This is a genomic window from uncultured Maribacter sp., assembly GCF_947500405.1.
Lineage (GTDB): Bacteria > Bacteroidota > Bacteroidia > Flavobacteriales > Flavobacteriaceae > Maribacter_B.
On the sequence record NZ_CANMRY010000006.1, the window covers coordinates 1 to 57,671 of the forward strand.

A 57,671-nucleotide genomic window follows, 5' to 3' on the forward strand; every position below is an offset into this window, starting at 1 on the left:
GTAATGAGTAATGAGTAATGAGTAATGAGTAATGAGTAATGAGTAATGAGTAATGAGTAATGAGTAATGAGTAATGAAAATATTATTCCGAATTGAAATAACAACCTCAATACTAACTACTTAATGCATTTTACCAACAATAATAAATAGAAACGAAAAGAAAATTTAAACCATCAAAAGTTGTACATTTTTAAGGCATTAAAAACTTAATACGTTGTACTAACCACTTAATACTAAAAGTATGAGAGTAGCTATCATAGGAACAGGAAATTTAGGATTAGCCATTGGTAAAGGAATATTAGATAGCAAAGGAGCTAGTTCTATGTACCTAACCAAAAGAAATCTAGAGGACATTAAAGAGTACACTAGTTATGACAATGTAGTTTTAACCAGTGATAACAGAGAAGCCGTTAAAAATTCTGACGTTCTAATTTTTGCTATTCAACCGCGCCATTTAGAAGCTATCCTAGAAGATGTAAAAGATTTACTAACGCCAAACCATATTATAATCTCTGTAATTACTGGGTTTAGTATTGCTCGTATAGAAAGTATTGTTGGTAGTGATAAAAATATTATCCGAAGCATGCCAAACACTGCTATTGCGGTAGGTAAGTCTATGACTTGTATGTGTAGTAATGATATTGGTAAAAGCAAAATTGCTATTGCGCAATCTATTTTTGATAAAGTGGGTGCATCTATGGTTATTCCAGAAGAGCAAATGCAAGCAGCTACGGTAATTTGTGCAAGTGGTATCGCTTTTTGGATGCGTTTAATACGTGCTACCACGCAAGGTGCCATACAACTAGGTTTTGAAGCTAAAGAAGCCCAAGAATTAGCAAAACACACTTGCGATGGTGCTGCTGGTTTATTATTAGCATCTGGAAATCACCCAGAAGAAGAAATAGACCGTGTAACCACTCCTGGAGGTTGTACTATTGAAGGGTTAAATGAAATGGAGCACCAAGGTTTAAGCTCTTCCTTAATTCAAGGAATTGTAGCATCCTTCGAAAAAATAAATCAAATTAAAAAAGGGTAAATCCAACCTATTCTTAAAAAATATAGTATGAAATTATTTGATGTATATCCGCTTTATAATGTAACTCCTGTTTCTGCAAAAGGAATGGTAGTTATAGATGATAAAGGGCAAAAATACTTAGATTTTTATGGCGGGCATGCTGTAATTTCTATCGGTCATGGGCACCCTCATTATGCAGAAAAACTAAAAAACCAATTAGATAAAATTGGTTTTTATAGTAATGCGGTGCAGAACCCTTTACAGGTAGAGCTTGCTACCAAGCTTGGTAAATCATCTAACTGTGAAGATTACAACTTATTTTTATGTAATTCTGGAGCCGAAGCCAATGAAAATGCTTTAAAATTAGCCTCTTTTAAAACTGGAAAATCTCGCGTAATTGCATTTAAAAATGGCTTCCACGGAAGAACATCTGCTGCAGTTGCCGCAACAGATAATGAAAAAATTAATGCCCCAATAAACAAACAACAAAAAGTAACTATTTTACCTTTTAATGATATTGCTGCCTTTACTGCAGAAATTAGTAAAGGAGATGTTTGCGGGGTTATTTTAGAAGCAATACAGGGTGTTGGTGGTTTAGATGAACCTAGTGCAGAATTTTTTCAAGCAATTACCAAATTAACCAAAGAAAATGGAGCGCTTCTTATTGCAGACGAAGTACAATGTGGCTTTGGTAGAAGTGGTAAATTCTTTGGATTTCAACATCATGATATTAAACCTGATATTATAAGTATTGCAAAAGGAATGGGTAACGGCTTTCCTGTTGGTGGCGTACTAATACACGAGAGTATAGAGGCTTCTTACGGAATGTTAGGAACCACTTTTGGTGGTAACCATTTAGCTTGTGCTGCTACAACAGCTGTTTTAGAAGTACTAGAAAATGAAAATCTTATTGAAAATGCTGCTGAAATTGGTGCTTATTTTAAAGAAAAAGCAAAGGAAATTCCGCAAATAAAAAACATCAAAGGAAAAGGATTAATGCTTGGAATTGAATTTGATTTTGAAGTAGGAGAGCTACGCAAAAAAATGATTTACAACCAACATATTTTTACTGGTGGTGCGATGAATAAAAAACTACTACGTTTTTTACCAGCCCTTAACTGCACCAAAGAACATATAGACTTATTTTTTAATGCCCTTAAAGAAGAATTGTAGTGAGCATTTTACTAAACATAAAAGAACGTAACGCGGTATTACTAACCATGGCCAATTTAATTATTGAAAATAAATTGACCATCCTTGCCGCAAACAAAAAAGATTTAGACGCCTATTCTGGTGAAGACTTAGCCATGGGTGACCGTTTAAAAGTAGACCAATCTAAAATAGATGGTATGGTATTATCTCTTAAACAATTAGCAAACGAGCAAGATCCATTAGGGATTGAGCGTTTTGCTTTTACTCATGATAATGGTATGCAAGTAAGTAATAAAACAGCGCCTTTTGGAACTATATTAATTATTTATGAATCTAGACCAGATGTTACCATAGAAGCTGCTGGTATTGCTTTTAAATCTGGTAATAAAATACTTTTAAAAGGTGGTAAAGAATCTTTAAATAGTAACTTAGTTTTGGTAGCTTTATGGCATAAAGCTTTAGAGTCTCATAACTGTACTAAAGATTGGGTTTCTTATTTGCAATTTGACAGAAAACAAACCCAAGAATTTTTAGAAAAGCCAACGCAAAAATTAGACTTAATTGTTCCTAGAGGTGGCGAAAAATTAATTGCTTTTGTAAAACAGCATGCAACCTGCCCGGTTATTGTAAGTGGTAGAGGAAACAATTTTGTGTATGTAGATGCGGAAGCCGATTTACAAATGGCTTTAGACATTATTATAAATGCAAAAACTACTAAAATATCGGCCTGTAATGCTTTAGATAAAGTTCTTATTGCTGCAGACATACCTAGAAAGCAACATTTTGTACAACACTTAATGGCTGAGCTTAAGAAAAGTAATGTGGAGATTATTACCGATGAAGCTTTTTCTTCTTTAGAAGGCACCTCTATGTTAGAAGATGAAAACATATGGTATGAAGAGTTTTTAGATTATAAAATTGTTTTTGGGCAAGTACCTTCTTTAGAAGAGGCTATTACAAAAATTAATAAATATGGAGGCGGACATTCTGCTGCAATTATAACAGCTAATAAAGAGAATGCAGATACCTTTATGCAATTAGTAGATACCGCTGCTGTGTACCATAACGCTTCCACAAGATTTACAGACGGAGGGCAATTTGGTCTTGGAGGAGAATTAGCAATTAGCACAGATAAATTACACCAACGAGGACCAATTGGGTTACAGCATTTAGTAACCAATAAATGGTATATTTTAGGAAACGGACAAACAAGATAATGCTCCCATCCCCAAAGGGAAATTTTACTTCTATAAACTTAGAAGTGTTAATATGAAAAAATAGTATAAAAAGATAAAGGCGAAGAGCCAAAAGTCAAGAGCTAACTAGAATATGAATAAAAAAAGAATCTTACTAAAAATTGGTTCTAATACGCTAACAAAAGAAACCAACCATATATCTAGAGGTAAAATTGAAGATATTGGAAGGCAAATTGCTAGTTTAAAAGAAGACTATGAGTTTATTATAGTTAGCTCTGGAGCTATTGCTGCTGCAAAACAGTTTGTAAAGCTAGAACACAACGGAGAAGAAATTAATGTAAAGCAGGCATTAGCTTCTATTGGGCAACCACATCTTATGCGCATTTTTCAAGAGAACTTTAGAGAACTTGGCCTTTTTACATCGCAATGTTTATTGTCATATTCTGACTTTGAAAAAAAAGAATCACAAATTAATATTAAAAACACTATTAATGTATTAGTATCTAACAACTTTATCCCTATCATTAATGAGAATGATACCGTTTCTACAGATGAAATAAAATTTGGGGATAATGATAAATTAGCAGCACTTACGGCAGGTCTTTTACAAGCCGATTTGCTCATAATTGCAACGAATACAGATGGTATTTATACTAAAGATTCTATAAGTAATAAAAAGCCAGAAACTATCCAATCCGTTAATAACCTATCTAATTTAGTAAAGGAAATAAGTAATGAAAAATCATCGCACGGAACAGGTGGTATGCAATCTAAAATTGAAGCTGCAACTATTGCTCAAAAAGCAAATATTGAAACTTGGATTGTAAACGGGTTAAAAGAAAATTTTATTCTAGACGCCATAAATAACAAAAGTAATTTTACAAAAGTAATCCAGTAACTGGCTACTTATTAATACCTTTTCAATGAAAAACTATCTTTCTATAAACGATATTGATTCCCTACCAAAACTAGTAGAAGAAGCTAAAAACCTTAAGAAAAACCCAAAAGCAAATGTTGCTCTTGGTACAAATAAAACTATAGGACTTCTATTCTTTAACAACTCTTTACGTACCCGTTTAAGTACCCAAAAAGCTGCAACAAACTTAGGCTTAGAAGTAATGGTTATGAATTTTGGTAACGAAGGTTGGGCGTTAGAATATGGGGATGGCACAATCATGAACAAAGGTACATCAGAACATATAAAAGAAGCGGCACAAGTAGTGTCCCAATATTGTGATATCATTGGTATTAGAGCTTTTGCAGGATTAAAAGACAAAGAAAAAGATAAAGCCGAAGTAGTTCTTAATGGTTTTAAAAAATATGCTTCTGTTCCTATTCTAAATATGGAAAGTTCTGTTGGTCACCCTTTACAAGCCCTAGCAGATGCTATAACCATAGACGAAAATAAAACAACTAAAAGACCAAAAGTAGTTTTATCATGGGCACCGCATCCAAAAGCTTTACCACATGCAGTTGCAAATTCTTTTGTAGAAATGATGCAATTACAGGATGCCGATTTTGTTTTAACTCACCCAAAAGGGTACGAACTGGATCCAAAAATTACTGATGGAGTAACTATAGAACATGACCAAGAAAAGGCTTTAAAAAATGCCGATTTTGTTTCGGTAAAAAACTGGAGTAATTATAAAGACTACGGTAAAGTTATAAATACCGATGCCAGTTGGATGATGACTAAAGAAAAATTAGGAAACGCTAAATTCATGCACTGCTTACCTGTTCGTAGGAATGTAGTAGTAAATGATGCTGTTTTAGATAGTGACCAATCTATAGTTATACAACAAGCAAATAATAGAACGTACGCTGCGCAAATAGTACTTAAGAAAATATTAGAAAACCTATAATGAAAGAGAAATTATCCATCGTAAAAATTGGAGGTAACGTAATAGAGAACAAAGTAGAGCTTGCTAAATTTTTAAACTTTTTCTCTGAATTAAAAGGCGCTAAAATATTAGTGCATGGTGGCGGTAAGCTTGCAACACAATTAGCAGCCAAATTAGGGATAGAATCCCAAATGGTAAACGGTCGTAGAGTTACAGATGCTAAAAGCCTAGAAATTATTACTATGGTTTATGGCGGATTAACCAATAAAAATATAGTTGCTAGCTTACAAGCAAATGGAACTAATGCTATAGGATTAAGTGGCGCAGATGGTAACGCAATACAAGCACATAAAAGACCTGTAAAAGAAGTAGATTTTGGTTTTGTTGGCGATATAGATGGTATAAATGCATCCTTTTTAAACACCCTTATTACAACTGGAGTAACTCCTGTTTTTTGTGCATTATCTCATGATGGCGAAGGAAACATCTTAAATACAAACGCAGATACTATAGCATCTGAAGTAGCTATTGGGATGAGTAAAATTTATGAAACAACTCTTTATTATTGTTTTGAAAAAAAAGGAGTTCTTTTAGACATTAAAAATGAAAACTCTGTAGTAACAGACATTAACACTAGTAAATACCAAGAGCTTTTAGAGCAAAAAATTATTGCAGATGGTATGCTTCCTAAATTGGAAAATTGTTTTCATGCGCTTCATAACAACGTAAATAAAGTTTGTTTGGGAGATATTGAAATGATACAGCCAAATGCTAAACTCTTTACATCAATTACTTTATAAATGGAACAAAAAGTACTTACAGAGAAAGCTATTGCGTTATTAAAGCAACTAATAAGTATACAATCTTTCTCTAAAGAAGAAGATAAAACAGCCAATGCTATTGAAGCTTGGTTTACTAGTTTTTCTATTCCTTTTACAAGAGATAATAATAACGTTTACGCAAAAAACAAACATTGGGACGCTAGTAAACCAACCTTACTATTAAACTCTCATCATGACACCGTAAAACCTAATAAAGCTTACACCAGAGACCCATATTTACCGGAAGTAATAGACGGAAAATTATACGGTTTAGGAAGTAATGATGCTGGTGGATGTTTGGTTTCTCTTTTAGCAACTTTCTCTCATTTTTATGCGCAAGAAAATTTAAACCATAATATTCTTATGGTAGCTTCGGCCGAAGAGGAAAATGCTGGAGTTAACAGTTTAAGAGGATTACTTCCTAGTCTTCCTAAAATAGATGTTGCTATTGTTGGCGAACCAACGTTAATGCAATTAGCAATCGCAGAAAAAGGTTTGGTAGTTTTTGATGCTATTGTAAAAGGAACTCCTTCTCACGCGGCACACCCAAACAATAATAATTCTATTTATAACACTATTGAAGTTTTAGATTGGTTTAAGAATTACAAATTTCCCAAAACCTCCGAAGCATTAGGCGATGTAAAACTCACAGTAACACAAATAAATGCTGGAAGCCAACACAATGTGGTACCCGCACAAGTAGAGCTAGTTATTGATGTTCGTGTTAATGACAGTTATACGAATAAAGAAATAGCAGATTTATTAAAGGCAGAAGCGCCATGCGAAATTCAAGAACGCGGACTTAAGCTAAACTCCTCAAAAATTGACCAAAACCATGCATTGGTTAAAAGTGGAATAGCTTTAGGAAGAGAAACCTATGGTTCGCCTACACTATCCGACCAAGCAGCATTAACTTGCCAATCTGTAAAATTAGGACCTGGAGACAGTACTCGCTCGCATTCAGCAGATGAATTTATCTACATAAATGAAATTGAAGAAGGAATAGATTTATATATTAAAATATTAAACGGATTTATAAAATAGATTTTAGTATTAAGTACAGAGTATTTAGATATACTCAACACTAAATACTAAATACTAAATACTAAAGATTATGAAACTCTGGGATAAAGGATTTAGCACCGATAAAAAAATTGACCATTTTACGGTTGGTAATGATAGGGAGCTCGATTTACAATTAGCAAAGTACGATGTAATTGCATCTACAGCGCATGCTAAAATGTTAGGAAAAATTGGTTTACTTACACAAAAAGAAACGGATGCTCTTGTGCAAGAGTTGGCATCTATTAAAAAAACTATTGAAAAAGGAACTTTTACTATTGAAGATTCTTTTGAAGATATGCACTCTAAAATAGAATTTCTTTTAATTGAAAAACTAGGAGACACTGGGAAAAAAATACATACGGCAAGATCTAGAAATGACCAAGTTTTAGTTGCTATGCATTTGTATTTAAAAAATGAATTAGAAGAAATTAAAGAGCAAACTAAATCTCTTTTTAGTCTTCTTATAAATCTTGCAGATAAATATAAAACAGTGCTACTTCCTGGTTACACGCATTTACAAATTGCGATGCCTTCTTCTTTTGGCTTATGGTTTTCTGCTTATGCAGAAAGTTTAGTAGACGATTTATATTTTATTGATGCTGCCTATAAAATTGCTGACCAAAACCCACTAGGAAGCGCTGCTGGTTACGGAAGTTCTTTTCCTATAGACCGAAGTTTTACTACCAAAGAAATGGATTTTGCTACACAAAAATACAATGTAGTTGCTGCGCAAATGGGGAGAGGAAAAGTAGAAAAGGCTACTGCTTTTGGTATGAGTAGTATTGCCGCTACTCTATCTAAAATGGCTATGGATATTTGCTTGTATATGAGCCAGAATTTTGATTTTATTTCTTTCCCAGATGAGCTTACTACGGGTAGTAGTATAATGCCACATAAAAAAAATCCAGATGTTTTTGAGTTGGTAAGAGGTAAGTGTAATAAAATACAAGCAGTACCTAACCAATTAATTCTTATTACTAATAACCTACCTAGTGGTTATCACAGAGATTTGCAATTGGTTAAAGAAGTTATTGTTCCTGCAATTCAAGAATTAAAATCTTGTTTAGACATTTTAACTTTTAGCTTAAAAGAAGTTAAAGTAAACACAGGAATTTTAGAAGACCCTAAGTATGATTATCTATTTAGTGTAGACACCCTTAATGAGCTAGTATTAAGCGGAATACCTTTTAGAGATGCTTACAAAAAAATGGGTGTAGAAATTAACGAAGGTACTTTTTCTCCTAAACGAGATATTAAACACACCCATGAAGGAAGTTTAGGCAACCTTTGTTTAAATGAAATTCGTGAGAAAATGAATAAGGTGTAAAAGCACCAACTCCATTTTTCTTATTTTTTTAAGTGGTATTTAAATAGTAGTTACTATTTAAATACCACTTTTTTTATGTATTAAAATGCAAAGGCTATTTACAGCCTAATAACTTTCCCTGTTTTCAGCCTACTACACCTATATATGAACCTCTAATTTTGTCTTGTTTACCTATAAAAACATAAGGTTCACAACAAAAAGACAAATTCAATTATACCATAAATCATAATAAAAAAAAAGTAACGTTACCATTCCATACATAAACCTACTATGATAAAACATATACTTACTACGCTCCTATTACTTTTTAGCTTTTGTGTTTTCGGGCAAGAATTTTCCTCTATCTGGAATACCAATAACACAGAAACAGGTTCTTCTGCTAACAACCAAATAACTATTCCTACCAACCCCGCATACACTACTTACAATTATGATGTAGATTGGGGAGATGGCTCTACAGATACTGGAGTAACAGGCAATATAACCCATGATTATGCAGCACCAGGGACCTATACAATTGAAATAAGCGGCACTTTCCCAGCTATCTATTTTAATGATGACCGGGCTAATGATAAACTAAAAATTATTGAAATATTGGCTTGGGGTGATATTCAATGGCAGACTATGGAGAATGCTTTCTTTGGTTGCTCTAATATGAATTTTGATTTAATTGATTCGCCAGATCTTTCTCAGGTTACTAGTTTAAAAAATATGTTTAGAGGAGGAACTTCATTCACCGGAATTGTGAATAATTGGGATGTTTCTACGATAACAGATATTTCAGGAGTCTTTGCTGAATGTTCAATATTTAATAGACCAGTAGATTCTTGGACTACTAATTCGGTTACCGATATGTCCGAAACATTTAAAAACACCTCATTTAATCAACCTTTGGATAACTGGAATACTTCATCTGTTACCAATATGAAAGAAATGCTTTATGCATGTGTAAACTTTAATCAAAATATCAATAATTGGAACGTTAGTCGAGTTACCGATATGTCTGGAATGTTCGTTGCGTGTAGGAGATTTAACCAACCGCTAAACAATTGGAATGTTAGCCAAGTAACCGATATGAATTTAATGTTCTTTAGAACCAACGATTTTAATCAGGATATAAGTACATGGCAAGTTGGCAATGTAACCAATATGTACCGGGCATTTCATGAGTCTGCTATTAGCTATCCAATGAATGATTGGGATGTTTCTGCTGTAACCAACATGCAACAAATGTTTGCCGACACACCAAATTTTAATCAGCCTCTAAACAATTGGAACGTTTCTTCTGTAACAAATATGTCGCAAATGTTCCGATCTGCCAGAGTGTTTAACCAACCTTTAAACGACTGGGATGTTTCTGCTGTAACCAACATGTCACAAATGTTTGCTGCATCTACAAGTCCAACTTCCTCTGCATTTAATCAACCTTTAAATAATTGGGACGTTTCATCAGTTACTGATATGTCTTCTATGTTTTTCAATAGCAGTACATTCAATCAAAATATAAATGATTGGAATGTATCGTCTGTTACGAACATGTCTGGAATGTTTAGAAATGCAGATGCATTTGACCAACCACTGAATAATTGGAATGTCACTAATGTAACTAACATGCAATCCATGTTTTTACAAAACGACAGTTTTAACCAACCCTTAAATAGCTGGATAACTAGTAGCCTTACTAATATTTCTTCAATATTTGCTAGCTGTTCAATGTTCAACCATTCACTTGATAGTTGGGATGTAAGTAGTGTCACCAATATGGGAAGTGCATTCAATAATGCCGCCGCGTTCGACCAAAATCTCGGTATTTGGGATATAAGTGCCGCAACAAATATGGGTAATATGTTGTCCAATAGTGGTATTTCACAAGAAAATTATGATGATATTTTAATAGCTTGGTCAGCTCAAGCTGTAAATACTGGAATAAATTTAGGTGCAACAAACCTACAATATTGTGATGCCCTAAACCAACGTCAAAGTTTAATAGACAATTATGGCTGGATAATCTCTGGAGATGCGGTCAACTGTTCGTATGTACTTTGTACCGATATTACCATGCCACATGCAAGTGACACGGCTACGCCTGCGAACAGTGATATTAGATGGGATCCAGCACCTAATGCTACGGGATACCGCATTTACTTGGAATTAGAAAGAAGTGGAGTAAGAAGTTTTGTTAACATTAATGGCTCTCCTGCGAACAACCTTGATGTAGGAAATACTGTTGGCATCAGCTTTACCAACGAATTTGACCCGGGAGATATCGTTTATGTAACTGTTGTACCCTATAATGACGAAGGACCAGCAACTGGGTGTCAAGAAACTAGCTTTACAGTTGTAGAAAGCTGGGCAAATAGAACAGATGTTTTTAAAATTACGATTGATACTAGAAATTTAGATACCAGTTCTTCTGCAGCAAATCAATATAGAATAGAACTAAACGATGGCTATCCTGACTATTTAACATACGACTTTAATATTGATTGGGGAGATGGACAATATGATAACAATGTATCTACCGACATAACCCACACCTATTTAAATCCTGGCATTTACACCATTGCAATTATTGGAGATTTCCCTTCGTTCCGTCAAGAATCAAGCAATAGAGATAATAAAAAACTTATTTCAATGGACCAATGGGGAGACCAGATATGGCAAAGTATGAATCAGGCCTTTTACTTCTGCGAAAATATGGAGTATAATGCTACAGATGTACCAAACCTAACCCAAGTAACAGATATGTCTCGAATGTTTAGGAGAACTTATCTATTCAATTCTAATATCGATAATTGGGATGTCAGTAATGTAACCAACATGTCCAATATGTTCTATCAAGCAAGTATTTACAATCAACCCATGGATAGCTGGGATGTAGGAAATGTCACCTCAATGCCAAATATGTTTAACAGTGCAGTAGCCTTTAATCAAAATATAGATAGCTGGGATGTAAGTAACGTTACAAACATGGAATATATGTTTGCTAATAATGATGCATATAACCAACCATTGAACTCTTGGAATGTAGGTAATGTAACCTCTATGAGGTCAATGTTTCAAAGAGCCGACGTATTTAATCAACCTTTGGACAACTGGAATGTTATCAATGTTACCAGTATGGAAGAAATGTTCAATTCAGCTGAACTTTTTAATCAAAATATAGATAATTGGGATGTAAGTAATGTGATTAACATGAGAGGCACATTCAATACTGCTAGGGCTTTTGACCAACCATTAAATTCATGGGTAGTCAATAATGTTACTAACATGGATTCTATGTTTAGTAATACATCTGTATTTAATCAGTCCTTGGATAATTGGGACGTAAGTAACGTAACTAATATGAGAAGTATGTTTAGTGGTTCTAGGCTCTTCAATCAAGATATTGATATTTGGAACGTAACAAATGTTTTAAACATGTCCTATATGTTCAGTTATGCATCTGCATTTAACCAGCCCTTAAACAATTGGGACGTTAATTCAGTAGTAGACATGTCTGCGATGTTTAGAGGCTCAGGTGCATTTAACCAACCTTTAAATAACTGGGATGTAAGTGCCGTAGCCAATATGATAAGTATGTTTGAAGATGCAACAATGTTCAACCAACCTATAAATACATGGAACGTTAGTTCGGTTACCTTAATGGAATCGATGTTCGAAGATGCTGCAGCATTTAATCAGCCCTTGAATAATTGGAATACAGCCGTGGTAACCAATTTTGAAGCCATGTTTAAAAACGCTCTAGCATTTAATGAACCAATATCCAATTGGAATACTGGTGAAGCATTAACCATGCAAGAAATGTTTATGGGAGCTTCTACTTTTAACCAAAACATTGACCCTTGGGATGTTTCTTTTGTAACTACAATGCAAGCTATGTTTAATGGAGCTACAGCCTATAACCAAACTATGAACTCTTGGAATGTAGCTTCTGTAGCTACTATGGAAGATATGTTTAAAGATGCCATAGCCTTTAATGAAAATATTAGCGATTGGAATGTACGAGGAGTAATTACTATGGAAGAAATGTTTAGCGGCGCAACCACCTTTAACCAAAATATAAACAACTGGCGTTTGTCTGGCGTAAACAATATGGACTATATGTTTAGCAATGCATCGGCATACAACCAACCTATGAATTTATGGAATTTAGGTACTGTAAGCATGCGTTCTGCTTTCTATAATGCCATTGCTTTAAACCAAAGTTTAGCAGAATGGGATGTAAGCAGCGTAACTGATATGCGAGATATGCTAGATAATACGGCATTGGTAAGAGAAAATTACGACAACACCCTAATAGCTTGGTCAGAACAAAATTTGACTCCAGGTATTACCCTTGGTGCAGAAGGCCTACCCTATTGCGATGCGCAAGAAGAAAGACAATCTATGATAGATAATTTTGGATGGACATTTAACCAAGATGTTCGCAATTGTCCCATACCAGATTGTACACTATTAACCTCTCCGCTTAATGGCGATACAGATGTACCGGTAAATACCAATATTACTTGGGAACACGCTTTATACGCAGAAGGATACCGCTTAACAGTAGGCACAAGCCCAGGAGGCAACGATATTGTAAATAATGCCACTATAACCAATGAAACCTCATACGAGTTTGCATCCGATTTCAATACTGGAGATGTAGTCTACGTAACCTTAATTCCTTTTAATACAGAAGGAGATGCTATTGGTCCATGTACCGAAGAAAGTTTTACTATATCTAACAGCCCAGCAACCATTCCTGAATGTACCAATTTAACAGATCCCTTACATGCCGCAACAAATGTTCCAGTAACCACAGATTTAAGTTGGAACCCAATTTCTAATGCAGATGGTTATAAAATAACTGTTGGCACTTCTACTGGCGCAAGCGATATTCTTAATGCTGAAGATGTTGGAAACATTACTACATATGACCTTACAACGGATTTACCTGAAGACAGTGATATTTTCGTGACTATTATTCCATACAACGATGAGGGTGATGCCACAAGTTGTACCGAAGAAAGCTTCCATACAGAAATAATTCCTGTACCTCCGGTTTGTACAAATTTAACAACTCCATTGAATGGTGCAACTGACGTACCTATTGATACGCAATTAAGTTGGACAGCGGTATCTAACGCTACTGGATATTTAGTAGTTGTTGGAACTACTTCTGGTGGAATTGAAGTAGTAAACAATATTGACGTTGGTAATTTTACCACATATAATATTCCTGGAGATTTACAAGAAGCTAGGATGCATTACGTAACTATTATTCCGTATAATGCAGAAGGTGATGCTACAGGTTGTATAGAAGAAACCTTTACTACAGGAGATTCTACGAGTCCACCGTCATGTACAAGTTTATCTGCGCCAATACATGGAGCAACTGCAGTTACCCCGGATATCAATTTAACATGGGCCGAAATAACTTCTGCTACGGGGTACAAATTATCCGTAGGTACGTCTTCAGGCAGTTCTGATATTTATTCTGGAGATGTTGGAGATGTTTTAATTCACGATCTAACTGCTGATTTACCTGAGAGCACTACTATTTATGTTACTGTAACCCCATATAATAGTAATGGGGATGCTATTAGTTGCTCTGAAGAAAGTTTTACAACAGACGGACTGCCTCTATGCACTACCTTATTAACACCCAATAATGGAGCTACAAATATACCTGTAGACACAAATATTGAGTGGAACGCTAGCGGTAATACAGATGGTTACAAACTAACTGTAAACGCAAGTAGCAGTACTGGAAATAATGTAACCAATTTTGATGTAACCTCTGGTACTACTTATACCTTTGTAAATGATTTTGAAAGAGGAGAAACTGTTACGGTTACCATTATTCCTTACAATGCTACAGGAGATGCTATTGGATGCACCTCGGAGAGCTTTACTATTATTCCTCCTCCAGTACCAACGTGTACTACTTTAATAACACCAACAGCAGGAGCTGTTGATATTGCTCCAAGCACTAATTTAGAATGGAACGCAAGCACAGATGCAGACGGTTATAAACTTACCGTTATGGCAAGTAATAGCACGTTAAACAATATAACAAATGTTGATATTACTTCGGGTACCACATATAATTTCGCTAATGATTTTGAACAAGGAGAAACTGTTACCGTAACCATTATACCATATAACTCCGTTGGAGATGCTATTGGGTGTACTTCGGAAAGTTTTACAATAAAACCTGTGCCTACTTGCACAACTCTAAGTTCACCAGCAAATGGTTCTATAGATATTGCAGTAGATTCTGATATTATCTGGAATACTGTAACAGATGCCACTGGTTATAAAGTATCTGTAACCGCTAGTAGTAGCACCGCAAACAACTTAACAGATTTTGATACTACAACTACATCTTATGATTTTGCTAATAATTTTGAACAAGGAGAAACAGTCACAGTAACCGTTATACCATATAATGAAGTTGGGGATGCTATTGGGTGTACTTCGGAGAGCTTTACAATTAAACCTGTACCATCATGCACAAACATAACTCTACCAGTTAATGGTGCTATAGATGTTGCTATAGATACTAATTTAGAATGGAATGCTATTGCTAATGCTACAGCATATAGGTTAAGTGTTTCTGCTAGTAGTAGTACAACTAACAATGTTACAAATTTTGATACTACCGCTACAAACTATAATTTTTCTAATGATTTTGAACAAGGAGAAACCGTTACGGTTACTATAATACCATATAATGAAGTTGGAGATGCTATTGGGTGCACTTCGGAAAGTTTTACCATTAAATCTGTACCACTATGTACTAATTTAATAACTCCAATGAATGATGATGTAGTTACTGAAGTAAATGAAATTAGCTGGAATGAAATTATAGATGCCGATGGATATAGAGTAACCATTTCTGGAAATAACACGACAACTAATAATGAAACCGATTTAGTAGTTACTGGAACCACACATACTTTCGCAAATGCATTTGGCCCAGGAGAAATAGTAACAGTTACAATAATACCATATAATGAAGTTGGCGATGCCATTGGGTGTACTAACGAAAGTTTTACGGTAAGACCAATTCCTCCTTGTACAAATTTAGTATCTCCAATAAACAACGCAACTGAAGTTTCGGTTATGACTGACATTTCTTGGAATACAAGTTTTGATGCAGATGGATATAGAATTTCTGTAGGTACTTCACTAGGAAGTAACGACATTGTTAATAATGAAGACGTAGCTTCTTTAACCAATTATACTTTTGCCGAGGATTTACCTTCCGAAAGTTTAATTTATGTTACCATTACACCATACAATACATCTGGAAGTGGTATTGGTTGTATTTCTGAAAGTTTTGAGACGGAAATAATAGTTCCTGAATGTTCTCCATTATCTAGCCCTTTTAATGGCGAAAATGATGTTCCTTTAGAGAGTACCATTTCTTGGGAAGAGGTAGAAAAAACAGATGGATATCGCTTATCCATTGGCACAACTCCAGGAGGAACAGATATAGTTAACAGCCAAGAAATGGGTAGTGAAACTAGTTACACACCTAATCAAGAATATCCTTATGATACACAAATATATGTGACAATTACTCCATACAATAGTAAAGGAGATGCCATACAATGTGAAGAACAATCTTTTACCACCATTATTCCTGAAGATGAAACTAAATATGGGTTTTCGCCAGATGATGATGGAATAAACGAATATTGGCATATAGATAATATTGAGTACTACCCAGAAAATGTAGTGATCATCTATAACAGATGGGGAGATGCTGTATTTGAAATAAATAATTATGATAATAATACAGCCGTTTTCCGAGGTCAAGCAAATTTAAAAACCAAAATGGGCGCTGGAAAATTACCAGCAGGCACCTATTTCTTTAATATTCAAATTGAAGGAGAATCAATTCTTAAAAAAACAAAAGGATTCTTAGTTCTAAAGCGTTAATCCAATGAAATTAAATAAAAATATTGGCACGCTAGCACTAGGTGTTATACTGTCACTTGTATCTTATAGTTCTATATTTGGGCAACAAACGCCCACTTTCACAGAATATAATTATAATCCTTTTATCCTAAATTCTGCCTACGCAGGTTTAACCGAAAACACAGAATTTTCTATGAGTAATTCTGGTTTTTTTAATCAGTTTGATGGTAGTCCTAGAACATTTTCATTAAGTGGTCATGGGTCTCTTAACCGCAATAAAGTAGGTATTGGAGCAGGAGTAATTAGAGATGAAATTGGGGTAACAACTTCAACAAGTTTTTTTGCCTCTTATTCTTATAAAATATTTTTCGACTTTAAAAGTAATAGACCCTATTGGCAGCTTTATGATGCAGGTGTACTTTCTTTTGGTATTACTGCAGGTTTACAACAGTACCAAGATAATTTAACACAATTAGGAATTATTGGCGACCAAAATTTTGCTCAAGATATTAATGGTTCTATACCTACTATTGGCTTAGGATTTCTTTTTAACCATGCCTCTTTTTATGTAGGAGTTTCTACTCCAAATATTTTAGGTGATGCATTAGCAACAGACGATAACATAAATTTAAATAGTCCGTATTATGGGTATTTTGGGTATCGCTTCTTTAATAATCGTTTTCAAGATTTAATGATAAAGCCAAACGTTTTATTAAAGTATGAAGATGGCGTTGCATTACAAGCAGATATTAATGTTGCGGTAAGTTTTAGAAATAAATTTGAAATTGGTACTGGATATAGAACCAATAACTCCATAAATATTTTAGCTGGTATTTATTTGTTTGATAATGTACGCGCTATTTATAATTACAATCTTGCAACTAATGACTCTCCTCTAGGAAATACGCATGGATTAATTATAAGTTATCAATTTGGAGATGGTTACGCTATAGATTAAAATTACTACTATGATTTTAAAAAAAATAATAATTGGATTACTAATACTTAGCGCAATTATTATTGTTGGCTCTTTTTTTTTAGTATTTAGGACAAAAACCAAAGACTTATCTACTAAATACCCCTATAATACTATTATTAATAAAAGTTTAAAAACCAAGCAAGAATGCTATATAACCATACATAAACACGCTTTAGAAAACCCTTATATTTTAGATTTGACTAATTCTAATTTTTATGAGACTTCGGATCCAATTTATAAAATCCCAATTGGAACAATTTTAAAAATAGAAAGTACTAAGGCATTTACAACACCTGTTAGTGGATCTACCCACTGTATGGTGCTAGGTAGTGTATACCTTAACGAAATTAAAGAAACTGTAAAATTTGAGTTTTTCTGGGGAAAAAATCCTACCTACGGTCTTTATGACCATGATGATAACTACGATATATACCCTCTTGCTCCGTGGCAAGAAAAACCATTGCCTTTTAAGTATTTTTGGGATGGTAAAAAAGAGCCTCATGATTGGGAAAAATGGAATGCTAATTAATAGACTTTTACATTGAAAAAATACATATTCTTGCTTTTAGTTACTTTTTTGTTAATCCAAGGTTGTAATACATCAAACAAAGAAAAAAATGGTGTTACCGTTTCCTATGAAAAAGAAACTATTGATGTAAAAGACTTTTTTGAAGATGGAAGTGTAAAATTCACTGGACAACTAATCAATAATAAAAAAAATGGAAAATGGGTTCGCTATTATAGCAATGGCAACATCTTTAAAATAGAAACTTTTAAAGAGGATATTTTAGACGGAGAGTGGAAAGCGTATCATAATAATGGACAATTGTATTTTGGTGGAAATCATTTAAATAATAATAAAGATGGTATCTGGAAACACTATGCAAAAGATGGCACACTAAAATATGTTAGAATTTACAATACCAAAGGAGCCACTGGAGAATGGAAAACCTATTATGATTCTGGAGAAATAGCAAACGTAGAGAATTACCAAAACGGAAAACCCAACGGCACATGGACTTCTTTTTACAAAAACGGTAAAATTCATGATCAAGGAAATTATCTAAATGGTAAAAAAAGTGGTCCTTGGAAAATATACGATGATAAAGGTTCTTTATTAAAGACTACTATTTTTTAAAAGTTCTCCTAATTCTTTCAAAGCCTTTTCGACTTTAGTATTCCACAGTAAACCATAACTCAGGCGCATACAATTTTGGTACTGGTTTTGTAAAGTAAATATAGTCCCCGGACTAAATACCATACCCTTCTCTTTTGCCATATTAAATACCTCTTTTACGTTTATTTTGGGGTTAAGTTCTACCCATAAAAGAAAACTACCTTTCGGTTTTGTTACTCTAGTATCTTTTGGAAAATATTTTGCTATGGTAGTAATATATTTTAAGCTATTAGCATGTAATGTTTGTCTTAATTTTCTTAAATGATAATCGTATCTTCCTTTCCTTAGAAAATTAGCAATTGCTTCTTGTGTAATTGTTGTTGTAGAAGAAGATAAACAAAGTTTTAATTGTAATATTTCTTTTAAAAACCTCCCTGGTGCTACCCACCCTACACGATAACCACCTGCTAAAGTTTTAGAAAAGGACCCCACCCATAGCACTAGCCCACTATCATCAAAAGATTTACATGTAGTTGGCCTATTTTTTCCGTAATAAATTTCTCCGCAAATATCATCTTCTATTAGTGGTATTTGGTGCGCTTTAATAATTTCTACTATTTCTTTTTTATGAGAATCGGGCATAATACTCCCAAGTGGGTTATTAAAATTAGATATTAAAACTATAGCCTTAACATCTTGCTTTTTCAATACTTCCTTTAAAGCACTCAAGTCCATCCCAGAAGAAGACTCTGTTGGTAACTCTATGACACGTAAACCCAAAGTATTTGCCAATTGCAGTATTCCAAAAAAAACTGGGCTTTCAACAACGATAGTATCTCCTGGGTTAGTTACTGCCATTAAAGATAAAGACAGCGCATTTGTACAACCGGCTGTAATAACTATATCTTCTTCTTTTAAATTTCCTCCCCATAATAGAGTTCTTTGCGCTATTTGTCTTCTTAAGTTTTCACTACCTTGTATTGTATCATAATAGGTTCCACCTGCTTTTAAATGTATTATTGTCTCATGCATCGTTTTACTCAGTTTGGCAACTGGTAAAAGCTCCGGAGCTGGTACTCCTAATGAAAAATTAATAATGTCTTTCTCATTTATAGTTTGATAAAAATCTATAATTATTTCTGCTTTACTTTTATGAGAAGCTTTAGAATTAGGGGTAGTCTTTTCAGGACTCTTTAATAATTTGTCTTTTGAAAAAAGAACATAATAACCGGAACGAGGTTTAGACTCTATAAGGCTTTTAGCTTCTAAATTATAGTAAGCCTGTAGAACTGTACTTATACTAACTCCATACTCTCTTTGCAGAATACGTACAGAAGGTAATTTATCTCCAAATTTTAAAACTCCGCTATTAATTTGTTCCTCTATTGCCGAAGCAATATTGGTATATAAAAAGGTTTTGGTTACATTTTTCATTTTAAAATAGTCATCTGTACTGGTTAAAATTACAAAAACTGAATCTGTTATGGTGTTTTTATTTAAAACATCTTTGATAAGAATTATTACAATCTTTTAGTATGGAAAAAAAAGTTACAATTCAGGATAAAATGTATTCTGATATCCAAGATGAAAGTATTTTTACCTCTGCCCAAACAAACGGATACAATTACCTAACAGAAATATTTGACCGAAATGTTTTTCCCACGGAAAAAGCATTAACAGATTTAGCAAATTTTGATGAAGAAATGCCAATAGCAACTTCAGAAGCAAATACTGTTTTAGAACACTTAAACACATATGGTTCTCCTGCAACCGTAGCGAATATGGGAGGCAGGTACTTTGGTTTTGTATGCGGTAGCTCTGTTCCTATAGGATTGGCTGCAAAAAATCTAGCTACTTATTGGGATCAATCGCCAACAATGAATGTGCTATCTCCTATTGGTTCAAAACTTGAAACTGTAGTAGAGAAATGGTTAAAACAACTATTTAACCTACCAGAGCAAACTGTTGCTGGTTTTGTAAGTGGTACATCTATGGCTACTTTTTGTGGACTGGCCGCTGCAAGATATCGTTTACTAGCCAACCAAGGTTGGAATATTAATGATCAGGGATTTTCTAATGCACCAAAAATTAGAGTAATAACCGGAAAACATGCGCATTCTACTGTGTTGAAAGCTGTTAGCCTGTTAGGTTTTGGAAAAAACAATATAGAGTGGGTAGATGTTGATGAGCAAGGGAGAATACTACCTGAATTAATACCAGAACTAGATAACTCCACTTTATTAATATTACAAGCGGGTAACGTAAATAGTGGCTCGTTTGATGATTTTGAAAGCATTTGCGAAAAAGCAAATAAAGCAGGCGCTTGGGTGCATATTGATGGCGCCTTTGGTTTTTGGGCTGGAGCCGTAAACCAACTTAAACACTTAACAAAAGGTGCAGAAAAAGCAAATTCTTGGGCTGTAGATGGGCACAAAACTTTAAACACGCCTTATGATAGCGGTGTTGTATTATGTGAAGACAAAGAAGCTCTAATGAGTGCTTTACATATGTCCGGAAGTTATATTATAACAAGCAAAGAGAGAGATGGCACGTTTTATACGCCAGAAATGTCTAGACGAGCCAGAATTGTGGAGCTTTGGGCAATTCTAAAATATTTAGGCAAAAGTGGTATAGATGAGATGATTCTAGGAATGCATAAAAGAGCACAGCAATTCGCCAACGAATTAAAAAACGAAAACGGGTTTACCATACTAAATGATGTTGTTTTTAATCAAGTAATGGTCTCTTGCGAAACAGACGACCTTACCGATAAAACTTTAGTTAGAATTCAAGAATTACGAGAATGCTGGGTTGGCGGTTCTATTTGGAAAAACAGAAAAATAATTCGTATTAGTGTTTGTTCTTGGGCAACAACAAAAGAAGATGTAACTAGATCTGTACATTCTTTTAAGCAGGCATTACGAGAAGTTCAAAAAAACACATTTATAGCCAAATAAACATGAAAACCTATATTGTTAATTCGTTTACAAATGAACCCTTTAAGGGCAACCCAGCTGGAGTATGTATTACAACCGAAGAACTAGAGGCTGATATAATGTTATCTATAGCTAAAGAGTTAGGACATTCAGAAACCACTTTTGTATTTCAGCAAAACGAAAACGAATTTTTAATTCGTTTTTTTTCTCCAAAAATGGAAATTCCATTATGCGGCCATGCCAGTTTAGCAGCATCAAAAGTTATTTTTGAACAAAACCAAAGTCTTAATATCATTCAGTTTACCAATATTCAAAATTTAAAGCTAAAAATTGAAAAAAACGACGACAATACTATCCAAATGGAATTTCCCAAGTATGCTACAATTCCATTTACGGTTTCTAACAATTTATTAAGTGCTTTAGGAATAAAAGAAGTAATTAATTGCGTTTATAATGAAGAAACTAAAATTATGTTGCTTCATATAAAAGATTGTATTGTTTTACAAAACTTAACTCCAAATTTTGAAGCTTTATACAAATCGCATGATTCCATAAATGGAGTTCTTGTTACCGCATTATCCAATAAAAGTGATTTTGATTTTGAATCGAGATATTTTTGGCCTTGGAGTGGTACCAATGAAGACCCTGTGACTGGAGCTACACATACTTTTTTAGCGCCATATTGGGGAGCTATTTTAGGAAAAACAAAAATGAAGTCTTTTCAATGCTCCAAAAGAACTGGATTTTTAGAAGTTAACCTCCTTGCTGAGGATAAAATGAGTATAAAAGGTTGTGCTAAAATCATTTTAGAAGGAAAATTAAAACTCTAGAAAAGACAAAACCGATAAAAATATCGGTCTTAAGGCTTGCTTTTTTATGCTCTTAACTAATTAAGTAGCACTGCAAATATCTTGATTTTATACTATTGTAAAGTTATCTTAATCTTACTTTTGGGTTATTTAATCATTCCCAAATTAATAACTTCTTGGTCTGTTAAATACCTCCAATGTCCTCTTGGTAAATCTTTTTTTGTTAAACCAGCATAAGCTACTCTATCTATCTTTTCTACTTTATAATCTAGTTCCTCAAAAATACGTTCTACAATACGGTTTCTAGAGCTAAATATTTCTATTCCAACTTCTCTTTTTGGAGCGTCATCTATAAAACTAATGTCTTGCACTCTAACAACCTTATCCTCAACAGTTAACCCCTCTTTAATGCGTTTTAAATCTACACTTCTTAAATCTCTATCTAAAACTATATGATAAATCTTACGAAGTCCGTTTATAGGGCTTTTTAATCTTTTCGTTAAATCTCCATCATTGGTAAAAAGCAAAAGTCCTGTAGCATTTTTATCCATTTTATCTATAGGTAATAGTTTGGCATCAGATGCAGCAGAAATAAGTCCGGCAACATTACGCCTACCTCTTTCATCTCTTACGGTAGTAGAAAAATCTTTGGGTTTATTTAAAAGTACATATTCTCTTTTAATTGGGTTTAGCAAACGGCCATCAAACTTAACCTCATCGGTTAGTTTTACTTTGTAACCCATTTCTGTTATAGGTTTTCCATTTACCGTAACATTCCCTGCAGAAATATAAATATCGGCATCTCTTCTAGAGCATACACCAGAATTTGCTACATATTTATTTAAACGAATAGAGTTTGGGTCCGATGGCTTCTTTGGTGCTGCTTGTTTTTTAGCAGGACTATTACCATACGTTTTTTTCTTAAAAGTTCTATCTCCCTTTCCTGAAAACTTCTTTCTATCATTTGAACCTGACTTTGCCATACTAATAATTTTTTGCAAAGGTATATAAATGGATGTTGCCTATATGGCTATACTTAAAAAATAAAATCTTTAAACTATAATATCCTGTTTAATACCAAATCAATATTAATTAATAGAATACTAAAAACACCTACTATAATAATAAATTTTAAAATATTATGAAGCCACACAAAGTGTTTTTTTAAATGCGCTTTTAATAATAACACTAGAAATAAAATTAATAATACAACACAAACTATAAAATAAAGATTCATGTAACCAATATTAAATTGTGTTATTAATGATAAGGACGGTATTAAGGTTAATAAAATTAAGGTTGCAATTAAAAATTTTGACATTCTTATTCCATACAAAATTGGAATAGTCTTATATCCTTGCGCAATGTCTCCTTTCATACTTTCTAAGTCTTTAATCATTTCTCTTGCTAAGATTAATAAGAAAAGAAACATGGCATGTACAAAAATTACATTTTCAAAGTTTTTATAATACACAAAAACTGCAAAAAAAGGGGCTATTGCTAGCGTTGCCGAAATAAAATTACCTACAAAAGGTATTCTTTTTAGTTTATGAGAATAAAACCAAATACCAAATATATATGCCGAAAAAAATAATACTGCCTTGAAGGACACATAGCTAGCAGCAAAAGCTGCTAAAAAATTTAATATAAAATAGGTTGTTAATTTAAAACGCTGACTTACCAGCCGATCTAACATTGTTTTTCTTGGTTTATTTATTAAGTCTTTTTCCGAATCGTAAAAATTATTAATAATATAACCACTAGCTATAACTAATGCAGATGCTAGAATAATAATAAACAAATCTATATCTAAAACTACTTCTCTAACGGGTAAATTTGGTGCTAAAATGTAAATAGAAGCTAAATATTGTGCAAGAATTACCATTAAAATATTGTAACCTCGAACAACAGAAAACAAACTTAATAACTTAAGAAATAGTTGTTTGTTTGTTTTAGAAAGCATGTGTTGTATTTAGAAGTTATAGACTACTTCTAATCGATGCCCTTTAAGTGCTTTTTTTGCTTTATTTATATCTTGTGTAAACCCTAAAATATAACCGCCACCACCAGAACCACAAAGTTTTAAGTAGTAATCGTTTGTTTCAATTCCCTTTTTCCAAAGGCTATGAAATTTTGTAGGTATCATAGGTTTAAAGTTATCTAAAACAACATGCGATAGTTGCTTTAAATTACCAAATAAAGATTTTACATTACCGTTAATAAAATCTTCTACACAAGCATCGGTATGTTTTATAAATTGGTCTTTTAGCATGCTTCTAAAGCCTTCACTTTTCATTTTATCCATAAAAAGTTCTACCATAGGGGCTGTTTCTCCAATTATACCACTATCTAACAAAAATACCGCACCATTACCTTCTTTATTCTGAGAAGGAATACTAGTAGACTCTATATTGTCCTTAGAGTTTATAAGGATAGGTAAGCTTAAATAGCTATTTAATGGGTCTAAACCAGAAGATTTACCATGAAAAAAAGACTCCATTGTTCCAAAAACAGATTTTAGAGTTAATAATTTTTCTCTTGTTAAATTCTCTAATACTGTAATTTTATTAGTTGCATATTTATCATAGATAGCGGCTACTAAAGCTCCACTACTACCAACTCCATAGCCTTGTGGTATAGAACTATCAAAATACATTCCTGCTTCTACATCTTTAGTTAAAGCCTTAAAATTAAAAGAAAATAATTCTGGACTCTCTTTTTCTATTTTCTCTAAGTATGTAGCAAAGCTCTTTAAATGAACATTAGATTCTATTGCCTCTTTTGATGGATTTTCATTCATCTTTAAGGCTCCCTTGAAAAAATTATAAGGTATTGACAAACCTTTGGAATCTTTTATGATACCATACTCGCCAAACAATAATATTTTAGAATAAAAAAGGGGACCTTTCATAATTTTAATTTATAATTAGCAATGAAAAATTAATAATTATTGTTTTGATGATTTTACAATGCTTACCAATATTTTCAATATCTCCTGTATTTGATGTTTATATCTTTTATAATCTACATTATTAATATACGCCGTTTTATTTAATTAAATCGGGTTTGCTCACTGCAAATTCAGCTTCTCTAATATTTGTTCCAATTGAGGTGCCAGATTTGAGTAACTGCTTAGACATTACAAACTCTTTATTATGAGCTACTAACGATTTATATAAAGAAACAATATCTACCGCAAAATTAAAGCTCTTACTCTTGATTATGTTTTCTTTTATAAAGAAATAACGAACGTTTTAATTAATAATTATTCCTTCTTAACTATTTAATTGTATCGCACCTAAACCTATTTGATCACAAATATACTGCCCGTTTTGGCAATATGCAACTAACTCATCTTTAATAAACTGCAATGTTTCTTCCTTTTCAAACTCTGGATACAAAACATGAACATTAGCTCCTGCATCTAGAGTAAAACAAACATTTTTGTTTGTTCTTTTACGAAATGCCCATATTTTATTAATAATTTCTAGCGTATTAGGTTTCATTAATATAAAATAAGGCAAGCTTGTCATCATCATTGCGTGTAGTGTTAATGCCTCGCTCTCCACTATTTCTATAAACTTTTTTAAATCTCCATTTGCAAAAACGTCTTTTAATGCATCTAGATTTTCATGCGCTTGTTTAAATCTTTCTTTTGCAAAAGGATGGTTATGCATTAAATTATGCCCAACGGTACTACTTACCTCTTTTTGTCCTTTATCTACCAACAAAATTGTATCCTGATACTTTTTAAAAGACTCATGTACTTTATATGGGTATTTAATTGCGTATAAATTAGAGCTATTTGTGGTACCTTCATGGTTTCCCCATTGCACTAAATTGCCTTCTATACTACGTGCTGCACTACCAGAACCTAGTCTCGCTAAAAATGAAGCTTTTTTAATAAAGTATTCTTGTGTTATCTCTGGATTTAATTTTTTTTCTAAAGACATAAGCGCTAATGCCAAAGCAGATAGCCCACTAGCAGAAGACGCAATACCACTACTATGCGGAAAAGAGTTGGATGTTTCTATCTTAAAATGATAGTTTTTTAAAAAGGGTAAATAGTCTTCTATTCTCTTAAAAAAAGTTTGAATCTTTGGTTTAAAATCTTCTTTAAGGCTTCCTTCAAAAAATAAATCAAAAGAAAAATCTTGTGCTTTATTTTCTAATTTCTTGTATACTACTGTGGTTGTAGTTGCACAAGTATTTAAAGTAAAACTTATAGATGGGTTTGCCGGAATTTGATTAGCCTCCTTACCCCAATATTTTACTAAAGCTATATTACTTGGCGATTTCCAAGTTACTTCTCCTTTCGCTATTAATTTTGTATACTCTGAAGGGATAAAGTCTTTTTTGGTCATTTAGATTACTTTTTTAACAAAGATAGTTTAACCACTTATAAATTGGTAACTAGTTAAAATAAATTACTATTTTAGACCTAACCAACTTTTCATGAAAAAGAAATTATTATATATTATAATTTGTGTTTGTCTTTGCCTTGTAATTGGCTTTTTATCGAGCTTTGCAACACAAAGTTCGGTCAATGATTGGTATGTTACTTTAAACAAACCAAACTTTAATCCTCCTAACTGGGTCTTTGCTCCTGTTTGGACACTTCTTTATATTTTAATGGGAATAGCTGCTGGTTTGGTTTTAGCAAAAGGCTTTTACCACTTATGGGTAAAAACTGCCCTATATCACTTTGGTTTTCAGTTATTATTAAATGCCTTGTGGAGTATTGTTTTTTTTGGACTAAAACAGCCATTATGGGCTCTTTTTATAATTATTGCACTAGTAGTTATGCTTCTAATTACTTTTAAATGGTTTAAAATTGTAAACAAAACTGCTGCTTACATGCTTATTCCTTATATTTTATGGGTAAGTTTTGCTACCATCTTAAATTATAAAATATGGGAATTAAATTAATGCCATCTCTTGCAATTTTAGCATTGTTTTATAATTCCTAGTAGTTGCAGATACCTTAAGCTTTTTCTCTATAAGATTATTGGTACACTTAGCTTTTCCTGCTCCTAAATCACATCTTAAATATACACAGTTAGGAGTAATTTCTAGGGTTTCATTTGTAAAAGAAATAGCGTTTAAGATTTCTTTATTTTCCTCTAAAGGTTCTTCTTTTAATAAGACAAAGTAAATTTTATTACTATTTAAATCTTCCTGATTTTTATATGGATTATTTGTAAGAATAAATTGTATTTCTTCACCTGTTTTTACCACCACCGGAACCTCAAAATCATAGTTTTCTTCAATTATTTCTGCTATTGTATTTTCTAGTTTACTTTTATTTTCTTCTGATGTGTTAAATACAATATTGCCACTTTGAATATATGTTTGTACATTTTTAAAACCGTTTTCTTCTAAAAGTAGGCGTAAATTGGCCATTTTAATTTTATTTTTACCGCTTACATTAATTCCTCTAAGTAAAGCTATATAGGTTTTCATATTTTTAAAATTCTGATGCAATTGCCTGCGCTGCAATATACCCACTTGTCCATGCGTTCTGAAAATTAAATCCGCCTGTTATGGCATCTACATTAATTACTTCGCCAGCAAAATACAAGTTAGGCAAGTTTTTGCTTTTGTAGGTTTTAAAATTTATTTCTTTTAAATCTACCCCGCCAGCAGTTACAAACTCTTCTTTAAAGGTACTTTTACCATCAACGTTTATTTTACAATTCGTTAATTGGTCTGCTAAAAGGTGTAATTGGCTCTTAGTAACATCGGCCCATTTTAAGGTCTCGTTAATTCCGGATGCTTTTACAAGATTAATCCAAAGTCTACGAGGGAGTTCTACAGCTTTTGTTCTAAGGATAGTTTTTTTTGCTTCTACCTCTTTTATCTTCATTAAGTAATCTACAATAGCCCCTTCATGAAAATCTGGCAACCAGTTTATTGCAATCGTAAACTTATAATTAAGGCCGTTTAAAATAGTTGCTCCCCAAGCAGATAATTTTAAAATTGCAGGACCACTTAACCCCCAATGTGTAACTAATACTGGCCCCTCTGTCTCTAATAAAGCCTCTTGTTTTAGAGCACTTTTTAAGGGTACCGTAATCTTTGTAGAAACCTTATTTTTAGACAATACTTTTACTTTTGCATTTGTACTTACTCCTGGAATTTTAGAAATACGATTATCTTTTGTATTAAAAGTAAATAAGGATGGAACCGGAGGTACTATTGTATGCCCAAGTCCTTTTAAAATAGACCATATTTTAGGACTACTCCCTGTAGCAATTAGCAATTTTTTACACTTAAAAATTTCTTTAACGCAAGTTATTTTCCAACCTTTTTCTTCTGACAAAGTTTCCATATTTACTACAGCATTTTGCGTAATAATTTTGATTCCAAGTTTAGTGGTTTCGGTTAAAAAACAATCTATTATAGTTTGCGAAGAATTAGATTCTGGAAACATTCTGCCATCTTCTTCTATTTTTAAGTTAACCCCTTTTTCTGAAAAAAAGCCTACCGTATCGCCACTACAATAGGTATGAAAAGGTCCTAAAATTTCTTTTTCTCCTCGTGGGTAATTCTTGGATAATTCTTTTGGGTCAAATTCGGCATGCGTAACGTTACATCTGCCACCGCCAGATATTTTTACTTTTGATAAAACATCTTTCCCCTTCTCTAGGATTCCTATTTTTAAATTAGGGTTATTTTCTGCAATATGTATGGCTGCATAAAAACCAGAAGCTCCTCCTCCTACTATTAAAACATCAAACATTAGTTAACTCGTTCAGGAAAGTTCGTAATTATACCATCTACTGCCCATCTTTTTGCTCCATTAATTTCATTTGGCTCATTAACGGTCCAAGTATAAATTTTAAAGCCAGCATCTCTTATAGTATTTGCAATTTCTAAGGATAGCATTTTAAAATTAGGGTTAATGGCCTCTGCATGTAACTTCTTTGCCATTGGGATTGCATCTACAGGGTTTTCTTCTGTTAAAACAGCTATACGAATATTAGTATTGGTATCTCGCATTATTCTTAACTCTTCCCAATTAAAACTAGAAATAATAAAGTTGTTTAATTCCCAATCTTTATCTTTTACATATTCTAAAACAATAGTATTAACCTCTTTGGCGGTATTTGCTCCTTTAAGTTCTATGTTTAAAGGTACTTGTGCGTCTATTGCATCTAAAATATCTGTTAACAACGGAATTTTATGATTTCCTGTTACCACAAATTTACTTAGCTCTTCAAAAGTATACTCTTCAATTTTCCCTTTTCCATTGGTTAGTCTTTCTAAAGTATCATCATGAAAAACTACAATCTCGCCACTTTTAATTTTAAAAACATCAATCTCTATCATATCTACCCCTAAATCTAGGGCTTTTTGGATGGATGCTATGGTGTTTTCTGTTTCGTGACCCATGGCTCCACGATGTCCTATGACTAAAGGTTTATTCATTGGTATACAGCTAAATGAAAATAATAAAACAAGACTAAACTAATATTTTAACATCTGTTTTATATTGTTTATTGAAGCTGAAAGATAAAAGATTCTAACGGAAGTAATTCTATTTTAATGTGACCTTCTTTATTTTTTACTTCTAGGGGAGGCTTAATTTTTCCGTATAGTTTTTCTTCTAGTTCATACGTATTATCTGTTAAACCCCAAGAGGTTACCATACTTTCTGGTAACTTTAAATCTAGATCATAAGTTTTTTCTGCATCAAAATTAGAAACAATTAGCAGTTTTTCTTCTTTATCCCAACGTACAAAAGAAAATATGCGATGATCATAATCTTTCGTAGTTTCTTTATTATAAAAGTGAATTTCTTGATAAAAACCCATTAATGCACTACTGTTTATAGTAAAGTTTAATAGCCTTTTATAAAAATCTCTTAATTCCTTTTCTTCCTTTGTAGATTGCCCGCCATCAAACTTTTTATTATTTACCCATCTTTGAAAGGTTGGCACCCCAACGTAATCAAAAATTGAGGTTCTAGAAGCACTTCCAAAACCTGCATTTTCTGCAGCTGGTTCTCCTACTTCTTGTCCAAAATATAACATAGTTGGTGCAGTACTTAATGTTGCAGAAATTACCATAGCTGGTTTTCCTATTTCTGCTTTACCAACAAATTCTGGACTTGCTATACGTTGTTCATCATGGTTTTCTAAAAAATGAAGCATATTATGTTCAATATCTTTTAGATTATTTTGAACCACGGCTATATGGTCTGTCCATCCATATCCTTTCATAATATGTTTAAGACTATCGTAGAGCTCTACTTTATCATACAAATAATCCATTTTTCCAAGGAGAATATAATCTCTATACAAATCTGGATTATACACTTCTGCCATAATAAAAGCATCGTTTTTTTGTATTTTTATGTGGGAGTTTAGGTAACTCCAGAACTCTACCGGAACCATTTCGGCCATATCATACCTAAAACCATCTACACCAAAATTTAGCCAGTATAAGACAATATCTTTAAATTTTATCCAAGAATCTGGCACCTCTTTATTTTTCCAAAAAGCATAATGTTCCTCATAGCTTTTATGAAAATACTCTTCTGGCAACGTTTCAAAATCATAAACCCCATCTGGTCTTATGCCATAGTTTATTTTAACGGTCTCATACCAATCATTTATGTTTGGCTGTGCTAAACGAGACCCATTACCTGTCCACTTAGCAGGAACCTCTTTAAAAGGTTCTATTTTTTCTTCTGGGTTTCCTCCTAAAGGTAAAAGTCCGTCTTTCCAATCTGGCGATTTGTACTCCTTTCCAGGGATATAATAAAAGTTATTATTCTTATGATATTCTACCGTAGTATCATCCTTAGCACCAAAATCTACAATTCCGTCTGGGTTAGTTTCTCCTTTATAATTACGAGCAACATGGTTTGGAACTATATCTATAACAACTTCTAATCCTTCTTTATGAGATCGCTCTATTAGCGCCTTAAATTCTTCTAACCTATTTTCTGGATTTACAGCCAAATCTGGATTTACATTATAATAATCCTTAACGGCATAAGGAGAACCTGCTCTACCTTTAACAACTTCTGGGCTATCATTAGAAATTCCAAATTTTGTATAATCTCTTATTACCGCATGGTGTGGTACTCCTGTATACCAGATATGTGTAACACCTAATTCCTTTATACTTTTTAATGCTTTTACAGTAAAGTCATTAAACTTTCCAACTCCATTTTCTTCAATAGTACCCCAAGGTTTATTGGTAGTATTTGTATTTCCAAATAACCTAGTAAAAACTTGGTATACTGTTGCTTTTTTTTTCTTTGCCATGTGGTTATACTAATTACTAACTTTTACTACTTCTCCGGGAATAAGCAAAACCTCTTTATGGTTTACCTGTATACTTACCTCTTGGTTTCCAAGAGTACTAAAACTTGTTTCTTTGGTATTTACCGTAACCGTAATAATGGTATTTCTAAAGTTTAATTTAAAAGAATACGAAGACCATTGTTCTGGAATTTGAGGTGTAAACGAAAGCGTATTGTCTTGTATACGCATACCACCAAAACCTTCTACAATACTCATCCAAGTACCTGCCATACTGGTTATATGTAAACCTTCTTCTACTTCTTTGTTATAGTCGTCTAAATCTAATCTAGAGGTTCGAAGGTAAAAATTATATGCCTGTTCCATTCTTCCTAATCTAGCAGCTTGTATGCTATGTACACATGGAGATAAAGAAGATTCATGTACTGTAAATGGTTCGTAAAAATCGAAATGTTTTTCTAGCTCTTCTTGTGTAAAATGGTCTTCAAAGAAATAAAAACCTTGTAAAATGTCTGCCTGTTTTATATATGGCGACCGTAAAATTCTGTCCCAGCTCCATTTTTGATTAATTGGTCTTTGGGATGTATCTAAATCGGATACTTTTATTAATTCTTTATCTAAAAAACCATCTTGTTGTAAGTATACATCATGCTCTTCTGAATATGGAAAATACATTTTATTAGCAACCGTTTTCCAATCTTTAATCTCTGCTTCTAAAACTGCAGTTTTATCTATAATTCTAGTATACTCCTCTGCGTATTCTTCTTTTACTTTTTGCAGTTGTGCTGCAGTAAATTCTAAACACCATGTAGCAATATAGTTAGTATACCAATTATTGTTTACATTATTCTCGTACTCATTAGGGCCAGTAACACCTAGGATTACATATTTTTCTTTAGCCGAAGAATAGGTTGCTCTTTGTTGCCAAAAACGGGCAATACCAATTAATACTTCTAGCCCCATTTCTGGGATATAACTATAATCTCCTGTATACCTGTAATAATTATAAATTGCAAAAGCTATGGCTCCGTTTCTATGAATTTCTTCAAAAGTAATTTCCCACTCGTTATGGCATTCTTCTCCATTCATAGTTACCATTGGGTAAAGTGCAGCACCTTTTACAAAGCCTAATTTTTGCGCATTTTCTATAGCTTTCTCTAAATGATTGTATCTATACTTTAATAATTTTCTTGCTACTTGTTGGTCTTTTGTTGCCATATAAAATGGTATACAATAAGCCTCGGTATCCCAATAAGTACTACCGCCGTATTTTTCTCCGGTAAATCCTTTTGGGCCAATATTTAGTCTAGAATCTTTCCCTAAATAGGTCTGATTTAATTGAAAAATATTAAACCGAATGGCTTGTTGTGCTTTTACGTCGCCAAGGATTGAAATATCACTCATTTCCCAAATACTAGCCCAAGCATTTTTCTGCTTTTCTAATAATTTATGAAAACCAAGCGCACTAGCTTTGTCTAAAGCGATATTTGCAGCTTCTTGTAGTTTGCCACTTTCATGATTTGTAGAAACGGCATAACCACCAAACTTGAATAATGTAATTTCTTCTCCTTTTTCTACTTCTTGTTCTATAATAGCACTTATAAAAGTCTCTGAACTTTCTCCTTTAACTACACTAATCTCATTGTCTTTATAAATTGCATTAGTTTGCATAAAAGTACATACCTCAAAATTGGTTTTCATGGTATGAGATGCAATAAAAGCTCTATTTTCAGAATCATCTACCGTAGTTGTATTCCAAAATTTATCGTCCCAATTACTATCTTCATTTGTTATACCACTATCTAAATATGGTACAAACTTTACAACAGCTTCTTGGTTTACTACTTTTACGCAATACGAAATTGCACCAACCTCATCTATATCTAAACTTAAAAATCTAGTAATCGCAACTTCTATTTCAACGGTATTTGAAAGTGTGGCATTAAAGCTTCTTTTATACCACCCTTCTTGCATATTTAATTCCCTTTTAAAATTGGAAATTTCTTTACACGTGTTTAAGTCTAATGGTTCATTATTTATAAAAACATTTATCCCTATCCAGTTTGGTGCATTTAAAACCTTAGCAAAATATTCTGGGTATCCATTTTTCCACCAACCTACTCGCGTTTTATCTGGATAGTATACTCCTGCTATATAACTACCTTGAAAGGTTTCGCCAGAATAACTTTCTTCAAAATTTGCACGTTGCCCCATGGCTCCGTTACCAATGCTAAATAGACTTTCAGAGGATTTTACTCTTTCTGCATTAAAGCCTTCTTCTATGATAGACCAATTGTCTGATTTTATATAATCCTGATTCATTTTTTACCTATTAATTCTTTAATAAAATCTAAAGACATTTCTGTAAAATCATTAAAATTGTGCTTAGCTTCTACTAAAATACTAGCATCTCCAATACCAATACTTGTCATCTTTGCATTATTTGCAGCAGCTATACCAGCTACCGCATCTTCAAAAACAATACAATTTTCTGGAGCTATATTTAGTTCCTTTGCCGCTAATAAAAACACTTCTGGGTCTGGTTTTGCTTTAGTAACATTATTACCATCTAAAATAGCATCAAAATACGTTAACAAACCTACTTTTTCTAGAATTGGTCTCGCATTTTTACTGGCAGAACCAAGTGCTATCGGTATTTTATTTTCTTTTAAAAATTTTAATACTTTAGGGACTTCTGGAAGAATTTCTGAAGCATCCATTTTTTCTATATATGCTAAATAGTCTACATTTTTATCATGCATCCAAGTATCAAATTGTTCTTTTGTTGCGGTCACTTTTCCTATATCTAATAGTATTTCTAAACAGCGTTTTCTACTCACTCCTTTAAACATTTCATTCTGTTCTAAGGTAAATTCAAAACCCAACACATTCGCCAGTTTTTTCCAAGCTAAAAAATGATATTTAGCAGTATCTACTATAACACCATCTAAATCAAAAATAAAACCAACTTCTTTCATCCTGCGTATTTATTTATTATACTTTTATACTAAGATAAAACCCCTGAATATTGCAAACAATATTTAGGGGTTAATTTTTAGTCATTTTATTAGTTTCTAAATATTAGGTTAGAAAGTTATAAATAACCCATTGTTACTTCGCAAAATATATATAAATACCAATTACAATAGTGCAAATTACAATCCCAAGTTGTTTTACGTATTTATAAGGTTCTATAGACACTTGATCTGTATATTCTATAACAAAAACTTCTTTTCTTGGGTATATTTTTCCTATAATTAGCATTATACCCACATTCAACAAAAATAATATTGCCATTATATGAAGAAAATGTGGGTACGCATCTGCCTCTACAATTCTTAATGCTTGCTGGTTTGTAACTCCAGATTCTTTTGCTGCAGTTAATGCTTTTTCTACCATATTAGGACCTAACCAAAACTGGCTAATAATATACAAGATAGAACCTGAGAATATTCCAATTTTGGCTGCAATTGCAGGAACTCTTTTTGTTAAATATCCTACCACAATAATAGTAAAAATAGGGATACTATAAATACCGTTTATTTGCTGTAAATAATTAAACAAACTACCTGCATTTGCTATTAAAGGTGCAATAAACATTGCTGCTAATGCCAAACATATGCCAAATATTTTACCGTATTTTACAACTGTTATTTCTGGTGCATCTTTATTAATGTGTTGTTTGTAAATATCTATTCCAAAAAGCGTAACAGAGCTATTTAAAACACTATTAAAAGAACTTAAAATTGCACCAAATAAAACTGCTGCAAAGAAACCAACTAAAGGTTTTGGTAATACTGCACGGACTAATTCTGGGTAAGCTAAATCGCTAGATTCTAAACCATTATCAAAATAATGAAAAGCTATCATACCAGGAAGCACTAATATTATTGGTCCTAAAATTTTTAAAAAAGATGCTAATAATAATCCTTTTTGTCCTTCTGCAAGACTCTTAGCTCCTAAGGCACGTTGAATAATTTGCTGGTTGGTTCCCCAATAAAATAATTGTACCAACATCATTCCAGTAAAAATTGTCATAAAAGGCACTTCTTGACCCGGATTTCCTGTAGAATCAAAACGTTCTGGGTTTGCAGAAACCAAAGTATCTAAACCACCTAGAACGCTACCGTCTCCTATTGCCATTAAACCAAAAACTGGAATTAAAACTCCACCTATTAAAAGCCCTATTGCATTTATAGAATCGGATACCACCACGGCTTTAAGTCCACCAAATACCGCATAAATAGAGCCAATAATACCTATTCCCCAGATACAAATTACTAAAGCGGTTTCATTAGAAACATTTAATAAAGAAGGAATATTAAACATTCCACTTATGGCTACAGAACCTGAATATAAAATTACAGGAAGCAACACAACCACATAGCCCGTTAAAAAAAGCCCAGACGTTATAGTCTTAGTAGTTACATCAAACCTATTTGCTAAAAACTGTGGAATTGTTGTAAGTCCGCTTTTAAGATATCTTGGTAGTAAAAAAATGGCAGTTACCACTATAGCAATTGCAGCTAAAGTTTCCCATGCCATAACAGACAAACCATCTTTATAAGCACTACCGTTTAAACCAACTATTTGCTCTGTAGATAAGTTGGTTAAAAGAAGAGAGCCTGCAATTACACCAGCTGTTAAACTTCTTCCTCCTAAAAAATAACCATCGGAAGATTCTTCATTTGTATTTCTTGTAGCTAAATATGAGATAACGGCTACCAACAAGGTAAAACCTACAAAAGAAAATATTCCTATCATTTTAAGTAATTTGGTTGTTTTGGTTTGAAATATATTAGAATATTCTTAATAAACAGTATGTTTTAATAAATCATTTTCTTTTTAACCACTATTTTTTATCGAAATTGTTTTCTAAAAGTATAGTTTCCAAAAATAATGTATTAAGTTTTTAAAAATCAGTTATTTTGTTAGCCTATTACCTATCCCATGATATTTCAATTATATAAATCCAAAAAATGTTTTATAAAACAATAATTGCTCTTTTTTTAACTGCTACTACGGCATGTAACAATACCGGAAAACTAAAATTAATTACCGATTTACCTAAACAACTAAATGAAAATTCTGGCATAGTTACTTTTAATTTAAAAAGTGCATGGTTTATTGAGGATAGTGGAAATAATGATAAAATATATAAAGTAAATTTTGATGGAAAAATAGTTAAAACCTTAGAGGTAAAAGGTGTAAAAAATAAAGACTGGGAAGATCTTACTAAAGACGATAAAGGCAATGTTTATATTGCTGATACTGGCAATAATGAAAATAAACGTAAAGATTTAGTTATTTATAAAATCCCAAATCCTGAAATAGAAAAAGGAGGCAAAATTGATGCTGAAGCAATACACTTTTATTACCCTGAACAAGAAAAATTTCCTCCTAAAAAAAACCATTTATTCTATGATGCTGAGGCTATTTTTTATTACAACAACTTTTTATATTTAATAACTAAAAACCGTTCGCACCCATTTAACGGAGAAGCTTTTGTTTATAAAATACCTTCTATTGCAGGAAATCATAAAGCCCAATTAATAGATACATTGAACTTTTGTGATGATTGGAACACATGCCAGATAACCTCAGCAGATATAGCTCCAGATGGCTCTAAATTGATTTTATTAAGTTATGGAAAGTTATTTATTATAACCGATTTTAAAGATGCTAATTTTTCTAAAGGAAAGATAGAGTCTATAGATTTAGAATCTACAAACCAATTAGAATCTGTTTGTTTTTTAAATCAGAGTACCTTATTACTATCTGATGAAAAAAAAGGGTCTACAGGAAGAAATATGTATTCCTTTAAACTTAAATAACTTTTAGAAACCAAATCCTATTCCAAAAGAGAAACGAACACCATCTTCACTATTAAAAAGAGCAAATTTAGCTGATGCAACATCCGAAGCATTTAAGAAAAAACCACCTCCAGCAGAGGTATGCCATTGGTTAGAGCTTAACCCTGGAAACCATACCCTACCATAATCATAGCCACCATAAATCCCTATAGTAATAGGCATTATTCCTGTTTTCATTTTTCTTAAATTATATCTAATATCTGTATTTTGATAATAAGCAGTTTTTCCTGTAAACCTTTGGTTTCTAAAACCACGTAACCCATCTATACCGCCAATACTTGCTGCTTGATAAAATTCATACCCATTTCCTATATTAAAATGAGCTTTCCATTTTGTTGCAAATACCAAACGGCCACTAGAGACCAATTTATGATCAAAAGAAATACTTGGTATAATAAACCCATAACTATCTGCTTTACCATCTACACTTGCTGTGTAACCTGCATGTAAAGATGTTGCCATCCCCATAGTTGGAAACGCTTTATTATCTATATTACTATAGGTATATTCCCCATCTACTCCTACAAAACTTTTACTATTATCAATATTAGTAGATGTTAAAAATGTATTTATAAATCTGTTTTGTGTTTCCTCTACCTCAATAGATTCATATGCTATACCTGCTCTAAGTTTAGAACCCATTTCTCCTCTCCACACTAAAGATGGAGAAATTTTAAAAGTTTCTAATTTTACACGGTTATAATCTAATTCTAAATCGTTATCAAAGTTTTCTGTATTATTACCATAACCAAAGAAATTAACACTAAAATTTGGGCTGGTTAATTTTGCTAATACCTCTAAATTAACTTTCCCAATAAAATTTGCAAATTCTCCTTTATAAGCTAGATCAAAACCATTTGTTGCAAAATAAAATTGTGCATTTAAAATATGCATTCTTGTAAATGGGTTTTGTCTAAGTCCATTGTAAACATAGGTGTTAGAGACACCCAATCTAAACCCATCATCTGGATTAGAACCAATTGTAGGTACTAATTGGTTACTACTAGTTTTATATTTTATGGGCTGGTAGGTATTGGTTTCATAATCTGTGGTGAAACGCACTTTTGCTCCTTTAGTATTTTTTAAAGTATTCTTTTTAAGTTTATTATCATAGAGATAAACCCCCTTACTGTTTACTACATCATAAATATCATTATTTTGCCCGCCAACGATACGTAATTTAGGCATATTCTTTGTAACATTTTTTATATCAAAATAGTCATCATCATCTAAGCCATAAATCCAAATCTCTTTAGTTATATCTTTAGTATACGTTTTGCTAAAAAACTGTTTTCCTTTTTTTCCTTTTTTTATCCTATGTCCTTCTACCTTTATACTATTATTTTCTTGCCCCGTAATAGTAAAATAATCATCCTTATCTGTACCTATAATTGTAGAGAACTTATTTAATAAATTATAATATGTATTTGCAGTTTCTACAATGTTTTGTTTTCTAGAAAGTAAAATACTCTTTAATTCCTCCGTTGTTTCACCTCGTACTTCCTCCGGAAAATTTAAAAAAGCTTTATCTATTACTTCTTCCGTAATATTTTCTTGTAAATATTTAGCTTGCTGTAACCATAAATCTAACGTTGTTTCTGGTAACAAAGTCATATCTAAAGCAAATGTCATAGGAGATCCATTAAACCCTTTTACATTTCTTATTTCTTCCTTAAAACCTTCCATTAAACTTAATGCTGGTATTGCTCTTGTTGCTAAACTCATAAAAGCCCCATCTCCCATAATTGAAAAAGCTTGATCACGGTCTCTAGGCACAGGTTTATATATAGTTTCTCCCGTTTCTTTATCCTTAAATTCTGCCCAACGCCACTGGTCTGTATGCCTATCCCAATCTCCAATAAGCATATCAAAAAGGCGAACTTTTACATAAGCTTGTTTATCTATTTTAAAATCTTCGTCTTTTCTTAATTTTTTGAGTAAGTCATCTGTACTTTTCATCTTATTAGCGTAACCAAAACTTTTTTGATCTCCATGATTATCATCTGTGCGCTCTTCTATCATATATAATGCATCTCCAAACTCATTAGCATATTCTTTAATTGCTGGTTGTTTAGGAATATAATATAATACTGGATTTGTATGGTATATGTCTACAGCATCAGACAATGTCCCAATAGTAAAAGGAGCATATGGATGAGAACCTGTATAAAAATCTAAAAGTGTTTTTTGTATATACGTATTTTCAAAATCACCAATTATATATTGGTCTTTAAAAGCTGCTGCTTGTAAATAAACTTCAGCACTTTTACGTAAAGCACGCATAGCATATTCTTGACCTTTACTATTTACTAGTCGCAATGATTTAGATTGATGACCACCTCCTTTTCTTATTACTTTTAACCCCCCAAATAAAGTATCTAAATTTACTGTAGGAGCTGCTACTTTTTGCCCATAAATATCTCTATAACGTTCTCCCCAAAACCATGTATAAAATTTAGATTTTCTTACTTCTTCTTTACTATAAATAGATGCTTCTACTATAGGAGGAAAAGAGGTATTGTATGCTCTTTTATTTTCTTTTCTTTGCGATGGCAAAACTTCTGAAGTATATAAAAATTTCTCTGTGTTTTTTTCAGAAATGCCATAATAACGTACTCTAGAAGAGCCATCTTTATACACCTCTAAAACAGCATACCCATTTTTCCCTGTAGAAAATTTAGCACCATTTAATAACTTAGATGCTTCCTCTTTAGCCCCAGAACCACTTACTATCTGAGGTATATTTTCTTCTACTATGTACTGCAACGTATGTTCATGACCAGAAGCAAAAATTACTTTATCGGAGTACTGCGCTAAAGTTACTATCCTTTTTCTTAACTCTCTGTATTTACGGTTGTTCATATCCTGCACAGAAGCCCCTGTTGTTCTTCGCAAAACATTAATAAAAGAGCCTAATATTGGAAGTGGAATTCTTGTATGCCCTGGATATAAATTCTTTTTAAAAGATGTTTGCCCACCATGTATACCGTAACTAAACATTGGATGATGAATAGCAATTATAGTGGTTTTATCTTCATTCTTCTTAATTAACCCTTCTAATTCTTGAAAAAACTTTTCACGATCTTTAATCTCACAATCATCATTCATTGTTGGGTGTTTATCCCAATTGGCTAAATACCACTGAGAGTCTACTGCTATTACTACAACCTTCTCATTAATCTCTATTTTTTCTATAGGACAACCATTTTCAGGAAAAAAAACTTCTTTACTCTTTAATGCATCTTGTATGTATTTTTCTTCTCTTTCTAAACCTTTTAACCCACCATTATACCAATCATGATTTCCAGGGATAAAAATTGTATTGCCTTTATAATTAGAAAGTGTTTTTAATTGTGCATCTAAATGGTTTTTAGCAATCTTATATCCTTTTACATCTTTGTCTTTATCTGGCAAACCTGCAGGGTAAATATTATCTCCTAAAAATAAAACGGTACTATTATCTTCTGCTTTTTCTAGTCTTTCTTTAAATAATTTTAAGGTCGGGTTAAGCTTATTTTCTGGAGACAAACCTGCATCTCCTATTAGATAAAAGGTATGCGATATTTCTTTATTTGTAGATACATCTATAGCATTATTAATACTAGCATACTTTTCTTTTTTTGTAGCACAACTTCCCAAAACTAGTATAAATAGTAATCCTAAGTAATATTTTTTCATAACTATGCTCTTCAATATAAAATTTGTACTTTGTAAAAATATTATAGCTTAGGATTATGACAGGAATAATTGAAAAAACACAACATTTTGTCGAAGAATTATTATCTAATAAACTAGATGCCAATTACCTTTATCATAATCTACGCCACACCCAACGAGTGGTTAAAAGTACTAAAGAATTATTAGATTCTTGCGATTTATCTGAAACGGAAAAAGAAGTTCTAATTATAGCATCATGGTTACATGACACTGGCTATACTTTAGGTAAAGACAACCATGAGGAAAATAGCTGTAAAATTGCAAAAGATTTTCTTAATTCTCAAAACTATAACCCAGAACTATTAGAAAAAGTTAGACAGTATATAATGGCAACACAGCGTTTTGCTGTTCCTGAAACATTACAAGAAAAAATTCTTAGAGATGCAGATGCTTCTCATTTTGCACAAAGTAGTTATTTAGAAACTTCTGAGTTTTTAAGAGAAGAACTTCGTTTACTAAACATTGCCACATACAACTACAAAGAATGGTTAAATCTAAATATTAAAATGTTTAGAAATGAACATAAGTATTATACAGATTATGCTATAGAAAATTGGCAGCCAAAAAAAGACAAAAATTTAAAAAAACTTATTAAAGAAAAAAAGCAAGACAAAGCTATTGCTAAAAAAGAAGCTTTAAAAGCATCCTATAAAAGTGAGAGCCCAGATAGAGGTATACAAACTTTATATAGAGTTACTCTAAAAAACCATATAACCCTAAGTAACATTGCAGATACTAAAGCAAATATTTTACTGTCTGTTAATGCTATTATTATTTCTTTAGCACTATCCAATCTTATTCCTAAATTAGACAACCCTTCTAATAGCTATTTAATTTACCCTACTATAATTTTTGTGATTTTTAGTGTAATTTCTATGGTTTTGGCTGTTTTAGCTACTAGACCTAATGTTACTAGTGGAGAATTTACCGAAGATGATGTAAAGCAAAAAAAAGTAAACCTTTTGTTTTTTGGTAATTTTCATAAAATGAAATTAGAACAATATGAATGGGCAATTAATGAGCTAGTCAAAGACAAAGATTACATCTATTCTTCTTTAACTAAGGATTTATATTTTCTTGGATTAGTTTTAAACAAAAAGTACAAAATTTTAAGGTGGACGTATACCATTTTTATGATAGGCATGGTAGTTTCAGTTATAGCTTTTGCTATTTCTTTTAAGTACTTTGTACCTATAGCTAATTAGTCCTAAAAAATTATACTTTATTCTTTTAATTCTTCCATTAAATCTGAATAGGTATATGTTTTTTTAGAAGATTTATCTGTTTTATATAAAATCTCTGCTCGTATTGCCTTAAGTCCAGAAACACCTTGTAAGCCTTCTAATTCTACTATTTCTACTTTGTCTGTAAAGTATCCTTTAGACTTTAAAAATTTAATATATCTTAAATACTCTAACTCGTCTTTCTTTTGAGAATAAACAATAGATATTTTTCCTGTTTGCGTTAACCTTTCACTTGTTCCTCTTATGTAAGATTTATCTATTCTTTTTTTTATTACTTCGTAACGCGCATTATAAGTACCATCTACATCAAACTTTTTTTCATCCATCCTAAATCTAATAGATAAAGAGGAATTGTGTACTAATATTAATGAAGCAGCATCTAAAGGAACTGGCAATTCCTTCTTTAATTGGTAGTGCCTATTTTCCATTTCGCACATTACCTGTAATTGCCACAATCTTAAATTATTAAGATATATATTATTGTACTCCTTATCTTGGGAAATAGAAGCCCCAACATACATGTTATGCTCTACACCATCTGTTTTATATCTTTCAAAATAATGCGGAAACATTTCTTGCGCTTCAACTTGTTTTTTATCTAATACAGACGCTAATTTTTTATTTATTAAAGTTACACTATCATCATATTGTTTTCTATGGTCGTAATATGAATTAGTTTCTAAATCTATTCCGCTTTCATATTCTATGACCTTTTTTTCAAGGTCTTTATCTAAATTTTTAATATGATTAAAAACTGGAACTATTTCATCTTGAACAAAATCAAAAATAGATTGCTCACTGTTGGTATAGAGCATTTCTTTTATGCTATCTAAATGATTTGTTACTCTAAATAATAACTCTTCGTATACTGGTAATTTATATTTTTCCCAAGTATTTTCAAGAACCTTACTAATTTGTGTAAGTTGTATGAGTAAATCTTTTTGAATAGCATCATTTCTTGCCTTAGAAGAGTCTTTTATATCTATTTGCCCGTAAAGAGGAAATACATCTTTAAATGTAATTTCTTTAAAGGAAGGTTGTAAACCTTCTAGTTGGTCTTTAATGAAGAATTTTGCTTCTTCTCTAAATCTCCAATACACAGAAGAATGCACAGAGGTACATTCGTTTTGTATAATTGCATCAATATAATTTTCTTCTTCATTTTTAGATCTTACTACCGCAGATACTATAAATGGCATAATATCATCTAACCTATTAGCATTAACGCCATTAAGCACATTCTTTTTATTAGAAACTACTTCTAAAACACCTAGCAATTCTCCATCAGATGCAATTGGTGCAAAAATTACACTTTTTACTCCTTGTTTATTAAGAACCTCATAGGGTGCGGCTCCATTTGTAGCTTTATTAAACTCTTCAAGATTAGGAATTGTAAAGTAGCTACTTTCATTAAGTAGTTTAGAATACGAATCTTCACAAAGTATATCTTTACATTCTGCAGCACCATTCCCATTTAATATAAAACTCTTTACATTATTACCATATACTGGCTCTAATAGGTTGTCTCTAGAATTATAGACTACAAAACCAACTTCTATATCGGGTAACCTAAAAAATGATCTAAAAATTTCTTGTAAATCATCAATAAAATTTTCGTTTCCTCTTTTATCGCTAGCTATTAATTGTGATTTTATTTGAGATATAGAATGTTCCGTAGTAACATCAAACATATTAGAAATAACAAAGCCTTTAGAAATAAAACTTCCGGGAGGTAGCTTTTCCATCCATAATGCTACATTATCAGGGTTTGCCAAAAGCTCATCTACATCTTTTCTAGTAATTTTCTTAGCTTTCTCAGTAGGTAGTATTTCTAAAAAATCGGCATTATAAAGTATTCTATAATGATGCATAACACCATTTTTATCTGGTATATTATAAAAAAATGGTTTTCTAAAATCTAGTTTATAACCATAATAAAAATTTAAAATAACTATACAGGCCATTATATAGTCATTACCATTATCTATATTACTTATAGATGGCTCATAATCTTTTCCGGCATCTCTTAGTATATTCTGAAACCTTTTAGAAGAATTAAAAATTACGTTATTGTATGGTAAAGAGGCTACTTTTATTTCATTTCCTGTTAATACTTCAGAAAAGGTGTCCTGTAAAATCATTTTTATAATATCTCTATGTTTTTGTAATAAAGATACATCTGTAAAACCATCTCTAAGCACAGGAAATGGCTCTTGAGACTTTAAAATATGAGAAGCTCTAGCAGACAAAAATGTATCATCTCCTTTTTCTATTTCTTCATAATGCATTAAAAGCTTGTTAAAACTAATAACATGCTTTATTGGCATTAATTTGTCTAGAGTTTTTATCATATCCCTTTGAGTCGGTTATTTACTTACAAAATTACAAAAAACACAGGTTTTAACTATGTTAAAAAGGGTGTTGTTAACTAGTTTTTCGGATATTTATCTAAAAATAATACTATGTCTTCTTTTTCTAGATTAACAAAAGCTTATAATAATGCGAAAATTATCCCTTTTGATGATTCTTCAAAATTTATACTATTTAGTGATTGTCATAGAGGAGATAATAGTTTTGCAGATGATTTTGCAAATAACAGAAATATATACTACCACGCACTAAGCCATTATTATAGAGAAGGGTTTAATTATTGTGAATTAGGAGATGGAGATGAGTTATGGGAGAACATGCATTTTAAATCTATTTTTGAAGCTCATAAAAGTATTTTTAAACTACTTAAAAAATTTCATTTAGCTAATAGATTGCATATGATTTGGGGAAACCATGATATGGTTTATAAAGACCCTGAATATGTAAAAAAGCATTTATCTAGTTATTTTGAACCTATTGATGCAGAAGACAAAGAACTTTTTAAAGACATTGTTTATAATGAAGCCGTTGTTCTAAAACACAAAGAAACTAACCAAGAGGTTTTTTTAACTCATGGACACCAAGCAGATTGGTGGAATTATATTTTTTGGCGCTGGGGCAGGTTCCTAGTGCGTGTACTTTGGAAACCACTACAAATATGGGGTATTGCGGACCCAACAAGCCCGGCAAAAAACTATACCGAGCTTATAAAAGTTGAGAAAAGAATAAAAAAATGGATATTAAAAAATAATCTAAAAATTACTGTTGTTGGCCATACGCATAGACCCCGTTTTCCAGAACCGGGAGACATTCCCTTTTTTAATGATGGTAGTTGTGTTCATCCTAGAAGTATTACTGGTATTGAAATTGAAAATGGCAAAATAGTTTTAATAAAATGGCAAATTGCTACAAAAGAAGATGGCACTTTACAAATTGTTAGAATAGTTTTAGAAGGGCCTCAAAAATTATCTCATTACCAAGCCAATAATCTTTAGTACTTTTATTTTAAAATGAAATTAATAGGGATACTATAAGGTACGGTTACTGGTTTTCCTCTTTGCATTCCGGGTGTCATTCTTGGTAAAGTAGTAACAATACGGCTAGCTTCTTTCTCCAATCTTGGGTCAGGACCCCTAGTTTTTACTCCAGTTATATACCCTTTGTTATTAATAGCAAAAATAACAAAAACTCTTCCTTTTATACCCATATCTGCTGCACTCTCTGGGTAGGTAAATTGTTTTATCACATGTGCTTGTATACCTTCTGCAAAACATTTTTTACGTTCAGCATTTGTTTTATACTTTTCGCATCCTGGAAAAATAGGCACATTCTCTATAACTGTAAAAGGCACTATTATTTCCTCTTCTATCTCTTCGCCTACTTCAACATCATCTATATTTAGTATTGGAGAATCTACTATAGTATTTTCACTAGACTCTGTACTTTCTATTATAGTTTCTTCTATATCTTCTGTATCATCTACTATCTCTATAATTTCTGGAGCAGCAGGCGGTGGTGGTGGTAATTCTGTTCTTAATTCTTTTGTTTGCGGCACTTCTTCTTCCAAATCATCTGCAACATTAAGCATCTCAACAATTACGTCATTTTTAGTATATGTTTTGTATTCCAAGGCTCTCCAAGTTACAAACAATACTATAGTTAGGCCTATTACAAAAAAGAGGCCACTGTCTCTATTTAAATCTGCTTTTGGGTTTTTTTTGACTTCCATAACTCACTAATTTTATTCTTAATAAAACTAGATGATATTTAAGCCAAAGAATATGATATTTATCATTTTCGAATAAAATTACCCACATATGCTTTAATTATATAATTAAAAAAGCTATTTATTATCAATATAATAATATGCTTATTGCTTACCCTAATCTAAAAACCTGTATTATTTTTAACAATATTACCTATTTTACCCTATTAATTAATTTTAACCGAACTTTGCAATCTTTAATAATAAAACACAAACCATGTTTAAAAAATCATTCTGTATTGTACTAATTTCTTTACTATTTGTTTCTTGTTGGAAAAATAAAAGCCCGGAAGATTTAATACGTTTAAAAGACAAGTTTAAATCGCAAGTTTCCACTTTTGAAAAGAAAAAGTCTAACGCAAACAAAAATGTTAACAAAGGACTAGAATCTTTAAATGCCTTAAAAAGTGCATTAGAAGACACAAAAAATGAAGACAAAGAATTTGCAAAAGTATATGGAGATTGGGAAAAAGTAAATAAACGCGTAGAAAATCTAAATAAAGAGTACGAAGATTTAAAAACCAAAGCTTCTAACCTTTTTGGAGCAATGGAAAAGCAAACCAATAGCCTTAGTGATGAAGCAAGTAAAAAAACATTATTAAGTGCTATTAATAAAGCAAAAACAAAATATAATGCTACCCTAAAAAATACTTCTAAAGCAATAGGAAAACTTAGAATTTTACATGGCGATGCGGTAGAAGTTGTAAAAGCCTTAGAGGTTGCTGCTGCTCTTAATTCTTTTGATAACATTAATGACCAAATGAAAAGTATAGAAGGTAGAGTAGAAGGTATTATGCAAGAACTTAATGTTGCAGTTGTAGAAAGTAAAAAACTTTACGAAAAAAAAATTACTGAGTTAGGAGAATAAAATAATAGCTCCTATTACTTAGTCCATAATTGTTATTATATAATTTCATATATTTAAGTACACTAAACATTTAGTAATCATTAACTTAAATACATTGAATATGAAAAAATTAATAGCGGAATTTATTGGAACATTATGGTTGGTATTAGGTGGTTGCGGTAGCGCAGTTTTAGCAGCTGGTTTCCCCGATTTAGGAATTGGTTTTGTAGGAGTTTCTCTTGCATTTGGTTTAACCGTTGTAACTATGGCATATGCTATAGGGCACATTTCTGGTTGTCATTTAAACCCTGCGGTTTCTATTGGCTTATGGATAGGAGGCCGTTTTAACGGTAAAGAATTAGTTCCATATATACTATCGCAAGTGCTAGGCGGCATTGCTGGTGCAGGAATTTTATATGTAATTGCTACAGGAAAACCAGGTTTTGAAGTTGGTGGCTTTGCAGCAAATGGTTTTGCAGAACACTCTCCAGGAAATTACTCCATGGCTTCTGCTTTAATTACAGAAATTGTAATGACATTTATTTTCCTATTTGTAATATTAGGTACAACACATTCTAAAGCTCCAAAATATCTTGCTGGTTTAGCAATAGGACTTTGTTTAACCCTAATTCATTTAATTAGTATCCCTGTTACAAATACCTCTGTAAACCCTGCAAGAAGTACAAGTCAGGCTATTTTTGCGGATGGCAGTTGGGCAACGGGGCAATTATGGTTATTTTGGGTTGCTCCTATTATTGGTGCTATTTTAGCTGGAATTGTTTATAAATACGTATCTCCAGAAACAGATAACTAAAATATTTTACCACTATACTTTTTACAAAATAGAAAGTATAGTGGTATTTAATTATTTGTAAAATATGCAATGGCAGGGTATTTGCTATCTTTGTTTTAAATTTTTTACTTTAATGAAATCCCTGCATAACATATTTTTTCTTTTCTTTTTTCTTCTGATATTTCAGTTTGGGAATGCACAGAGCGATTTACCTACCCAAAACCCATTAAATATAAAAGCAGAAGAAAATAATACTACTAGCAAAGGACCTGTATTAAATATCCCTTCAGTAATTAACAAACAACCAGACATAAATATTAAAGACTCTCTTGGTCGTAGACCCGTAAAAATGTTACCCGAAAGAGAATTGGTACAAGCAGGACACGGCCTTAAAATAGACCCCAAAGTTGGTCCTAGAGAACCTAAAGAAGGTTCCAAAGATTTTTTTGGAGATCAGTATTTAGGAGATGTAAAAAATAATGGAAAATTTATAGGTATTGTTTGTCGTGATCATGAGTATGTAGATGGTGATCGTGTAAAAATTTGGGTAAATGATGTGGTTGCAGACCCTAACATTCTTTTAACTAGCGCCTTTAAAGGTGTAAATGTAGATTTAAAAAAAGGATTTAATAGAATAGATTTTGAAGCATTAAACAATGGCTCTTCTGCTCCTAATACAGCGCAAATAAATGTGTATGATGATAAAGGAGAATTAATTTACGCAAACAAATGGCTCCTATCTTCTGGTTCTAAAGCCACTTTAATTATTACGAAAGAGTAAATTTTCTAAATTCTACCTATAAGAAATACACTAATTTACCTTTTTAAAGTACCTTACAAAATAACGTAATTAGATTATATGGCAGCTAAAAAAGTTAGCATTTATTCCGCATTTAAAACCATTATTTGGCCACGCAGAAAATTAGTGTTTATTGGTTTATTATTAATTGTAATAAGTAAAGCTGCAAGTTTTGTAGCGCCACTTTCTCTTAAATATTTAATGGATGATATTATCCCTAATAAGGATGTTGCGTTTTTAAAACTTTTAGTTGGAGCTGTAATTCTAGCTATTACAGTACAAGCAATCACATCTTTTCTTTTAACTAAAATACTAAGCGTACAAGCACAATATTTAATATCTGAGCTTAGAGCACAAGTACAAAAAAAGGTGCTTTCTCTTCCTATTCGTTTTTTTGATAATGCTAAATCTGGAGCATTAGTTTCTAGAATTATGAGTGATGTAGAAGGTGTACGTAACCTAATAGGGACAGGACTAGTGCAGCTAGTTGGCGGAACAATAACAGCTGTGGTATCCCTTATATTGTTATTACGAATTAGTGTTAGCATGACTTTGTTTACTATAATTCCTTTAGCCATTTTTGCGATTGTTGCTTTAAAGGCCTTTAAAGTTATTAGGCCCGTTTTTAGAGACCGCGGAAAAATTAATGCAGAAGTAAAAGGAAGATTAACAGAAACCTTAAGTGGTGTTCGTGTTATTAAAGGTTTTAACGCAGAAGAACAAGAAAATAAAGTATTTGAAGAAGGTGTAGAAAAACTTTTCCAGAACGTAAAAAAGAGCTTAACCGCCACTGCTTTTATGACAAGTGCTTCAACCTTTTTATTAGGAATTGCAACCACAGGTATAATGGGAATTGGTGGATACAAAATTATGCAAGGAGATCTTAGCTTAGGAGATTTTTTAACCTTTACTTTTTTACTTGGTTTAATGATTGCTCCAATTGTACAAATGAGTAATATTGGAAGTCAATTAACAGAAGCTTTGGCAGGGCTAGATCGTACTGAAGAACTAATGAATATGATGCCAGAGTCTGATGAAGAAAATAGAACTATCCTGCTAGATACAATTAAAGGAGATATAGTATTTAACAATGTATCTTTTGCTTACGAAGAGGGTAAAGAAGTTATTCATAATATAAATTTTAATGTAAAACAAGGCAATGTAGTAGCACTTGTTGGTAGTTCAGGGTCCGGTAAATCTACTATTGCTGGTTTAGCAGCTACCTTTTTAAACCCAGAATCAGGAACCATTACTGTTGATGGAAAAGATATGTCTAAAATAAACTTAAATAGTTTTAGACAACATTTAGGCGTGGTATTACAAGATGAATTTTTGTTTGAAGGTACCATTCGTAATAACATCCTTTTTCCAAGACCTGAAGCAACAGAAGAAGAACTACAAGAAGCAGTAAAAGCTGCTTATGTAGATGAGTTTACAGACCGTTTTGATGATGGCTTAGAGACCTTAATAGGAGAGCGCGGTGTAAAACTTTCTGGAGGACAACGCCAACGTATTGCCATAGCAAGAGCAATTTTAGCAAATCCTAGAATTTTAATCCTAGACGAAGCCACTTCTAATTTAGATACGGAAAGTGAAGCTCTAATTCAAAAAAGTTTAGCAACACTTACAAAGGGAAGAACCACTTTTGTAATAGCGCATAGATTAAGTACTATACGCAAAGCAAACCAAATTTTAGTTATAGAAAATGGGCGCATTGCAGAACAAGGCACTCATGATGAACTTATTAAAAAAGAAGGAAGGTATTATAACTTATTTACCTACCAAGCTAGAATATAAAATTTGGGCCTAACTTGCTGTTTTACACAAAACTTATAAATAGTATCCAGATTTAAGACCCCCTATTTTTACCAAAACCAATATAAAAATACCCTGTAATTTTCAAAATCATATTTATTTATAAGTAAAGGGTCCAATCTTTTCAATTCTTAACTAATTTGATGAAGTTAGTAGAAACCAAAATTATGCTAAGATTGGAAAACGACGCTCATTTCAGACAATTAAAAGCCATTTTTCCGGAAGGAAAAACTAAAGAATATCCAAAAAATCACGTCCTTTTTAACATCCATAGAGAAGTAAAAAAATTTAGATGGATTCTTAAAGGTTTGGTAGATTATTACATTGAGTTTGAAGAGCCAGAAAATGACATTTTAGTTTGCCAAATTTCTGAACCAATGAGCACACTTGGTATAAATGGTTTAAATAACCCTAAAAGATATAATTACAAAGCAGTAACCTCTTCTAAAGGAGCTACTTTTTTTGAAATCCCTATAACACAACTAGAAGCTTATTTAGCAAAAGACAGTAAAAATACATTGCTAAAAAATATTGCCTCAAAATTATACCATCAACAAAAATCGGCTTTATTAAAACAAATAGAACTTTTGCAACCTGTACGTTCTAGGCCTTTTGAAGATGACAGAGAGTTTTTTATGACTCCTAAAGCCAAGCCGTCTGAAATAATTAGCTTAATGCGTTGTTCGCCATTTTTAGACCAGTTTTCCGAAAAAAAACTATCCAAAATAGCTTCTCTTGCAGAACGAAGAGAATATGAACCGCATGAGGTTCTTTATATACAAGACCGCTTTACGAATGGCCTATCTATTTTAATACATGGCGAAGTAAGTATTAAAAGAATTGAAGGTAATATAGAAATTAAACAACGGTCTATTAGAGATGCTGGATTCATATTTGGCTGGTCTAGCTTTTTAGGAGATAAAGACATTTGTTCTGCTATTACCGATAAGAAAACAGCCATATACTTTATTCCCTACAAAGAACTCTCATCACTTTTTACTTTAGACACTAAGTTTGAAAAGCAATTTTATAAACAATTATTATGGCTTATTGGCAACCAAATAAACGCCGCTTTTTTAAGATATGTTGGACTATTAGGAAAGCATAACTTACAAGCTGTATTCCATTTAATTGAAAACAACAAATCTAGACTTCCTTTACACTCTAAATTACACCAAACAATTCACCTTTTAAATAATGTAAACACTAAAGAAATTGCCTATGACGGTCTAAAAAATATATTGGCCAATGGCACCTCTTTAGAACGTCATATTGCTTCTTTAAGCTTAGAACTTTTAAAGGATGATAATGAAGAATTACAGTTTATAAAAGGATTAGAAAACATATATAGTACTGTTGTTAACAGTACCACTAACAACGTTTTAGAAGTTAGAAAACAATGTGCAGAAGCCACAAAAAAACTATTTAAAAATCAAAATTACCATATTGATGGTTGGGAAAATTTACCCGAAGAAAGCGGCAATATTTTCATATACAATCACCTGATAAATGATTCGCAATATACCTTAAATAATAATTTTCAAATAACACTAGACTCCCATTTTATTAGTGCTATGGTATTACAAGAAAAATATAATGATTCTGGTATACGAACGGTTAGAATAGGCCGTGGTCAAGAGTATGGTCACCAAAATTATTACAACAAATTAGGGCATATAAATGTATATACAAAGGAGTCCGAGAAATCTACGAAAGAGAGTAAAAAATTATCTCGAAGTATATTTTATAGAGAAGCAGAGGAGCATTTAAAAAATGGTTATAATCTAATTATAAGTCCAGAAGGAACTTCATATAGTACAGAAAACTCCCCAGGACCTTTTAAGTTAGGTAGTTTTAAACTAGCCATGAATATGGATATTGAACCTAGTATTGTTCCCATAGTAATTGTAAATTTTGACAATAGAATAAAAGACAATCTATTTTATTGTAAAATTCATCCTCCTTTTAAATTAAGCCAACATGTAAAAGAAAATGATACAGAAAGCCTAATTAGCTTTGTAAATAAGTATCAAAAAAAGTATGCCGAGTATGTAAAAGAAGCACGTAAAACAGTAGACAAACTTGTAAGTAATGCAACGGATATTAATAATTTAAGTGAGCCCCCTGCAATGTGGTCTAATGAAATTAAAAGATTAAGAAAGCGCGTTAACAAACTAGATCACCAAGAGCAACTTTTTGTATTTTATGGTAGCTCATCTATACGCTTGTGGGTTAGCATGAAAAAAGATTTAGACCCTTTAAATATTATTAATCTTGGTTTTGGCGGTTCCACTTTTGCCTGGTGTATTCATTATTTTGATGAAATTTTTACAGCGGTTAACCCAACTAAAATTGTTCTTTATGCAGGAGAAAATGATTTAAGTGAAGGGAAAACACCGCAGCAAGTTTTGGCAGATTGTCAAGAATTGGTCCGTTTAATCTACAACAAATACCCCGAAGTTAACTTAGCGCTAATAAGCCTAAAACCAAGTGTGGAGCGCGAAGCCATGATTCCTAATATTATAGAAACCAATTTATTATTATCAAAATATATTATTGGAGAACTAAAAGCACAATTTATTAATGTTTTTGCACAAATGATTAGTTCTGAAAATAGACCAAGACCAGAGCTCTATATTAGTGATGGTTTACATTTAAACAAAAAAGGCTATAGTATTTGGAGTAATGCTATTAAAAGTGCTTTACTTATACCAGAAACCTGTCCTATTTAGATTTAATAAAACGCTTTAAAATGATTAAAGGTCTTCTGGAGCAAGCGCTACTTCTAAGCCGTCCATATCTTCTGTTATGTGAAGCTGGCAACCTAAACGAGAATTATCTTCTACGTTAAAAGCTTCTGCCAACATTGCTTCTTCATCATCAGACATTTCTGGAAGATTGTGATCCGACTTTATATAACATTGGCAAGAGGCACACATGGCCATACCACCACATACCCCTATGGTACCTTCTGGAGCAAGCTCATAAGAGCGTACAACCTCCATAAGATTCATATTCATATCTGTAGGAGCATCTACCTCGTGAGAAACCCCTTCTCTATCCGTAATTTTAATTTTTACGTCTGACATTAATTTGTATTCTAAAAGTTAATCTTTTTAGCAATTGCTAATAAATGGCAAAAATACCTTTTTTTAAAATAATTGTCGTACAAAAAAGCCCACCTTTACAAGGCAGGCTGTATTATTTTGTTATAAAAATATTATGAAATGTTAATTACCTCTTCAATTTGCGGAACATATTTTTTAATAGTCATTTCCACACCGCTTTTTAATGTCATTTGATTAACACTACAGCCAACACAAGCACCTTCTAATCTTACTTTAACAGATTTGTCATCATCTATAGATATTAAAGATATATCTCCACCATCACTTTTTAAAAAAGGACGAATTTCTTCTAATGCTTTTTCAACGTTTAGTTTTACTTCTTCTGTAGTCATTTTATTTACTTTTTTACACTAGAACAACCTGCCATAGTTGTTATTTTAATAGCATCTGTAGGAGGTAAATTTTTATTTCGGTTTACCACTTCTTGAGCTATGTTTTTTGTTAATTCTTCAAAGGCCGCTTCTATAGGTGTTGCTGTTTGTAAGGCTGCTGGCCTTCCTACATCTCCTGCTTCTCTAATACTTTGCACCAATGGTATTTCTCCTAATAAAGGTACTTTTAAATCTTCCGCTAAATTTTTAGCTCCTTCTTTACCAAAGATATAATATTTATTATTTGGTAATTCTTCTGGAGTAAAATAAGCCATATTTTCTACAATTCCTAAAACAGGCACATTTATAGAATCTTGCTGAAACATTGCTACTCCTTTACGAGCATCTGCTAAAGCAACTTCTTGCGGTGTACTAACAATTACAGCACCTGTTACAGGCATTGCTTGCATAATACTTAAATGTATATCTCCAGTTCCTGGAGGTAAATCTAATAGAAGAAAATCTAACTCTCCCCAATGTGCATCAAAAATCATTTGGTTTAATGCTTTTGCAGCCATAGGCCCTCTCCAAATTACGGCTTGACTTGGTTGTGTAAAAAACCCTATAGATAGCATTTTTACTCCATAACTTTCTATTGGTTTCATTTTAGATTTTCCATCCACATTAATCGCTAGTGGTTTTTCATGCGCTACATCAAACATAATAGGCATAGATGGTCCATAAATATCAGCATCTAACAAACCAACTTTAAATCCCATTTTTGCTAAAGTAACTGCTAAATTTGCGGTTACTGTAGATTTTCCTACACCCCCTTTACCAGATGCTACAGCAATAATATTTTGTATTCCAGGAAGTGGTTTTCCTTTTATTTCATTAGGCTTATTAGCCTTTGGAGCTGGTGCAGCTACTTTTATATTGATTTTAATTTTAGCTTTTTCATAAACTTCTTTATGAATAATTTTTAAAATCTCTACCTCGGTCTTTTTTCTTGCTTGTAGACTTGGGTTATTTATTGTAATATCTACCTCTACCTCATCCCCAAAAACTTGAATATTTTTAACAGCCCCGCTTTCTACCATATTCTGGCCTTCTCCGGGTACAGTTATTAACTCTAGGGCTTTAAGAATGTCTTGTTTTTTCAACGTCATAATCAAACTTACTTTGTATTCGTTCTAAACAACAAAGATAATGCTTAGGGCTGAGAATTTAATGGTATTCTATTGAAAAAGACGTGCTTGTAAACAATGGCGCAATCCTTATTTATCCAAAAAAGTTCTATTTACTCTTTCCCTCAGATATTCTACACCTCTGTAAGAAAATCTTAAATTTAGATCCTCTAATACCTCATGCTTATCAAACTGACAATAATCTATATATCCATCAAAAACATTGGAATAATGTATATCATCAAAATTTTTAAATTTAACTCGTAACTTCGTTCTATAATACCCTGAGTATTTTTTTATTGCAACAATTAGAAATGATTTTGGATTAAGCACATAATTACGATGACCTGTCCCACAGACAAAACTAAATTGTTCCCAATAATTTATGGGTTGCCATTCTCCATTTTTGTCTATTCCTTCTAAAATAACATATAAATCTTTGTTTATACTACCACCTACTGGATTCTGAATTATAGTTTTCTTACTACTATTATTAAATATATACACAGGATATGCAATTTGATGTTGCCTTCTTTCAATATCCCATTGCTTTTCCAAAGCTACAGCCATACTGTCCCATTTTTTCTCCATCAATTCATTATAGGCACTAAGGTTTTCTATTTTTAATTTTGAATATCTTTTATTCTCCATTAGCGGTGGAGGTGGCGGAATCGAAGACCAGAAATGTACTCTAAAATTAGTATTATTTGCATCTACATAAATAGAAATACTATCTGATATCCTATTTATCTCTTCATACCTCCCAAAGTCTTTTTTCTTGTTTAAATCTAAACTGTCTTTAATATTTATTCCCAAAAATTGAGACATAACAGGAGCCATTCTATCAACAGAACTTGAAAGAATACTATCGTACTCTGATAAAATAATTTTAGGTAGTTTTATATTCGTTATTTCAACTTGCGCAAATAACGAATAAAAAGTAAAGAATAGAACACCAAAAATAGTTTGCTTCATACAAGACTACAGCATCAAAATCTATTCCGAAAGTTCTTCAAAAGGATCCCAAAAATGTTTTTCAAGATTTTGTATTTGATTATCAATAATTACAACTCCCTCACTTTCTAATAATTGTTGCATAAGGTTAGTACCATCAAAATGATGTTTTCCGGTTAAAATTCCTGCTTTATTTACTACTCTATGCGCTGGAACATCTTCTTTTAGACTAGATCCATTCATAGCCCAACCAACCATTCTGGCACTACGAGCCGCTCCTAAATATTTTGCAATTGCACCATAGGAGGTTACTTTACCTTCAGGTATTAAACGTGCTACCTCATAGACTCTTTCAAAAAAGTTTTCATTGTTTGCCATTTACGCTGTCATTAACAATCTAATAAGTGTAATAATAAATAATACCAGCATTAAACCACTTAAGATATAATTAGAGTTTTTAGAAAACTTATTTGTCTTATTTTCTAATTTATTAAAATAGATGGTATACAAATAGAGTACCGAGAAGGTTGCCAAACCTGCTGCAAAAACAAAGACTACAATATCCCAAAGCTGAAATTTTATCCAACCAGATGCATTCCACATAACATTTAGTCCACTGTAATAAGGAATGGTTAATAGATTTAAAGAGGCTAATAACATTCCCTTAAAAAAACTGTTCTTTTTACTTATTTTAAGGACTTTTTTCTTCTTTTTCTTATTCTTCCGGGCAGCAATGAAAAAAAACACAGCAAAAAAAGCAAATACTACTAAGGCAATTTGCAACAAAACTTCTATTACCTCTGGATTATTATGTAAAAACTTAGAAATTAATACTGCAATATAAGCTTGTATAAAAACAACTATAGAAACGCCTAAACTAAATATAATACCATTTAATTTTCCTTTCTCTACACTTGTTTTTGCTGCATTCATATTTAATAAACCCGGAGGAACTGTAGCTATAAATGCTGCAAAAAATGTTGCAAAAAAAAGAATTAATAAATGCCCCATAACTACTAAGCTACTCTAAATTTAATGTAGGTAATTGGTTTTTCTTTTTCAAGATACTGATTTTCATAAAAAGTTTGAATTTTTAAAACCTCATCTGGGCTCCCAGCATTTTTATATATATCATGATTTGCATATAAAACTTCTAACCCTAAACCATGTAATAACCCTAAAGTGTAGCCATGCATAAACTCAGAATCTGTCTTCAAGTTAACTGTGCCTTCTGGTTTTAAAATTTGCTTGTACTTAGCTAAGAATTCTTTATTTGTCATTCTATGCTTAGTACGCTTATATTTTATTTGAGGGTCCGGAAAAGTTATCCATATTTCGGACACTTCGTTTGCAGCAAAAATTTGATCTATTAGTTCTATTTGAGTTCTTATAAAAACAACATTAGACAAATTTTCTTCTAT

The 57,671-nt window shown here is 32.2% G+C and carries 46 protein-coding genes (1 of these 46 running past the window's edge); 23 read left to right on the forward strand and 23 right to left on the reverse strand.

The window, feature by feature from the left end; all coding sequences use genetic code 11:
• Nucleotides 1-241 precede the first annotated feature (241 nt).
• The 12 genes from proC (at nt 242) to Q0945_RS09520 (ending at nt 18,448) form a co-directional block, all read left to right on the forward strand.
• Nucleotides 242-1,036: a pyrroline-5-carboxylate reductase gene (gene proC, locus Q0945_RS09465; protein WP_299433938.1), complete on the forward strand. Its 795-nt coding sequence runs from the start codon at nt 242-244 to the stop codon at nt 1,034-1,036.
• A gap of 27 nt (nt 1,037-1,063) precedes the next feature.
• Entirely contained in the window at nt 1,064-2,188 is a 1,125-nt protein-coding gene (locus tag Q0945_RS09470; protein ID WP_299433940.1) for an aminotransferase class III-fold pyridoxal phosphate-dependent enzyme, read from the forward strand.
• Nucleotides 2,188-3,384, forward strand: coding sequence for a glutamate-5-semialdehyde dehydrogenase (locus Q0945_RS09475; protein WP_299433942.1), 1,197 nt, complete (start codon nt 2,188-2,190; stop codon nt 3,382-3,384). The genes Q0945_RS09470 and Q0945_RS09475 overlap by 1 nt, the downstream gene beginning before the upstream one ends.
• 112 nt (nt 3,385-3,496) lie before the next feature.
• Complete coding sequence (proB, locus tag Q0945_RS09480) at nt 3,497-4,261, forward strand: glutamate 5-kinase (RefSeq protein ID WP_299433944.1); 765 nt, start codon at nt 3,497-3,499, stop codon at nt 4,259-4,261.
• 25 nt (nt 4,262-4,286) lie between these two features.
• Nucleotides 4,287-5,225 (forward strand): acetylornithine carbamoyltransferase, encoded by a 939-nt coding sequence (locus Q0945_RS09485; protein ID WP_299433946.1) that lies wholly within the window; start codon nt 4,287-4,289, stop codon nt 5,223-5,225.
• Entirely contained in the window at nt 5,225-6,004 is a 780-nt protein-coding gene (gene argB, locus Q0945_RS09490; protein WP_299433948.1) for an acetylglutamate kinase, read from the forward strand. Before Q0945_RS09485 ends, argB begins: the two co-directional genes overlap by 1 nt.
• A complete protein-coding gene (locus tag Q0945_RS09495; RefSeq protein ID WP_299433950.1) occupies nt 6,005-7,069 on the forward strand; it encodes a M20 family metallo-hydrolase in 1,065 nt (354 codons plus the stop codon).
• A gap of 70 nt (nt 7,070-7,139) precedes the next feature.
• A complete protein-coding gene (argH, locus tag Q0945_RS09500; RefSeq protein ID WP_299433952.1) occupies nt 7,140-8,417 on the forward strand; it encodes an argininosuccinate lyase in 1,278 nt (425 codons plus the stop codon).
• Between the two features lie 270 nt (nt 8,418-8,687).
• Nucleotides 8,688-16,352 (forward strand): BspA family leucine-rich repeat surface protein, encoded by a 7,665-nt coding sequence (locus Q0945_RS09505; RefSeq protein ID WP_299433954.1) that lies wholly within the window; start codon nt 8,688-8,690, stop codon nt 16,350-16,352.
• A 4-nt stretch (nt 16,353-16,356) separates the two neighbouring features.
• On the forward strand, nt 16,357-17,289 hold the full coding sequence (locus tag Q0945_RS09510; protein WP_298487376.1) for a PorP/SprF family type IX secretion system membrane protein: 933 nt from the start codon (nt 16,357-16,359) through the stop codon (nt 17,287-17,289).
• A gap of 10 nt (nt 17,290-17,299) precedes the next feature.
• Nucleotides 17,300-17,839 carry a hypothetical protein gene (locus tag Q0945_RS09515; RefSeq protein WP_298487374.1) on the forward strand — a complete coding sequence of 180 codons (540 nt, stop codon included), beginning with the start codon at nt 17,300-17,302 and terminating at the stop codon, nt 17,837-17,839.
• Nucleotides 17,840-17,851: 12 nt separating this feature from the next.
• Nucleotides 17,852-18,448 (forward strand): toxin-antitoxin system YwqK family antitoxin, encoded by a 597-nt coding sequence (locus tag Q0945_RS09520; RefSeq protein WP_298487372.1) that lies wholly within the window; start codon nt 17,852-17,854, stop codon nt 18,446-18,448.
• Here the strand turns inward: Q0945_RS09520 and Q0945_RS09525 are convergent.
• Complete coding sequence (locus Q0945_RS09525; RefSeq protein WP_299433957.1) at nt 18,428-19,861, reverse strand: PLP-dependent aminotransferase family protein; 1,434 nt, start codon at nt 19,859-19,861, stop codon at nt 18,428-18,430. The genes Q0945_RS09520 and Q0945_RS09525 overlap by 21 nt on opposite strands.
• 101 nt (nt 19,862-19,962) lie before the next feature.
• Between Q0945_RS09525 and Q0945_RS09530 the strand changes: the two genes are divergently transcribed.
• A complete protein-coding gene (locus tag Q0945_RS09530; RefSeq protein ID WP_299433958.1) occupies nt 19,963-21,384 on the forward strand; it encodes an aminotransferase class V-fold PLP-dependent enzyme in 1,422 nt (473 codons plus the stop codon).
• Between the two features lie 2 nt (nt 21,385-21,386).
• Nucleotides 21,387-22,193 carry a PhzF family phenazine biosynthesis protein gene (locus Q0945_RS09535; protein ID WP_299433960.1) on the forward strand — a complete coding sequence of 269 codons (807 nt, stop codon included), beginning with the start codon at nt 21,387-21,389 and terminating at the stop codon, nt 22,191-22,193.
• Between the two features lie 125 nt (nt 22,194-22,318).
• On the opposite strand, the gene Q0945_RS09540 is transcribed toward Q0945_RS09535, so the two are convergent.
• The 5 genes from Q0945_RS09540 to Q0945_RS09560 form a co-directional block, all read right to left on the reverse strand.
• A complete protein-coding gene (locus Q0945_RS09540) occupies nt 22,319-23,155 on the reverse strand; it encodes a S4 domain-containing protein (protein WP_298487363.1) in 837 nt (278 codons plus the stop codon).
• 74 nt (nt 23,156-23,229) lie between these two features.
• Nucleotides 23,230-24,135: a geranylgeranylglycerol-phosphate geranylgeranyltransferase gene (locus tag Q0945_RS09545; protein WP_299433962.1), complete on the reverse strand. Its 906-nt coding sequence runs from the start codon at nt 24,133-24,135 to the stop codon at nt 23,230-23,232.
• A 9-nt stretch (nt 24,136-24,144) separates the two neighbouring features.
• The gene (locus tag Q0945_RS09550; RefSeq protein ID WP_299433964.1) at nt 24,145-25,083 is read right to left on the reverse strand and encodes a mevalonate kinase; all 939 of its coding nucleotides are present in this window, start codon (nt 25,081-25,083) and stop codon (nt 24,145-24,147) included.
• A gap of 136 nt (nt 25,084-25,219) precedes the next feature.
• Entirely contained in the window at nt 25,220-25,408 is a 189-nt protein-coding gene (locus Q0945_RS09555; RefSeq protein ID WP_366136230.1) for a four helix bundle protein, read from the reverse strand.
• A gap of 39 nt (nt 25,409-25,447) precedes the next feature.
• Nucleotides 25,448-26,536: a diphosphomevalonate decarboxylase gene (locus Q0945_RS09560; protein WP_299433966.1), complete on the reverse strand. Its 1,089-nt coding sequence runs from the start codon at nt 26,534-26,536 to the stop codon at nt 25,448-25,450.
• A gap of 91 nt (nt 26,537-26,627) precedes the next feature.
• On the opposite strand from Q0945_RS09560, the gene Q0945_RS09565 reads away from it, so the two are divergent.
• Nucleotides 26,628-27,101, forward strand: coding sequence for a TspO/MBR family protein (locus tag Q0945_RS09565; RefSeq protein ID WP_298487353.1), 474 nt, complete (start codon nt 26,628-26,630; stop codon nt 27,099-27,101).
• On the opposite strand, the gene Q0945_RS09570 is transcribed toward Q0945_RS09565, so the two are convergent.
• The 7 genes from Q0945_RS09570 to Q0945_RS09600 all read right to left on the reverse strand — a co-directional run bounded on the left by Q0945_RS09570 (nt 27,093) and on the right by Q0945_RS09600 (nt 36,211).
• Entirely contained in the window at nt 27,093-27,635 is a 543-nt protein-coding gene (locus tag Q0945_RS09570) for a DUF1697 domain-containing protein (protein ID WP_299433968.1), read from the reverse strand. The two genes, Q0945_RS09565 and Q0945_RS09570, sit on opposite strands and share 9 nt — an antisense overlap.
• Nucleotides 27,636-27,639: 4 nt before the next feature.
• Nucleotides 27,640-28,914: an NAD(P)/FAD-dependent oxidoreductase gene (locus Q0945_RS09575; protein WP_299433970.1), complete on the reverse strand. Its 1,275-nt coding sequence runs from the start codon at nt 28,912-28,914 to the stop codon at nt 27,640-27,642.
• A complete protein-coding gene (locus Q0945_RS09580) occupies nt 28,914-29,603 on the reverse strand; it encodes a glycerophosphodiester phosphodiesterase family protein (RefSeq protein ID WP_299433972.1) in 690 nt (229 codons plus the stop codon). The genes Q0945_RS09575 and Q0945_RS09580 overlap by 1 nt, the downstream gene beginning before the upstream one ends.
• Nucleotides 29,604-29,671: 68 nt before the next feature.
• Nucleotides 29,672-31,450: an alpha-amylase family glycosyl hydrolase gene (locus Q0945_RS09585; protein WP_299433974.1), complete on the reverse strand. Its 1,779-nt coding sequence runs from the start codon at nt 31,448-31,450 to the stop codon at nt 29,672-29,674.
• Between the two features lie 9 nt (nt 31,451-31,459).
• Nucleotides 31,460-33,769: a glycoside hydrolase family 65 protein gene (locus tag Q0945_RS09590; RefSeq protein WP_299433976.1), complete on the reverse strand. Its 2,310-nt coding sequence runs from the start codon at nt 33,767-33,769 to the stop codon at nt 31,460-31,462.
• Nucleotides 33,766-34,425, reverse strand: a complete 660-nt coding sequence (pgmB, locus tag Q0945_RS09595; protein WP_299433978.1) for a beta-phosphoglucomutase — start codon at nt 34,423-34,425, stop codon at nt 33,766-33,768. The genes Q0945_RS09590 and pgmB overlap by 4 nt, the downstream gene beginning before the upstream one ends.
• A 133-nt stretch (nt 34,426-34,558) precedes the next feature.
• Complete coding sequence (locus Q0945_RS09600; RefSeq protein ID WP_299433979.1) at nt 34,559-36,211, reverse strand: solute:sodium symporter family transporter; 1,653 nt, start codon at nt 36,209-36,211, stop codon at nt 34,559-34,561.
• A gap of 215 nt (nt 36,212-36,426) precedes the next feature.
• On the opposite strand from Q0945_RS09600, the gene Q0945_RS09605 reads away from it, so the two are divergent.
• On the forward strand, nt 36,427-37,281 hold the full coding sequence (locus Q0945_RS09605; protein ID WP_299433981.1) for a hypothetical protein: 855 nt from the start codon (nt 36,427-36,429) through the stop codon (nt 37,279-37,281).
• Between the two features lie 3 nt (nt 37,282-37,284).
• Here the strand turns inward: Q0945_RS09605 and Q0945_RS09610 are convergent, their stop codons facing one another.
• Complete coding sequence (locus Q0945_RS09610; RefSeq protein ID WP_299433983.1) at nt 37,285-40,998, reverse strand: metallophosphoesterase; 3,714 nt, start codon at nt 40,996-40,998, stop codon at nt 37,285-37,287.
• A gap of 56 nt (nt 40,999-41,054) precedes the next feature.
• Between Q0945_RS09610 and Q0945_RS09615 the strand changes: the two genes are divergently transcribed.
• Nucleotides 41,055-42,242 carry a Pycsar system effector family protein gene (locus tag Q0945_RS09615; RefSeq protein WP_299433985.1) on the forward strand — a complete coding sequence of 396 codons (1,188 nt, stop codon included), beginning with the start codon at nt 41,055-41,057 and terminating at the stop codon, nt 42,240-42,242.
• Between the two features lie 17 nt (nt 42,243-42,259).
• On the opposite strand, the gene Q0945_RS09620 is transcribed toward Q0945_RS09615, so the two are convergent.
• Entirely contained in the window at nt 42,260-44,632 is a 2,373-nt protein-coding gene (locus tag Q0945_RS09620) for a GAF domain-containing protein (protein WP_299433987.1), read from the reverse strand.
• Between the two features lie 111 nt (nt 44,633-44,743).
• Here Q0945_RS09620 and Q0945_RS09625 point away from each other — a divergent pair, with 111 nt between their 5' ends.
• Nucleotides 44,744-45,646: a metallophosphoesterase gene (locus Q0945_RS09625; protein ID WP_299433989.1), complete on the forward strand. Its 903-nt coding sequence runs from the start codon at nt 44,744-44,746 to the stop codon at nt 45,644-45,646.
• Nucleotides 45,647-45,651: 5 nt separating this feature from the next.
• Here the strand turns inward: Q0945_RS09625 and Q0945_RS09630 are convergent, their stop codons facing one another.
• Nucleotides 45,652-46,380: an energy transducer TonB gene (locus tag Q0945_RS09630; protein WP_299433991.1), complete on the reverse strand. Its 729-nt coding sequence runs from the start codon at nt 46,378-46,380 to the stop codon at nt 45,652-45,654.
• 253 nt (nt 46,381-46,633) lie between these two features.
• Here Q0945_RS09630 and Q0945_RS09635 point away from each other — a divergent pair, with 253 nt between their 5' ends.
• From Q0945_RS09635 to Q0945_RS09655, 5 genes are all read left to right on the forward strand, one after another.
• Nucleotides 46,634-47,284 carry a hypothetical protein gene (locus Q0945_RS09635; protein ID WP_299433993.1) on the forward strand — a complete coding sequence of 217 codons (651 nt, stop codon included), beginning with the start codon at nt 46,634-46,636 and terminating at the stop codon, nt 47,282-47,284.
• 100 nt (nt 47,285-47,384) lie between these two features.
• Nucleotides 47,385-48,077, forward strand: coding sequence for an aquaporin Z (gene aqpZ / locus Q0945_RS09640; protein WP_299433995.1), 693 nt, complete (start codon nt 47,385-47,387; stop codon nt 48,075-48,077).
• Between the two features lie 112 nt (nt 48,078-48,189).
• Complete coding sequence (locus Q0945_RS09645; RefSeq protein WP_299433997.1) at nt 48,190-48,837, forward strand: hypothetical protein; 648 nt, start codon at nt 48,190-48,192, stop codon at nt 48,835-48,837.
• Between the two features lie 78 nt (nt 48,838-48,915).
• Nucleotides 48,916-50,652 (forward strand): ABC transporter ATP-binding protein, encoded by a 1,737-nt coding sequence (locus Q0945_RS09650; RefSeq protein WP_299433999.1) that lies wholly within the window; start codon nt 48,916-48,918, stop codon nt 50,650-50,652.
• A 161-nt stretch (nt 50,653-50,813) separates the two neighbouring features.
• Nucleotides 50,814-53,402 (forward strand): cyclic nucleotide-binding domain-containing protein, encoded by a 2,589-nt coding sequence (locus tag Q0945_RS09655; RefSeq protein ID WP_299434001.1) that lies wholly within the window; start codon nt 50,814-50,816, stop codon nt 53,400-53,402.
• A gap of 24 nt (nt 53,403-53,426) precedes the next feature.
• On the opposite strand, the gene Q0945_RS09660 is transcribed toward Q0945_RS09655, so the two are convergent.
• From Q0945_RS09660 to trmB, 7 genes are all read right to left on the reverse strand, one after another.
• Nucleotides 53,427-53,759: a 2Fe-2S iron-sulfur cluster-binding protein gene (locus Q0945_RS09660; RefSeq protein ID WP_299434003.1), complete on the reverse strand. Its 333-nt coding sequence runs from the start codon at nt 53,757-53,759 to the stop codon at nt 53,427-53,429.
• Nucleotides 53,760-53,890: 131 nt separating this feature from the next.
• Nucleotides 53,891-54,130, reverse strand: a complete 240-nt coding sequence (locus Q0945_RS09665) for a NifU family protein (protein ID WP_298487317.1) — start codon at nt 54,128-54,130, stop codon at nt 53,891-53,893.
• Between the two features lie 5 nt (nt 54,131-54,135).
• The gene (locus Q0945_RS09670; protein ID WP_299434005.1) at nt 54,136-55,278 is read right to left on the reverse strand and encodes an Mrp/NBP35 family ATP-binding protein; all 1,143 of its coding nucleotides are present in this window, start codon (nt 55,276-55,278) and stop codon (nt 54,136-54,138) included.
• Between the two features lie 108 nt (nt 55,279-55,386).
• On the reverse strand, nt 55,387-56,271 hold the full coding sequence (locus Q0945_RS09675; protein WP_299434007.1) for a hypothetical protein: 885 nt from the start codon (nt 56,269-56,271) through the stop codon (nt 55,387-55,389).
• Nucleotides 56,272-56,292: 21 nt separating this feature from the next.
• A complete protein-coding gene (locus Q0945_RS09680; RefSeq protein WP_299434008.1) occupies nt 56,293-56,628 on the reverse strand; it encodes an MGMT family protein in 336 nt (111 codons plus the stop codon).
• On the reverse strand, nt 56,629-57,261 hold the full coding sequence (locus Q0945_RS09685) for a LysE family transporter (RefSeq protein ID WP_299434009.1): 633 nt from the start codon (nt 57,259-57,261) through the stop codon (nt 56,629-56,631).
• Nucleotides 57,262-57,266: 5 nt separating this feature from the next.
• Nucleotides 57,267-57,671, reverse strand: the 3' portion of a protein-coding gene (gene trmB, locus Q0945_RS09690) for a tRNA (guanosine(46)-N7)-methyltransferase TrmB (RefSeq protein ID WP_298487309.1). It continues 267 nt past the right edge of the window; 405 of the gene's 672 nt are visible here — the last part of the coding sequence; the start codon falls outside the window, past its right edge; the stop codon is at nt 57,267-57,269.

What these genes read in the sequence shown, in the direction of transcription:
- proC (WP_299433938.1), top strand. Translation starts at nt 242, where the DNA reads ATGAGAGTAGCTATCATAGGAACAGGAAATTTAGGATTAGCCATTGGT.
- Q0945_RS09470 (WP_299433940.1), top strand. Translation starts at nt 1,064, where the DNA reads ATGAAATTATTTGATGTATATCCGCTTTATAATGTAACTCCTGTTTCT.
- proB (WP_299433944.1), top strand. Translation starts at nt 3,497, where the DNA reads ATGAATAAAAAAAGAATCTTACTAAAAATTGGTTCTAATACGCTAACA.
- Q0945_RS09485 (WP_299433946.1), top strand. Translation starts at nt 4,287, where the DNA reads ATGAAAAACTATCTTTCTATAAACGATATTGATTCCCTACCAAAACTA.
- argB (WP_299433948.1), top strand. Translation starts at nt 5,225, where the DNA reads ATGAAAGAGAAATTATCCATCGTAAAAATTGGAGGTAACGTAATAGAG.
- Q0945_RS09495 (WP_299433950.1), top strand. Translation starts at nt 6,005, where the DNA reads ATGGAACAAAAAGTACTTACAGAGAAAGCTATTGCGTTATTAAAGCAA.
- argH (WP_299433952.1), top strand. Translation starts at nt 7,140, where the DNA reads ATGAAACTCTGGGATAAAGGATTTAGCACCGATAAAAAAATTGACCAT.
- Q0945_RS09505 (WP_299433954.1), top strand. Translation starts at nt 8,688, where the DNA reads ATGATAAAACATATACTTACTACGCTCCTATTACTTTTTAGCTTTTGT.
- Q0945_RS09510 (WP_298487376.1), top strand. Translation starts at nt 16,357, where the DNA reads ATGAAATTAAATAAAAATATTGGCACGCTAGCACTAGGTGTTATACTG.
- Q0945_RS09515 (WP_298487374.1), top strand. Translation starts at nt 17,300, where the DNA reads ATGATTTTAAAAAAAATAATAATTGGATTACTAATACTTAGCGCAATT.
- Q0945_RS09525 (WP_299433957.1), bottom strand. Translation starts at nt 19,861, where the DNA reads ATGAAAAATGTAACCAAAACCTTTTTATATACCAATATTGCTTCGGCA.
- Q0945_RS09530 (WP_299433958.1), top strand. Translation starts at nt 19,963, where the DNA reads ATGGAAAAAAAAGTTACAATTCAGGATAAAATGTATTCTGATATCCAA.
- Q0945_RS09535 (WP_299433960.1), top strand. Translation starts at nt 21,387, where the DNA reads ATGAAAACCTATATTGTTAATTCGTTTACAAATGAACCCTTTAAGGGC.
- Q0945_RS09540 (WP_298487363.1), bottom strand. Translation starts at nt 23,155, where the DNA reads ATGGCAAAGTCAGGTTCAAATGATAGAAAGAAGTTTTCAGGAAAGGGA.
- Q0945_RS09545 (WP_299433962.1), bottom strand. Translation starts at nt 24,135, where the DNA reads ATGCTTTCTAAAACAAACAAACAACTATTTCTTAAGTTATTAAGTTTG.
- Q0945_RS09550 (WP_299433964.1), bottom strand. Translation starts at nt 25,083, where the DNA reads ATGAAAGGTCCCCTTTTTTATTCTAAAATATTATTGTTTGGCGAGTAT.
- Q0945_RS09560 (WP_299433966.1), bottom strand. Translation starts at nt 26,536, where the DNA reads ATGACCAAAAAAGACTTTATCCCTTCAGAGTATACAAAATTAATAGCG.
- Q0945_RS09565 (WP_298487353.1), top strand. Translation starts at nt 26,628, where the DNA reads ATGAAAAAGAAATTATTATATATTATAATTTGTGTTTGTCTTTGCCTT.
- Q0945_RS09570 (WP_299433968.1), bottom strand. Translation starts at nt 27,635, where the DNA reads ATGAAAACCTATATAGCTTTACTTAGAGGAATTAATGTAAGCGGTAAA.
- Q0945_RS09575 (WP_299433970.1), bottom strand. Translation starts at nt 28,914, where the DNA reads ATGTTTGATGTTTTAATAGTAGGAGGAGGAGCTTCTGGTTTTTATGCA.
- Q0945_RS09580 (WP_299433972.1), bottom strand. Translation starts at nt 29,603, where the DNA reads ATGAATAAACCTTTAGTCATAGGACATCGTGGAGCCATGGGTCACGAA.
- Q0945_RS09585 (WP_299433974.1), bottom strand. Translation starts at nt 31,450, where the DNA reads ATGGCAAAGAAAAAAAAAGCAACAGTATACCAAGTTTTTACTAGGTTA.
- Q0945_RS09590 (WP_299433976.1), bottom strand. Translation starts at nt 33,769, where the DNA reads ATGAATCAGGATTATATAAAATCAGACAATTGGTCTATCATAGAAGAA.
- pgmB (WP_299433978.1), bottom strand. Translation starts at nt 34,425, where the DNA reads ATGAAAGAAGTTGGTTTTATTTTTGATTTAGATGGTGTTATAGTAGAT.
- Q0945_RS09600 (WP_299433979.1), bottom strand. Translation starts at nt 36,211, where the DNA reads ATGATAGGAATATTTTCTTTTGTAGGTTTTACCTTGTTGGTAGCCGTT.
- Q0945_RS09605 (WP_299433981.1), top strand. Translation starts at nt 36,427, where the DNA reads ATGTTTTATAAAACAATAATTGCTCTTTTTTTAACTGCTACTACGGCA.
- Q0945_RS09610 (WP_299433983.1), bottom strand. Translation starts at nt 40,998, where the DNA reads ATGAAAAAATATTACTTAGGATTACTATTTATACTAGTTTTGGGAAGT.
- Q0945_RS09615 (WP_299433985.1), top strand. Translation starts at nt 41,055, where the DNA reads ATGACAGGAATAATTGAAAAAACACAACATTTTGTCGAAGAATTATTA.
- Q0945_RS09620 (WP_299433987.1), bottom strand. Translation starts at nt 44,632, where the DNA reads ATGATAAAAACTCTAGACAAATTAATGCCAATAAAGCATGTTATTAGT.
- Q0945_RS09625 (WP_299433989.1), top strand. Translation starts at nt 44,744, where the DNA reads ATGTCTTCTTTTTCTAGATTAACAAAAGCTTATAATAATGCGAAAATT.
- Q0945_RS09630 (WP_299433991.1), bottom strand. Translation starts at nt 46,380, where the DNA reads ATGGAAGTCAAAAAAAACCCAAAAGCAGATTTAAATAGAGACAGTGGC.
- Q0945_RS09635 (WP_299433993.1), top strand. Translation starts at nt 46,634, where the DNA reads ATGTTTAAAAAATCATTCTGTATTGTACTAATTTCTTTACTATTTGTT.
- aqpZ (WP_299433995.1), top strand. Translation starts at nt 47,385, where the DNA reads ATGAAAAAATTAATAGCGGAATTTATTGGAACATTATGGTTGGTATTA.
- Q0945_RS09645 (WP_299433997.1), top strand. Translation starts at nt 48,190, where the DNA reads ATGAAATCCCTGCATAACATATTTTTTCTTTTCTTTTTTCTTCTGATA.
- Q0945_RS09650 (WP_299433999.1), top strand. Translation starts at nt 48,916, where the DNA reads ATGGCAGCTAAAAAAGTTAGCATTTATTCCGCATTTAAAACCATTATT.
- Q0945_RS09655 (WP_299434001.1), top strand. Translation starts at nt 50,814, where the DNA reads ATGAAGTTAGTAGAAACCAAAATTATGCTAAGATTGGAAAACGACGCT.
- Q0945_RS09660 (WP_299434003.1), bottom strand. Translation starts at nt 53,759, where the DNA reads ATGTCAGACGTAAAAATTAAAATTACGGATAGAGAAGGGGTTTCTCAC.
- Q0945_RS09665 (WP_298487317.1), bottom strand. Translation starts at nt 54,130, where the DNA reads ATGACTACAGAAGAAGTAAAACTAAACGTTGAAAAAGCATTAGAAGAA.
- Q0945_RS09670 (WP_299434005.1), bottom strand. Translation starts at nt 55,278, where the DNA reads ATGACGTTGAAAAAACAAGACATTCTTAAAGCCCTAGAGTTAATAACT.
- Q0945_RS09675 (WP_299434007.1), bottom strand. Translation starts at nt 56,271, where the DNA reads ATGAAGCAAACTATTTTTGGTGTTCTATTCTTTACTTTTTATTCGTTA.
- Q0945_RS09680 (WP_299434008.1), bottom strand. Translation starts at nt 56,628, where the DNA reads ATGGCAAACAATGAAAACTTTTTTGAAAGAGTCTATGAGGTAGCACGT.
- Q0945_RS09685 (WP_299434009.1), bottom strand. Translation starts at nt 57,261, where the DNA reads ATGGGGCATTTATTAATTCTTTTTTTTGCAACATTTTTTGCAGCATTT.